The 57,033-nt window shown below is 63.5% G+C and carries 49 protein-coding genes, 3 tRNA genes and 1 pseudogene (2 of these 53 only partly in view); 26 read left to right on the top strand and 27 right to left on the bottom strand.

Translation table 11 applies throughout. The features are described from left to right. The 9 genes from VSR68_RS01535 to VSR68_RS01495 form a co-directional block, all read right to left on the bottom strand. Nucleotides 1-749, bottom strand: the 5' portion of a protein-coding gene (locus tag VSR68_RS01535) for an efflux RND transporter periplasmic adaptor subunit (protein WP_342938422.1). The gene continues 523 nt to the left of window position 1, outside the view; only the first 749 of its 1,272 coding nucleotides appear in the window; the start codon lies at nt 747-749; its stop codon lies beyond the left edge, outside the window. A gap of 92 nt (nt 750-841) precedes the next feature. After that, nucleotides 842-1,318 (bottom strand): YMGG-like glycine zipper-containing protein, encoded by a 477-nt coding sequence (locus tag VSR68_RS01530; RefSeq protein WP_428983437.1) that lies wholly within the window; start codon nt 1,316-1,318, stop codon nt 842-844. A 238-nt stretch (nt 1,319-1,556) separates the two neighbouring features. Further along, nucleotides 1,557-1,943: a response regulator transcription factor gene (locus VSR68_RS01525; protein WP_152760630.1), complete on the bottom strand. Its 387-nt coding sequence runs from the start codon at nt 1,941-1,943 to the stop codon at nt 1,557-1,559. A gap of 109 nt (nt 1,944-2,052) precedes the next feature. After that, nucleotides 2,053-2,814 carry a response regulator transcription factor gene (locus tag VSR68_RS01520; RefSeq protein ID WP_342938114.1) on the bottom strand — a complete coding sequence of 254 codons (762 nt, stop codon included), beginning with the start codon at nt 2,812-2,814 and terminating at the stop codon, nt 2,053-2,055. Further along, nucleotides 2,811-4,151, bottom strand: a complete 1,341-nt coding sequence (locus tag VSR68_RS01515; RefSeq protein ID WP_342938113.1) for a PAS domain-containing sensor histidine kinase — start codon at nt 4,149-4,151, stop codon at nt 2,811-2,813. Before VSR68_RS01515 ends, VSR68_RS01520 begins: the two co-directional genes overlap by 4 nt. Nucleotides 4,152-4,715: 564 nt before the next feature. Further along, nucleotides 4,716-4,961: a hypothetical protein gene (locus VSR68_RS01510; RefSeq protein ID WP_342938112.1), complete on the bottom strand. Its 246-nt coding sequence runs from the start codon at nt 4,959-4,961 to the stop codon at nt 4,716-4,718. 324 nt (nt 4,962-5,285) lie between these two features. Beyond that, nucleotides 5,286-5,376 (bottom strand) — tRNA-Ser (locus VSR68_RS01505). A 167-nt stretch (nt 5,377-5,543) separates the two neighbouring features. Then, on the bottom strand, nt 5,544-6,842 hold the full coding sequence (serS, locus tag VSR68_RS01500; RefSeq protein WP_342938111.1) for a serine--tRNA ligase: 1,299 nt from the start codon (nt 6,840-6,842) through the stop codon (nt 5,544-5,546). 96 nt (nt 6,843-6,938) lie between these two features. After that, entirely contained in the window at nt 6,939-8,249 is a 1,311-nt protein-coding gene (locus VSR68_RS01495; protein ID WP_342938110.1) for a replication-associated recombination protein A, read from the bottom strand. Between the two features lie 301 nt (nt 8,250-8,550). Here VSR68_RS01495 and cytX point away from each other — a divergent pair, with 301 nt between their 5' ends. Continuing rightward, nucleotides 8,551-9,867, top strand: coding sequence for a putative hydroxymethylpyrimidine transporter CytX (gene cytX, locus VSR68_RS01490; RefSeq protein WP_342938109.1), 1,317 nt, complete (start codon nt 8,551-8,553; stop codon nt 9,865-9,867). A 14-nt stretch (nt 9,868-9,881) separates the two neighbouring features. Here the strand turns inward: cytX and VSR68_RS01485 are convergent, their stop codons facing one another. Together VSR68_RS01485 and speB are read right to left on the bottom strand one after the other, a co-directional pair. Beyond that, on the bottom strand, nt 9,882-13,106 hold the full coding sequence (locus VSR68_RS01485; RefSeq protein WP_342938108.1) for a tetratricopeptide repeat protein: 3,225 nt from the start codon (nt 13,104-13,106) through the stop codon (nt 9,882-9,884). Between the two features lie 297 nt (nt 13,107-13,403). Beyond that, complete coding sequence (gene speB / locus VSR68_RS01480; RefSeq protein ID WP_342938107.1) at nt 13,404-14,396, bottom strand: agmatinase; 993 nt, start codon at nt 14,394-14,396, stop codon at nt 13,404-13,406. 162 nt (nt 14,397-14,558) lie between these two features. Here speB and VSR68_RS01475 point away from each other — a divergent pair, with 162 nt between their 5' ends. Continuing rightward, a complete protein-coding gene (locus VSR68_RS01475) occupies nt 14,559-15,473 on the top strand; it encodes a LysR family transcriptional regulator (RefSeq protein ID WP_342938106.1) in 915 nt (304 codons plus the stop codon). A gap of 19 nt (nt 15,474-15,492) precedes the next feature. Here VSR68_RS01475 and lolA read toward each other — a convergent pair whose 3' ends face one another. From lolA to VSR68_RS01460, 3 genes are all read right to left on the bottom strand, one after another. Continuing rightward, the gene (gene lolA / locus VSR68_RS01470; protein WP_342938105.1) at nt 15,493-16,188 is read right to left on the bottom strand and encodes an outer membrane lipoprotein chaperone LolA; all 696 of its coding nucleotides are present in this window, start codon (nt 16,186-16,188) and stop codon (nt 15,493-15,495) included. A gap of 199 nt (nt 16,189-16,387) precedes the next feature. Then, entirely contained in the window at nt 16,388-18,703 is a 2,316-nt protein-coding gene (locus VSR68_RS01465) for a DNA translocase FtsK (protein ID WP_342938104.1), read from the bottom strand. Between the two features lie 44 nt (nt 18,704-18,747). Further along, nucleotides 18,748-19,104 carry a hypothetical protein gene (locus VSR68_RS01460; protein WP_342938103.1) on the bottom strand — a complete coding sequence of 119 codons (357 nt, stop codon included), beginning with the start codon at nt 19,102-19,104 and terminating at the stop codon, nt 18,748-18,750. Nucleotides 19,105-19,152: 48 nt separating this feature from the next. On the opposite strand from VSR68_RS01460, the gene trxB reads away from it, so the two are divergent. The 3 genes from trxB to VSR68_RS01445 all read left to right on the top strand — a co-directional run bounded on the left by trxB (nt 19,153) and on the right by VSR68_RS01445 (nt 21,797). Next, nucleotides 19,153-20,160, top strand: a complete 1,008-nt coding sequence (trxB, locus tag VSR68_RS01455) for a thioredoxin-disulfide reductase (protein WP_342938102.1) — start codon at nt 19,153-19,155, stop codon at nt 20,158-20,160. A gap of 164 nt (nt 20,161-20,324) precedes the next feature. After that, a complete protein-coding gene (locus VSR68_RS01450) occupies nt 20,325-21,161 on the top strand; it encodes a Smr/MutS family protein (RefSeq protein WP_342938420.1) in 837 nt (278 codons plus the stop codon). A gap of 15 nt (nt 21,162-21,176) precedes the next feature. Then, entirely contained in the window at nt 21,177-21,797 is a 621-nt protein-coding gene (locus VSR68_RS01445) for a trimeric intracellular cation channel family protein (RefSeq protein ID WP_342938101.1), read from the top strand. Nucleotides 21,798-22,008: 211 nt separating this feature from the next. On the opposite strand, the gene VSR68_RS01440 is transcribed toward VSR68_RS01445, so the two are convergent. From VSR68_RS01440 to VSR68_RS01425, 4 genes are all read right to left on the bottom strand, one after another. Continuing rightward, nucleotides 22,009-23,124, bottom strand: coding sequence for a sn-glycerol-3-phosphate ABC transporter ATP-binding protein UgpC (locus tag VSR68_RS01440; protein WP_342938100.1), 1,116 nt, complete (start codon nt 23,122-23,124; stop codon nt 22,009-22,011). 115 nt (nt 23,125-23,239) lie between these two features. Continuing rightward, the gene (locus VSR68_RS01435; protein WP_342938099.1) at nt 23,240-24,097 is read right to left on the bottom strand and encodes a carbohydrate ABC transporter permease; all 858 of its coding nucleotides are present in this window, start codon (nt 24,095-24,097) and stop codon (nt 23,240-23,242) included. Beyond that, nucleotides 24,087-25,028 carry a carbohydrate ABC transporter permease gene (locus VSR68_RS01430; RefSeq protein ID WP_090867744.1) on the bottom strand — a complete coding sequence of 314 codons (942 nt, stop codon included), beginning with the start codon at nt 25,026-25,028 and terminating at the stop codon, nt 24,087-24,089. Before VSR68_RS01430 ends, VSR68_RS01435 begins: the two co-directional genes overlap by 11 nt. A 173-nt stretch (nt 25,029-25,201) precedes the next feature. Then, nucleotides 25,202-26,449, bottom strand: a complete 1,248-nt coding sequence (locus VSR68_RS01425; RefSeq protein WP_090867742.1) for an ABC transporter substrate-binding protein — start codon at nt 26,447-26,449, stop codon at nt 25,202-25,204. A gap of 529 nt (nt 26,450-26,978) precedes the next feature. Between VSR68_RS01425 and zwf the strand changes: the two genes are divergently transcribed. The 3 genes from zwf (at nt 26,979) to VSR68_RS01410 (ending at nt 31,289) form a co-directional block, all read left to right on the top strand. Beyond that, the gene (gene zwf, locus VSR68_RS01420; RefSeq protein WP_342938098.1) at nt 26,979-28,436 is read left to right on the top strand and encodes a glucose-6-phosphate dehydrogenase; all 1,458 of its coding nucleotides are present in this window, start codon (nt 26,979-26,981) and stop codon (nt 28,434-28,436) included. A 251-nt stretch (nt 28,437-28,687) separates the two neighbouring features. Beyond that, nucleotides 28,688-29,395 (top strand): 6-phosphogluconolactonase, encoded by a 708-nt coding sequence (gene pgl / locus VSR68_RS01415; protein ID WP_342938097.1) that lies wholly within the window; start codon nt 28,688-28,690, stop codon nt 29,393-29,395. After that, nucleotides 29,373-31,289, top strand: coding sequence for a bifunctional transcriptional regulator/glucokinase (locus VSR68_RS01410; protein WP_342938096.1), 1,917 nt, complete (start codon nt 29,373-29,375; stop codon nt 31,287-31,289). Before pgl ends, VSR68_RS01410 begins: the two co-directional genes overlap by 23 nt. Nucleotides 31,290-31,383: 94 nt before the next feature. Here the strand turns inward: VSR68_RS01410 and VSR68_RS01405 are convergent, their stop codons facing one another. Then, on the bottom strand, nt 31,384-31,518 hold the full coding sequence (locus VSR68_RS01405) for a hypothetical protein (protein WP_342938095.1): 135 nt from the start codon (nt 31,516-31,518) through the stop codon (nt 31,384-31,386). Further along, entirely contained in the window at nt 31,518-32,741 is a 1,224-nt protein-coding gene (locus tag VSR68_RS01400; RefSeq protein WP_342938094.1) for a Bcr/CflA family multidrug efflux MFS transporter, read from the bottom strand. The genes VSR68_RS01405 and VSR68_RS01400 overlap by 1 nt, the downstream gene beginning before the upstream one ends. Nucleotides 32,742-32,945: 204 nt before the next feature. Between VSR68_RS01400 and VSR68_RS01395 the strand changes: the two genes are divergently transcribed. The 8 genes from VSR68_RS01395 (at nt 32,946) to VSR68_RS01360 (ending at nt 40,479) form a co-directional block, all read left to right on the top strand. Further along, nucleotides 32,946-33,602 carry a hypothetical protein gene (locus tag VSR68_RS01395; RefSeq protein WP_342938093.1) on the top strand — a complete coding sequence of 219 codons (657 nt, stop codon included), beginning with the start codon at nt 32,946-32,948 and terminating at the stop codon, nt 33,600-33,602. A 209-nt stretch (nt 33,603-33,811) separates the two neighbouring features. After that, a complete protein-coding gene (hemL, locus tag VSR68_RS01390) occupies nt 33,812-35,092 on the top strand; it encodes a glutamate-1-semialdehyde 2,1-aminomutase (RefSeq protein ID WP_087733841.1) in 1,281 nt (426 codons plus the stop codon). Between the two features lie 39 nt (nt 35,093-35,131). Further along, entirely contained in the window at nt 35,132-36,253 is a 1,122-nt protein-coding gene (ribD, locus tag VSR68_RS01385; protein WP_342938092.1) for a bifunctional diaminohydroxyphosphoribosylaminopyrimidine deaminase/5-amino-6-(5-phosphoribosylamino)uracil reductase RibD, read from the top strand. Between the two features lie 24 nt (nt 36,254-36,277). Continuing rightward, a complete protein-coding gene (locus VSR68_RS01380) occupies nt 36,278-36,892 on the top strand; it encodes a riboflavin synthase (protein WP_342938091.1) in 615 nt (204 codons plus the stop codon). 127 nt (nt 36,893-37,019) lie between these two features. After that, on the top strand, nt 37,020-38,156 hold the full coding sequence (gene ribBA, locus VSR68_RS01375; RefSeq protein WP_342938090.1) for a bifunctional 3,4-dihydroxy-2-butanone-4-phosphate synthase/GTP cyclohydrolase II: 1,137 nt from the start codon (nt 37,020-37,022) through the stop codon (nt 38,154-38,156). A 67-nt stretch (nt 38,157-38,223) separates the two neighbouring features. Further along, entirely contained in the window at nt 38,224-38,742 is a 519-nt protein-coding gene (ribH, locus tag VSR68_RS01370) for a 6,7-dimethyl-8-ribityllumazine synthase (RefSeq protein WP_087733837.1), read from the top strand. Beyond that, nucleotides 38,739-39,176 (top strand): transcription antitermination factor NusB, encoded by a 438-nt coding sequence (gene nusB / locus VSR68_RS01365; RefSeq protein ID WP_342938089.1) that lies wholly within the window; start codon nt 38,739-38,741, stop codon nt 39,174-39,176. The genes ribH and nusB overlap by 4 nt, the downstream gene beginning before the upstream one ends. A 109-nt stretch (nt 39,177-39,285) precedes the next feature. Beyond that, nucleotides 39,286-40,479 (top strand): pyridoxal phosphate-dependent aminotransferase, encoded by a 1,194-nt coding sequence (locus VSR68_RS01360; protein WP_342938088.1) that lies wholly within the window; start codon nt 39,286-39,288, stop codon nt 40,477-40,479. A 178-nt stretch (nt 40,480-40,657) separates the two neighbouring features. Here VSR68_RS01360 and VSR68_RS01355 read toward each other — a convergent pair whose 3' ends face one another. Beyond that, the gene (locus VSR68_RS01355; RefSeq protein WP_342938087.1) at nt 40,658-41,857 is read right to left on the bottom strand and encodes a transglycosylase SLT domain-containing protein; all 1,200 of its coding nucleotides are present in this window, start codon (nt 41,855-41,857) and stop codon (nt 40,658-40,660) included. Between the two features lie 605 nt (nt 41,858-42,462). Here VSR68_RS01355 and VSR68_RS01350 point away from each other — a divergent pair. Both VSR68_RS01350 and VSR68_RS01345 read left to right on the top strand, forming a co-directional pair. Then, nucleotides 42,463-44,040 carry a UbiD family decarboxylase gene (locus VSR68_RS01350; RefSeq protein ID WP_342938086.1) on the top strand — a complete coding sequence of 526 codons (1,578 nt, stop codon included), beginning with the start codon at nt 42,463-42,465 and terminating at the stop codon, nt 44,038-44,040. 138 nt (nt 44,041-44,178) lie between these two features. Continuing rightward, a complete protein-coding gene (locus tag VSR68_RS01345; RefSeq protein ID WP_342938085.1) occupies nt 44,179-44,856 on the top strand; it encodes a LysE family translocator in 678 nt (225 codons plus the stop codon). Nucleotides 44,857-44,928: 72 nt separating this feature from the next. Here VSR68_RS01345 and VSR68_RS01340 read toward each other — a convergent pair whose 3' ends face one another. Next, nucleotides 44,929-45,894 carry a threo-3-hydroxy-L-aspartate ammonia-lyase gene (locus VSR68_RS01340; RefSeq protein ID WP_342938084.1) on the bottom strand — a complete coding sequence of 322 codons (966 nt, stop codon included), beginning with the start codon at nt 45,892-45,894 and terminating at the stop codon, nt 44,929-44,931. A 242-nt stretch (nt 45,895-46,136) separates the two neighbouring features. Next, entirely contained in the window at nt 46,137-46,418 is a 282-nt protein-coding gene (locus tag VSR68_RS01335; protein WP_090867988.1) for a hypothetical protein, read from the bottom strand. 821 nt (nt 46,419-47,239) lie between these two features. Here VSR68_RS01335 and VSR68_RS01330 point away from each other — a divergent pair. The 5 genes and pseudogenes from VSR68_RS01330 to trmB all read left to right on the top strand — a co-directional run bounded on the left by VSR68_RS01330 (nt 47,240) and on the right by trmB (nt 50,528). After that, a pseudogene (locus VSR68_RS01330) lies at nt 47,240-48,175 on the top strand (Rossmann-like and DUF2520 domain-containing protein). Between the two features lie 180 nt (nt 48,176-48,355). Then, nucleotides 48,356-48,676 (top strand): EthD family reductase, encoded by a 321-nt coding sequence (locus tag VSR68_RS01325; RefSeq protein ID WP_342938083.1) that lies wholly within the window; start codon nt 48,356-48,358, stop codon nt 48,674-48,676. A gap of 160 nt (nt 48,677-48,836) precedes the next feature. Further along, a complete protein-coding gene (locus VSR68_RS01320) occupies nt 48,837-49,400 on the top strand; it encodes a YggT family protein (RefSeq protein WP_342938082.1) in 564 nt (187 codons plus the stop codon). A gap of 82 nt (nt 49,401-49,482) precedes the next feature. Then, nucleotides 49,483-49,557: transfer RNA gene (locus VSR68_RS01315), tRNA-Gly, on the top strand. A gap of 173 nt (nt 49,558-49,730) precedes the next feature. After that, nucleotides 49,731-50,528 (top strand): tRNA (guanosine(46)-N7)-methyltransferase TrmB, encoded by a 798-nt coding sequence (gene trmB / locus VSR68_RS01310; protein WP_342938081.1) that lies wholly within the window; start codon nt 49,731-49,733, stop codon nt 50,526-50,528. 90 nt (nt 50,529-50,618) lie between these two features. On the opposite strand, the gene VSR68_RS01305 is transcribed toward trmB, so the two are convergent. The 3 genes from VSR68_RS01305 to VSR68_RS01295 all read right to left on the bottom strand — a co-directional run bounded on the left by VSR68_RS01305 (nt 50,619) and on the right by VSR68_RS01295 (nt 52,558). Further along, the gene (locus VSR68_RS01305) at nt 50,619-51,455 is read right to left on the bottom strand and encodes an undecaprenyl-diphosphate phosphatase (protein ID WP_342938080.1); all 837 of its coding nucleotides are present in this window, start codon (nt 51,453-51,455) and stop codon (nt 50,619-50,621) included. Between the two features lie 83 nt (nt 51,456-51,538). Beyond that, nucleotides 51,539-52,132, bottom strand: a complete 594-nt coding sequence (locus VSR68_RS01300) for a DUF1439 domain-containing protein (protein ID WP_342938079.1) — start codon at nt 52,130-52,132, stop codon at nt 51,539-51,541. A gap of 129 nt (nt 52,133-52,261) precedes the next feature. Further along, a complete protein-coding gene (locus VSR68_RS01295; RefSeq protein WP_321575015.1) occupies nt 52,262-52,558 on the bottom strand; it encodes a YkgJ family cysteine cluster protein in 297 nt (98 codons plus the stop codon). A gap of 272 nt (nt 52,559-52,830) precedes the next feature. Between VSR68_RS01295 and hemN the strand changes: the two genes are divergently transcribed. After that, nucleotides 52,831-54,225 (top strand): oxygen-independent coproporphyrinogen III oxidase, encoded by a 1,395-nt coding sequence (gene hemN, locus VSR68_RS01290; protein ID WP_342938078.1) that lies wholly within the window; start codon nt 52,831-52,833, stop codon nt 54,223-54,225. Nucleotides 54,226-54,364: 139 nt separating this feature from the next. Then, nucleotides 54,365-54,449: transfer RNA gene (locus tag VSR68_RS01285), tRNA-Leu, on the top strand. Between the two features lie 242 nt (nt 54,450-54,691). Here the strand turns inward: VSR68_RS01285 and VSR68_RS01280 are convergent. Continuing rightward, on the bottom strand, nt 54,692-56,080 hold the full coding sequence (locus VSR68_RS01280) for an amino acid permease (RefSeq protein WP_342938077.1): 1,389 nt from the start codon (nt 56,078-56,080) through the stop codon (nt 54,692-54,694). A gap of 277 nt (nt 56,081-56,357) precedes the next feature. Between VSR68_RS01280 and VSR68_RS01275 the strand changes: the two genes are divergently transcribed. Then, nucleotides 56,358-57,033 carry the 5' portion of an alpha/beta hydrolase gene (locus VSR68_RS01275; protein WP_342938076.1) on the top strand. It continues 275 nt past the right edge of the window, so 676 of the gene's 951 nt are visible here — the first part of the coding sequence; the start codon lies at nt 56,358-56,360; its stop codon lies beyond the right edge, outside the window.

The following is a 57,033-nucleotide window of genomic DNA, read 5'->3' as shown; positions in this document are numbered from 1 at the left end:
TGCGGATAGACCGAGCCGTCGGCGAGTATCACCGTCACGTCGAACTGGTTGTCAGGCGGAAAGCGCAGCAGGCCTTTCGTGACTTGCTCGCGATAGCGCAGCAGCTCGTTCTCCGAGATGCTGAAGTTCACCCACATCGGATCGAGCTGATAGACGTAAGTGAGCAAGCCCGACTGCGTGGGCGTCACATAGCTGCCGTCCTGAACGCGCGCAAAGCTCGAAAGACCCTTGAGCGGCGAGCGGATCGTCGTGTAGCTCAGGTTCAGCTCGGCCGTCTGCACTTCGCCTTGCGCGGCGATGACGGCGGCTTCCGCCTGCTTCTCGTTGCCCGTCGCATCGTCGAGATCCTTCTTGCTCAACGCGTTCTGCGCGGCAAGCGGAACCACGCGCGCGAGGTTCTGCTTGGTCACGAGCAGCCGCGCCTGCTGTTGCGCGAGCGCGCCCTTGGCCGTTTGCAACGCGGCCTCGAACGGCTTGCGGTCCATCACGAACAGCACCTGGCCGGGCTGCACGAGCGCGCCTTCCGTGTACATGCGCTTCTCGAGAAAGCCCTCGACGCGCGCGCGGATCTCGACCTCGCGCGAGCTTTGCGTCTGCGCGGTGAATTCGAATGCGACGGGTGTTTCCTTTTGCGAGACCGTGACCACCGTCACCTCGACGGGCGGCCGGGCTGTCTCCGCAGGGGCCTTTTTGCAGGCGTTCAGAGACAGGACGCACACGAGTGCCGACGCCAGCGCGAGACGCGGCATCAGGCGGCCCGCGCGCCGCACGGCGGCAGAGTCCGCCCCGAACAACGCTACTTGCGATCGACAGTTCATCGTGGCCCCCTTCGATCGCCGCGTCATTGCACCGTATATCCGCGTCCGTTCATGCATGCTGCGAGCGCGCGGTTCCATGTGGCCATCTGCTGCGATGTCTGCTGTTGAGCGGCTTGCTGCTGCTCCTGCGCGGCGGCCGCCTGACGGCGCTGTCGCGAGCCGCCCACCACCGTCCCCGCGATGGCGCCCGCTGCCGCGCCCTTGCCGGCGTCGCCGGCGATCGCGCCGATCGCCGCGCCCGTCGCCGCGCCGCCTGCCGCGCCGCGCAAGCGCTGGCCCGACTGTTGGGGCGGCGGCGGTTGATTCGCCGAGTTCTGCGCGAGCACGGCGGGATTGACGCCCGTGTTCTGCGTCGCCCAGCTCTCGCATTGCGACATGTCGTCAGCCTGCTTCTGCTGGCTCTGGCCCTTGGCCGGATAGAAGATCGGCTGCTGCGCCGATGCAATGTCCGCCACCAGCAGCGCGGCAAGCATCCACGTGACAGGAAACGCCTGTTTCATGATCAATCACCCCATGTCGATACGATTGCGCCCGTCGCACGCGTTGCTCGCGCATCACGCGGCGGACGAATCCAGATGCGCCAGTCGGCCTGGCGACTCCAATGCAATGAAGTGTGGAATCCGGCCATAACAAAGACAATTGGACCTTGGTCCAATACCCTTTTTTGGCCGCGCGGAACGCGCGCGCAAGCGCCTGCACACAAGCGCCCGACGCCGTTTATTCGCGCGAGAAGAACTGTCATAGCGGCGCAGCGATGCCAAGCACGGCACACACTGTCCTGATGAAAAGCACGTCGTTGAACGGCTTGCGCAGATAGGCCTTCGCACCCGCCGCAAGCGCGGCTTCGCGCACGCCCGCGTCGTCGTGGGCCGTGATGAAAATGACGGGCACGGTGCTACCCGCCAGCCGACCCTGGACCTCGATGCCGTTGGAGCCGGGCATCTGCACGTCGAGTATCACGCAGTCGGGGCGATACGCAGGCGTGGCCGACAGCACGTCGAGAAACGCATCGCCGCTCGCGTACGTGTCGGCCGCAATCCCGACGGAGCGCAACAGACGCTTGATCGCCCTGCCCACCGACGCATCGTCGTCGACGACGACAACGAAGGGTTTGTCTGTGCCCATTCTGAATAGTCCATTGACCGGCGACGCGCACGCAGCGATGCGTGGACGCTTCAGCAATAGACTATGAGACTGCGGGCGCCCGTGGTATTGGACCTTGGTCCCGTATCCGCTAGCGGGCGGCCTCGCGCGCAACGTGCGGCTCGCTCGTATGCGGTGCGTGCGGACTGAAGGGATTGTGTGTGACAGTGGCGACGGCGATCTTGTCGGCGATGCGCACGAGCTCGGCGAGCGAACCGGCTTCCATCTTCTGCATCACGCGCGCGCGATGCGCCTTGACGGTCTTCTCGACAGTGCCAAGCTCACAGGCAACCTGCTTGTTCAGTAGGCCGAGCACGATGAGATTCATCACTTCGCGCTCGCGCACCGTCAGGCGCCCGACGCGGCTGCGCAGCACGTCGAGTTCGTGCATCGCGTTCGACACCTGCACCGAATGCGCGAGCGCCTGTTCGATCGCGCGCAACAGGTCGTCGTCGCGCACGGGCTTGGTGAGGAAATCGGTAGCGCCCGCCTTGATTGCGCCGACTGTCATCGCGATGTCGCCGTGCCCCGTCAGAAAGATGATGGGCAAACGCTCATCGAGTTCGCGCTGCAATTCGAGCCCGCTCAGATCGGGCAACTGCACGTCGAGCACCACGCAGGCCGGCACATACCCGGCGCACGCATGGTCGAGAAACTCGCGCGCCGAGCCGTACGCCTCGACGCCGTAACCGGCGGACTTGACGAGACGCGTCAGCGCGCGGCGCACAGAGGGGTCATCGTCGACGACGTAGACGAGCGCGGGTGCTTGCGTCGCGACTTCGCCCGCCGTGGCGTTCGTGCCGTTCGTGGCGTTCGTGCCGTGGATGCCTTTGATGCCGCTTATCTCGCTCATGACGCCACCTGCGCAACGCCCGCGTTGCATGCGTCCCGCGATGCGGGCAACGCGATATAGAACGTCATGCCCTGATCGGAATTGGTCTCGGCCCACAAGCGGCCGCCGTGCATCTGCACGATCGAGCGGCTGATCGACAGACCGAGCCCCAGGCCCTGCGGCTTCGACGTGACGAACGGCTTGAAGATGCATTCGAGCTTGTCGGGCGTCAGTCCATGTCCGCGGTCTCGCACGGCAATGCGCACCATGCCTTCGCGATCGAGTTGCGCAAAGAGCGCAACCACGCGGCTGGGCGCGTCGCACTCGCTGACGGCATCGAACGCGTTGAGCAGCAGATTGAGCAGCACCTGCTGGAGTTGCACCTTGTCGCCGCGCACGGGCGGCAGCCCGTCGTCGATCACATGCGACAGATGGATGCCGCGCGCGACGGCATCGCTATGCACGAGTAACGCCACGTCGCGCAGCAGTCCGCCCGCATCGAGATTCACGAGCTGCTGCTGCTCTTCCTTCTTCACGAATGCGCGCATCCTGCGTATCACTTCGCTTGCGCGGCCGCTGTCGTCGACGATGTCCTTCAGGATGTCGCGCACTTCGGCAAGATCGATCGGCTCCTTGTCCATGAAGCGCTGCGCGGCCTGGCCGTTGCTGAGGATGGCCGTCAGCGGCTGGTTCAGTTCGTGCGCGAGCGACGCGGCAAGCTCGCCCATCATCGATACGCGCGTCAGATGCGCAAGCTCCCGGCGATTGCGCTCGAGCTCGAAGCGCTCGGTCATGTCGGTGATGAACGCGACGGTCGCGACGCGTCCTTCGTAACGGATCGCGCTCGTCGCGATCTCGACGGGAAACTCGCTGCCGTCGCGGCGACGCGCGCGCAGATTGCGCGTGGCGGTCACGGCCGAACGGCTCGCGTTCTGCGGCGCGCCCATGCCCGCCCGGTTCTCCTGCGACAGCGCCGGCGCGACGAGGCCAACGCATGCGCCGCTCAGCACGCCGCGCCGATAATCGAAGAGCCGCTCGGCCTGCTCGTTGGCCAGCACGATCGCGCCATGCTCGTCGAAGACGACGGACGCGACGGGCAAACAGTCGAACACGTCGGCCAGTTCCGTCATCGTGCCGGGCTGCCGACGCGCGAGGGCGAAGAGACCGGCCGCGCCGCGCGCGGTCCGCAAGTGCGCGACGGCGTCCGTCACGCGATGAAGGATCGGCACGACAGACGGACCACTGCGCGTATGCGCGAACGTCCCTTGGCGAGCGGAAGCGACGCGGCGCGGATGAAGCGACCACCAGATGACGATTGCAGCCACCGCGACCGTGACAGCGGAAATGGCGATGTGCATGGCTTACCGTTCCTCAAGGCGTTTGCACCTGAAAAGCCGCGGCAGGTGCGGACGTCTTCGTTGTTGTGCGCAATGCAACGGGTGCGACGGCGCGGGAATCGGGCGCGCGACGACTCACCTTCACGAACAAGGCTGCGACTACGTATTACTAATGCATTCCATCGTTCAATGAATGCAATGACATGAAGCAAAAAGAGAATCGATTACGGTGATCGCTTCATACGAATCTTCATATGGACTGCAAATATCCGACAAAGCTATTCCGTCAATAATTGCCATTAATTTTTTACTCGTTTGCCTCGCTCGGTGCGGAAAAAAGTGCAACTTCATCCTATGCACAAAGCGATCCTTAGTAAAGTGCAGATCAGCGAATCAGCGAGAAAATAAGTCTTGCTTTATTTGCGGCCCGACGAAGGTATTTATCGAAGCACTCAATCCGGATATTTCGGAAAAGGGAAACGATTTAAAAGCGGCGTTTGATGCGCGGTCCGAAACGACTAATCGTTTTATTTCGAATTCCGGACCGCTGGGCGGATACAGCATGGTTAATACGGTCGTTCGACGTCAGGCGAAATCGGATGGCCCTTGCGGAGGCACGCCTGCAGGCGGATCTTCATCGCCCACGTGCTCGTCGGGCGATTCGTCGGAGGATGCTTTGTCGTCCGACTTCGGCTTCTCCGGCAACGGCTGATCCAGGCCGGGCTCGACAGGTGTCGGCAGCGCGTCGCCGACGGGCTTGTTGAGCTCGTTCGGCGGCGTCTCGGCCGGATCTTTCGATGGGGTGCTTTCCGCGTCATTGGGGTTCGTCATCGTGACTCCAATTGTGGTTGGCAGACGCTTTCAGCATGCAATGACCATACCCATTTTTTGTGCGGATGCGACGGCGTATCGCGTGGACTATCCGGCATGAGCAGGTTTCGCGCGGTGTGCGGACGAACATATGTCGAAACCGCTTCATCGAAACGTTGAAACGGAAAGCGCAAAAGACGGGCCAGCTACGCACTTGTATTTGTAATTGCGAAGCCCGATGACGCGCTGATGATTGCATGATGTCTTATGCACGCAGATCGATGCATAAAGAAATCAACGCACAAACGAAAACAGGCCCCGAAGGGCCTGTATCGCTTTGCATCTTGGCGGAAAGGGTGGGATTCGAACCCACGATACGGTATAACCGTATACCGGATTTCGAGTCCGGCGCATTCGACCTCTCTGCCACCTTTCCTGATTCTTTGACTTCCCACCAAGGTGGTCTTGTCTGCTTTACATCTTCACACTAAGCGGGTCGTTGCTTGCGTGAGACGAAGATTATAGAACACCTGTTTTTGAATTCCAAGCCCTTTTTCGCAGAAAGTTGAAAAAGGACTTGGCCGCCAGGACAGGCGTGTTCGCTCAGCGCGCCGCCGTTACTTCCAGGCGCTCGATGCCGCCCAGATACGGACGCAGCGCTGCCGGCACAGTCACCGAGCCATCCGCGTTCTGGAAGTTCTCCAGCACGGCGACGAGCGTGCGCCCCACCGCCAGCCCCGAGCCGTTGAGCGTATGCACGAGTTCGGGCTTGCCCTGCGCGTTTCGGTAGCGCGCCTGCATCCGTCGCGCCTGGAACGACTCGGTATTCGAGCAGCTCGAAATTTCTCGATACGTGTTCTGCGCGGGCAGCCACACTTCGAGGTCGTACGTCTTCGAAGCGGAGAAGCCCATGTCGCCCGTGCACAGCGTGATCACGCGATACGGCAGTTCGAGCTTTTGCAGAATCGTCTCGGCGTGCGTCACCATCTGCTCGAGCGCGTCATACGACGTTTCCGGCGACACGATCTGCACCATCTCGACCTTGTCGAACTGATGCTGGCGGATCATGCCGCGCGTGTCGCGGCCATACGAGCCCGCTTCCGAGCGGAAGCACGGCGAATGCGCGGTCAGCCTGATCGGCAGTTCGCTCGCATCGACGATGCTCTCGCGCACCGTATTTGTGAGCGAGATCTCCGACGTCGAAATCAGATACTGCGTGACCGTGTTTTCGCCGCCGCCCTTCTCGACACGGAACATGTCGTCGGCGAATTTCGGCAGCTGGCCCGTGCCGAGCAGGATTTCGGGATTGACGATGTACGGCGTATAGATTTCCGTGTAGCCGTGCTGCTGCGTATGCGTGTCGATCATGAACTGCGCGAGCGCGCGATGCAGGCGCGCGATCTGTCCGCGCAGCATCGTGAAACGCGCGCCGGAGAGCTTCGCGCCCATCTCGAAGTCCAGACCGAGCGGCGTGCCGACGTCGACGTGATCCTTCACCTCGAAGTCGAACTGGCGCGGCGTACCCCAGCGGCGCACTTCGACGTTTTGCGTTTCGTCGTTGCCGACGGGAACGCTCTCATGCGGCAGATTCGGCACGCCGAGCAGCAGATCGGACAAACGCTTCTGGATCACTTCCAGCTGGAGCGCCGACGCCTTCATCTCGTCGCCGATGCCGCCGACTTCGGCCATCACCGCCGACGTGTCTTCGCCGCGCCCTTTCATCGCGCCGATCTGCTTCGACAGACTGTTGCGCTTCGCCTGGAGCTCTTCGGTACGGGTCTGGATCGCGCGGCGTTCGGCTTCGAGCGCGGAGAAAGCCGCGACGTCGAGGTTAAAGCCGCGATCGGCGAGGCGTTTCGCGACGCCGTCGATATCTTTGCGCAGCAGCTGGATGTCAAGCATGGGATGGGGCAACAGTTCGTTGTGTGAATGGGCGATTTTAGCGCACCGGCGTGGGTCGCCGGCGGCATTGTCGGCTCTGGCGCGCAGCGCGGTCGATCAACTCTTCTTCCTGTTCTCGTTGCGCCATTGCGCATCGAGTTCGGCGAGGCGCGTGAGCTTCTCGCCGATCTTGCCTTCGAGCCCGCGCGGCGTCGGCTGATACCAGTGCGGCTCGCGCATGCCGTCGGGCAGATAGGTCTCTCCCGCAGCATATGCGTCCGGTTCGTCGTGCGCGTAGCGGTACTCGTGGCCGTAGCCGAGTTCTTTCATCAGCTTCGTCGGCGCGTTGCGCAGGTGGATCGGCACCGCGCGCGACTGGTCCTTGCCGACGAAACCGCGCGCCGCGTTGTACGCGTTGTAGCCCGCATTCGACTTCGGCGCGACGGCCAGATAGATCACGGCCTGCGCGAGCGCGAGTTCGCCTTCGGGCGTGCCGAGGCGCTCGTAGGTTTCGGCGGCGTCGAGCGCGATACGCGCGGCGCGCGGATCGGCGAGGCCGATGTCCTCCCACGCCATGCGCACGATGCGCCGCGACAGATAGCGCGGGTCCGCGCCGCCGTCGAGCATGCGGCAGAACCAGTACAGCGCGCCGTCGGGATTGCTGCCGCGCACCGACTTGTGAAGCGCGCTGATCTGGTCATAGAACGCGTCGCCGCCCTTGTCGAAGCGGCGCAGGTTTTCGGCGAGTGCGCTCGCGAGCAGTTCGCCATCGATCTCCGTCTTGTTCTGCCGCGCCGCCGCGCGCGCGACGATTTCCATGTTGTTCAGCAGCTTGCGGCCGTCGCCGTCGGCGGAACCGATCAGCGCGTCGCGCGCTTCGTCGGTAAACGTGAAGCCGCCCAGCTCCTGTTGCGCGCGGTCCAGCAGTTCGCGCTGCTCGTCGGCATCGAGGCTCTTGAGCACGTAGACAGCCGCCCGCGACAGCAACGCGCTGTTCACCTCGAACGACGGGTTCTCCGTCGTCGCGCCGACGAACACGAACAGCCCCGACTCGACGTGTGGCAAGAATGCGTCTTGCTGGCTCTTGTTGAAGCGATGCACTTCGTCGACGAACACGAGCGTCTGATGGCCGTTCGCGCGATGGATCTGCGCCGTTTCGACGGCTTCGCGGATGTCTTTCACGCCCGAGAGCACCGCCGACAGCGCGATGAACTCGGCGTTGAACGCGTCGGCCATCAGGCGCGCGAGCGTCGTCTTGCCGACGCCCGGCGGGCCCCAGAGGATCATCGAGTGCGCTTCGCCGGACTCGAACGCGACACGCAGCGGCTTGTTCGGGCCCAGCAGATGCTTTTGCCCGATGACTTCGTCGATACTGCGCGGCCGCAGGCGCTCGGCGAGGGGAACGTTGGCGCGGGTTTCTTCAAACATGGCGTTTTGGGGATAATCTCGGCTTTTCGGGTATAAACCGTCACGATGCACCAGATGCACTTGATGGGACACGCGACGATCTGCCCCTGAACGGCATGCAACCGCGTCAAACCGCCAGCGGGCGAACGGCGGCGCATGCAGAGTTGTGCATTATGACAGCCGCGGCGCGGCAAAGCCGGCGGCAAACGTCATAGGCGCTTTCTGAGAGGCGGACCGCAATGCGCGTACCGTGAACGGAACACGGCCGCAACGACGGCCGACATGACGGCGACCCGACAACGACAGACAGGAAAGAGATTCGATGGCTCAAGATTCCATGACCGGCGAGGCCGGTTCGACTTACGCTCCGCTCAAGCCGGTGCCGGATTCGCGCCGCGCGTTCAGGACGGGCGACGCATTCGCGCTGTGGTTTTCGCTCGGCATCGGCTTGCTGGTCGCGCAGGCTGGCGCGCTGCTCGTGCCGGGCCTGTCGCTGCCCCACGCGCTGCTGGCGATCGCGATCGGCAGCGTGATCGGCGTCGTGCTGCTCGCGCTCGCTGGCGTGATCGGCACGGACACGGGGCTCGCGGCGATGTCGTCGCTGCGCCCGACGCTCGGCGTGCGCGGCGCGTCGATTCCCGCCGTGCTGAACATGATCCAGCTGGTCGGCTGGGGCGCGTTCGAAGTAATCGTGATGCGCGATTCCGCCGATGCTCTCTCGAAGCAGGCCTTCGGCTTTTCGGCGCCGCTGATCTGGACGCTGATTTTCGGCGTGCTCGCGACGCTGCTCGCGATCAGCGGCCCGCTGTCGTTCGTGCGGCGCTTTCTGCGGACTTGGGGCATCTGGCTGCTGCTCGCGGGCGCCGCGTGGCTGACCTGGGCCGTGCTGGCGCGGCACGACGTGGGCGCGCTGATGCATCGTCCGGGCAATGGCGAAATGTCGTTTGGCGGCGCCGTCGATCTCGTCGTCGCGATGCCGCTGTCCTGGCTGCCGCTGATCGCCGACTACACGCGTTTCGGCCGCAAGGCGGGCGAGACGTTCCGCGGCACGCTCTTCGGCTATGGCATTGCGAACGTCTGGTTCTATGCGCTCGGCGCGGTGTATGGGCTTACGGCAGGCGGCGGCGACGCGCTGCTGACGACGGCGCTCGCGCAAGCAGGCGGCGGCCTCGCGCTGCTGCTGGTGCTGATCGACGAAATCGACAACGCGTTCGCCGACGTGCACTCGGCGGCTGTGTCGACGGGCACTTTCTGGACGCGCGCGAGCGTGCCGATGTTGTCGGCCGCGTTCGGCGCGCTGTGCACGCTGATCGCACTGCTCGTGCCGATGGCGAAGTATCAGAACTTCCTGCTGCTGATCGGCTCGGTGTTCGCGCCGCTGTTCGGCGTGGTGCTGGCCGATCACTTCATCGTGCGCCGGCGCCGCATCGACGCAGGCTCGCTCGCCGATACGCAAGGCCGCTATGGCTTCTCGGGCGGCTGGCACGTGAGCGCGTTCGTCGCGTGGGCGATCGGCATTGCCGCGTATCAGGCGATCAATCAGTGGCTGCCGAATCTCGGTGCGACGCTGCCCGCGCTGGCGATCGGCGGGCTGTGCTATCTGGCGTTCGTGTCGACGCGCAAGCAGGCTTACGCGTAGGCCATTCCATTCGATCAAGCCGGCGCGCGTTGGCGCGCCGACCACGCTTCGAGCGCGAGCTTCACGCGCTCGATCGCCTCGCCCCACTCGCCGGGCTGCCGCTGATGAAAGAGCCGCGTGTGCGGATACCACGGCGTATCGTCGCGATCATGCAGCCAGCGCCAGCAGCCGTCGTAGCGCGACAGAATCCACACGGGCCTGTTCAACGCGCCAGCAAGATGCGCAATCGACGTATCGACGGTAATCACCAGGTCGAGTTGTTCGATGATCGCCGCCGTGTCGGCGAAATCGTGCACATCGTGCATCGGATCGAACGGACGCAGTTCCGCTGGCAACGTATCGATTTGCGGCTGCGTCGACGCGCCCTTTTGCAGGCTGACGAACGTGATGCCGGGCAAACACAACAATGGCACATAGGCGCGCGCGTGGAGCGAGCGGCGGCGGTCAGTATCGTTTGCCGACGGCTGGTTCGGACGCGGGTCGCCCGCCCATACGAGGCCAACTTTCGGTCCTTGCGGCAACCGCCCCTTCCATCGCGACTGATGATCACGCGGTACGCTCAGATAAGGCATCGATGAGGGGATCGTGTCGAGCGTCGTTCCCATTCGATGCGGCAGGCTCATCGTCAAACACCAGTAGTCATGTAATGCCGCTACGCGCGGATCGTTCGGAATACACGCATCCACGCCGGGTATCCGCTCGATTAGCGCTTGCATCCCCGCCTGGCATGCGACTGTCACCTTCGCAGCACCGAGACGCTTCATCATCGGAAAATAGCGGCAAAACTGAAGGGTGTCGCCATAACCCTGCTCGGGCCACACGACGATGGATTTGCCATCGAGCGGCTCGCCTTGCCATTGCGCGAACGGCAACCGTGGGCACCTGACAAAATCGGCGGTCATGCCTTCGTAGCGACATTCGTACAAAGCCCAGCCTTCGGAGAATTGCCCTGTCGCGAGCAACACGTGCGAGAGGTTGAGTTTCGCCTCAAGCAGGTTGGGATCGCATGCGAGCGCATGTCGATAGGCCATCTCGGCTTCCCGATGCCGCCTCTGCGCTTGCAGCGCGATTCCCAGATTAAAGCTGGCGTCCGCGAAAACGGGCTGGATCGCGAGCGCCTGCCGCCATGCCGCTGCCGCCTCCTGCATGCGGCCAAGCTTTTGCAGCACAGCACCGAGGTTGTTGTGGGCCTCGGCATGGTCCGGCGTGGAGGCAAGCGAACACCGATAAGCCGCCTCCGCTTCCGTCCAGCGGCCCTGTGCATTGAGCAGACACGCTAGGTTGAATTGTGCGCTGGCATGGCGAGGATCGACTGAGATCGCCTGGCGATAAGCGTTCTCGGCTTCCTCGACGCGCCCGGATTCCTTCAGCACGACACCCAGGTTGTTATAAGCACTGCAATGCGCGGGATCGATCTGCACCGTACGGCGCAGATAAGCCTCCGCGTCAGACAGACGGCCGAGTTCGAATGAGAAACCTGCAGCGAGATTCATCGTGCGCGCCAACGGTTGTGACGACACGATCGACGGCTGCAGCATCGAAAGCCCTTCAACGTGATGGCCACCGTCGTACAGGGCGGCGGCGGCATGAAAGCGGGCGTCGTCCGCTGACATGCCACCGGGTGCGCGCTCATGCGCGAAGGCCTGCAACGCGCACGTCAATCGCGTGATCACGTCGTCCCACTCACCCAACCGTGTCTGACGGAACAGACGTGCGCGCGGATACCACGACGTATCGTCGCGATCATGCAGCCATCGCCAGCAGCCGTCGTAGCGCGACAGAATCCACACGGGTTTGTCGAGCGCGCCCGCGAGATGCGCGATCGACGTATCGACGGTAATCACCAGATCGAGTTGCTCGACGATCGCGGCCGTGTCGGCGAAATCGTGCACGTCGTGCATCGGATCGAACGGACGCAACTCCGCTGGCAACGTATCGATTTGCGGCTGCGTCGACGCGCCCTTTTGCAGGCTGACGAACGTGATGCCGGGCAAACACAACAATGGCAGATACGCTCGCGCGTGGAGCGAGCGGCGGCGGTCGACCGCGCTATTCGCCGGTTGATCGGGACGCGGATCGCCAGCCCAGACCAGCCCCACCTTGAACTTGCCAGCGGGCAAACGCCCTTTCCATTTTTCTGCACGTGACGAAGGCACCCGCAGATAAGGCGTTGCGCCAGGAATGCTCGCGAGCGTGGTGTGCAAGCGGTGCGGCAGGCTCATCGTCAGGCACACATAGTCGTGCGCCGGAATGGCGTGGTCGCCGTCGAGCGGAATGCATTCGTCCACGCCCTCGATGCTTTCGAACAGACTCTGCAACACAGGCGAACACGCGATGCTCAGCTTCGCGAGGCCTTGCGCCTTGAGCAACGGCAGATAGCGGCAGAACTGGAGGCTGTCGCCGTGCCCCTGCTCGGGCCACACCAGCAGCGACTTGCCCGCGAGCGGCTCGCCGCGCCACATCGGAAAATCGACGGGCGGCGGCGCGATCTTGCGCTGCGGCCACGCGGGATCGTAGCGCGCTTCGAACAGCGCCCATCCTTCTTCCAGACGTCCGACGGTGAGCAGCAGATGCGCGAGGTTGATCTTCACTTCGAAGTAGTCCGGGCGCAGCGCGAGCGCCTGTCGGTACGAGGCTTCCGCTTCGGCGAAACGCCGTTGCATCTTGAGCACCACGCCCAGATTGAAATGCGCCTTGACCTCGTGCGGAGCGGCGGCAAGTGCGTTCCTGTACGCCGCCTCGGCTTCGGGCAAGCGCATCTGGTCCTGATACAGCACGCCTAGGTTGACGTAGGTGTCGCCGTCGCGAGGCTGAAGCTCGAGGGCGCGCAGATAGGAGGATTCTGCTTCGTCCGGACGGCCGAGTTGTGCAAAGAGCCTTCCGAGATTCACGTGCGCGCCCGCATGATCCGGCGCAATGGACAATGCCTGCCGATAACACGCCTCGGCTTCCGTCAGGCGGCCCAGTTCCTTGAGCACGACACCCAGATTGTTGTGCGCGTCGCAGTAGTCGGGCCTCGTGTCGATCGCGCGCCGCCAGTACGTCTGTGCATCATGAAGGCGTCCGATCGACAGATGGCACGCGGCGGCCAGATTGAGGACCTGCGCATCGACCGGCTGTACGTGCAGCAACGGCTCGATCAGCGCCAACGCCTCGTCGAAACGGTCTGTGCCATATAAGGACACGGCGGCTGAATAGCGGTCGATGGCGGGGTCGAGATTCTGCAAATCGCCGTACATGGCTTGATCCTGGGGGATGATTTCGGAAGAAGTGAGAAAGCATTCGAAGGTGGTTGGCGTGCTTTGCGATTTCTCCAAGCATTGCGGGCGGATACGCGCCAAAGCCGGTGTAGCGTAGCGACGCGGGGGATGCATCTCTAGCTCACTATTCTGAAAATGCTGTCCTGTCGCATTGCCGCGCGATGGCGGCAGAAACGACAACGCCCATGACGGACGTCATGGGCGTTCCATCGACGATCTTCGGAACCGTCTCGTCGACAACGGCGCGCTTCAGGCGCCGCCGTCGTGTACTACGGCTTAACGCGTCGCTGGCCGATACTCGACACCCGGCAGCACGCACAGCATTTCGAACGCGAGATTGGCGCCGAGCAGCGCCGTCGTGCCGAACGGATCGTACGGCGGCGCGACTTCCACCAGATCACACCCGACGATATTCAGCCCGTGCGCGCCGCGAATGATCTCGAGCGCCTGCGGCACGGTCAGCCCGGCGATCTCGGGCGTGCCCGTGCCCGGCGCGAAAGCGGGATCGATGCCGTCGATATCGAATGTGATGTACACCGGACCGTCGCCCATTTTCTCGCGCACACGCGACATCAGCGGCGTCAGCGACTGGTTCCAGCACGCTTCCGCCTGCACGACCTCGAAGCCCTGATCGCGGCACCAGTCGAAGTCTTCGGCCGCGTAGCCCGTGCCGCGCAGGCCGATCTGCACGACGCGCCCGCAATCCAGCAAGCCCTCTTCGACCGCGCGGCGAAACGGCGTGCCGTGCGCGATCTTCTCGCCCATCATCGTGTCGTTGACGTCCGCGTGCGCGTCGACGTGAATCAGACCGACCTTGCCGTACTTGCGATGAATCGAGCGCAGGATCGGCAGCGCGATCGTGTGATCGCCGCCCAGCGTGATCGGTTTTGTCCCGTGTTGCAGGATTTCATCGTAAGCGCGCTCAATGCGGCCGATCGAATCCAGGAGGTTGTACGGATTGATCGCAACGTCACCGATGTCCGCGACGCGCAGTGAATCGAACGGCGCGGCGCGCGTCGCCATGTTGTACGGGCGCAGCAGCACCGATTCGACGCGGATCTGGCGCGGGCCAAATCGCGCGCCCGTGCGGTTCGACGTGCCCAGATCGAACGGCACGCCGACGAAACAGGCGTCGAGCCCTTGCGGCGACCCGACGTTCGGCAGCCGCATCATCGTGGCGATGCCGCCCGCGCGCGTCATCGCGTTACCCGACAACGGCTGTGGCCGCTCGGTGAGGTCCGGGAAAACGAAATTCGAGGATGTATTCATCGTAGTTCGCCAATGGCCAGCACAACGTCTCGATAAAACGAGGAATCCAGACGCCGCAACGCGCGCGACACTGGGGCATTTCTCATTTTTGTGCGGTTCGGGCGGACATAAAATGCCGACGAAATAAACTTCACATCGATTGGCATCGATGTATCCTGCCGCATGTTCTCTCAACTGACCGATCTCGATTTGCGCCTGATCCGCGTGTTCCTCGCCATCGTGGACGCGGGCGGCATTTCACCTGCTCAGGCTACATTGAACGTAGGCCAATCGACGATCAGCACCCAGCTATCGACACTGGAAACGCGACTCGGCTACCGCCTGTGCGAACGCGGCCGCAGCGGTTTTAGCCTGACCGCGCGAGGCGAGCAGTTCGTCCACGCGGCGCGCACGCTGCTTTCCGCCGTCGATGCGTTCGGCGCGCAGGCGCGCAATGTCGGCCGGAAGCTGGTGGGCACGCTAGGAATCGGGATGATTGGCCATACGCCGGTGTCGGAAAGCGCCAGGATCAGCGATGCGATTGCGCGGTTCCGCGCGCGCGACGAATCCGTGCGATTTTCGATTCTCGTGCGCTCGCCCGGAGAACTCGAAGAGCTGCTGTTGAGCGGGCGGATTCAGATCGGCATCGGATATTTCTGGCATCGCGTACCGTCACTTGAGTACACGGAGATCTTTTCCGAAGAACAGTTCGCGTATTGCGCGAGGAGGCATCCGCTGTTCGCTCAAGCGGGCAACGTGACGCCGACGCAAGCCGCGCAGCACGAATGGGCGTGGCGCAGCTATCCGCTGCCCGAGGCCGACGCATCGACGCCGCCGCACAACGTCACCGCCGTCGCCGACAACATGGAAGCCGTCGCGATGCTCGTGCTGTCGGGCCATCACCTCGGCTATCTGCCGGGGCATTTCGCCGCGCCGTATGTGAAGGAGGGTTTGCTCGCCGCGCTGAACCCGCAGCAGATGCGCTACCGCGTCGCGTTTCACATGGTCACGCGGGCGCGGCAGCATCGGACGGACATCGTCGATGCGTTTATCGACGACATGAAGGCCGCGCATCCGGCGCCCGGCCTTCAAGAGTGATCGCAGGAGGACGCAGCGTTTAGCCGTTGATCACGTCGGCGCCCTTCGGCACCGTGAACTTGAACGCATCGGCGGGCAGCGACGGGTTCTTCTGGATGTTCGAGAATTTCAGCAGCGTCACGTTGCCGAAGACGTCGTGCAGTTCCATCGCTTCGAGGTTGCCGTCGCGAAAGCCGATGCCGACGCGCTGAAACTGCGTGTCCTTCGACTTCGGAATCAGTTCGAGCCAGTCGATGCCTGCCTTCACACCCGCGTCCTTGAGCGTGAAGTTCTTGTCGAGATCGTTGCTGCCGAACAGGATCGCCGCCGGGCTCGCGCCGAGCGCGCCGCCCAGCTTGCGCACCGTCACCTGGTTCAGGTCCTTGTCGTAGACGTAGAGCTTGTCGCCGTCGGCTTGCAGCAGCTGCGCGTACGGCTTCTCGTACGCCCAGATGAACTTGCCCGGCCGCGCGAACGTGAACGTGCCGCTCGACACCTTGTTTTGCGTCGCGCCTTGCGTCGACAGGACACCGCTCGCCTGTTGCTGCGCGTTGCTGGGCGCGCGCACTTCGGTTTGCACGAATTCGCCGCGCGCCGAACGCACTTGCGACACGAACTGTTTCAGTTGCTCAGTGCCGCTTGCGAACGCATGCGACGCGACGAGCATCGATGCGCCGAAAGCCAGTGTGCGCATCAGACTGCCAAGACGGGTCTTAGACCCAACGATTTGCAGCATGTTGTTTTCTCCCTTGTGTCCCTTGTGTCCCTTGTGTCCCTTGTGTCCCTTGTGTCCCGTGTGTCCCTCGCATCCCTTTTGTCGTGCAAGCGGGTCGCTTGTACCGGATTCGATGCGCACGGATATGAAACCAAAACAGCGGCAACGCTTCAACGCGTGCCGCTGTCCGTCATCAGTCGCATGAATGAAGCGCCGAGTGTCAATCCGTCTCGCGCGCGGGCACCAGAATTTCGCGGTTGCCGTTCGACGACATCGCCGACACCAGCCCCGTCTGCTCCATCTGTTCGAGCAGACGCGCGGCGCGGTTGTAGCCGATGCGCAGATGCCGCTGCACGAGCGAGATCGACGCGCGGCGGTTCTTGATGACGATTTCGACCGCCTGATCGTACAGAGGGTCGGACTCGCCGCCGGCCGCTCCGGTTCCCGCGGCGTCCGCCGAACCCTCGTCGCCTTCGCCCGACACGCCGCCTTCCAGCAGCCCTTCGATGTAGTTCGGCTCGCCCTGCTCCTTGAGCTTATCGACGACCCGATGCACTTCATCGTCGGACACGAACGCGCCGTGCACGCGAATCGGCAGCCCCGTGCCCGGCGGCAGATACAGCATGTCGCCCATGCCGAGCAGCGATTCAGCGCCCTGCTGGTCGAGAATCGTGCGCGAGTCGATCTTCGACGACACCTGGAACGCCATCCGCGTCGGCACGTTGGCCTTGATGAGGCCGGTGATGACGTCGACGGACGGACGCTGTGTCGCGAGAATCAGATGGATGCCCGCCGCGCGCGCCTTCTGTGCGATACGCGCGATCAGTTCTTCGACCTTCTTGCCGACCACCATCATCAGGTCAGCCAGTTCGTCGATCACGACGACGATATTCGGCAGCCGCGACAGCGGTTCAGGATCGTCCGGTGTCAGGCTGAACGGATTCGGAATCTTCTCTTCGCGCTTCGTCGCTTCGTCGATCTTGTTGTTGAAGCCGGCGAGATTGCGCACGCCAAGCTTGCTCATCAGCTTGTAGCGGCGCTCCATTTCGGCGACGGTCCAGTTCAGCGCGTTGCCGGCCTGGCGCATGTCCGTGACGACGGGGCACAGCAGATGCGGAATGCCTTCGTAGACGCTCATTTCGAGCATCTTCGGATCGATCAGGATCATTCGCACCTGTTCCGCGCTCGCCTTGTAGAGCAGCGAGAGAATCATCGCGTTGATACCGACCGACTTGCCCGAACCCGTCGTACCGGCGACCAGCAGGTGCGGCATCTTCGCGAGGTCCGCGCACACAGGCTTGCCGCCGATGTCCTTGCCGAGGCCCATCGTCAGCGGCGAGCTGGCGTCGGCATAGACCGTCGAGCCGAGAATCTCCGACAGCCGCACCGTCTGACGACGCTGGTTCGGCAATTCGAGCGCCATGTAGTTCTTGCCAGGAATCGTCTCGACGACGCGGATCGACGTAAGAGACAGCGAGCGCGCCAGGTCCTTCGCGAGATTCACGATCTGGCTGCCCTTCACGCCGACGGCGGGTTCGATTTCGTAACGCGTCACCACCGGACCAGGATAAGCCGCGACCACGCTCACATCGACGCCGAAGTCCTTCAGCTTCTTCTCAATGAGACGCGAGGTAAATTCGAGCGTATCGGCAGAAATGGTTTCCTGCGTCGCGGGTGCGGGATCGAGCAGCGAGATGGCAGGCAACGTCGAATCGCCGGGCAGGCTCTCGAAGAGCGGCACCTGGCGCTCCCTCTCGACGCGCTCCGATTTTTCCGGCTTCGTCACGGGCGGCACGATCACGACGGGTTCGTGCTCGTCGATCTTCACGCGGCTCTGTTCGACCTTGCCTTCGCGCTTCACGGCGGCCGCCTCGCCGAGCTTGCGGTCGCGGCCCGCCTCCCGGCGCAGCTTCGCGAGCGTCACGCCGGAGAGGATCGAATCGCCGACCTTCTCGCACACCGACAGCCACGAAAAACGGAAGTACAGCGACAGGCCGATAGCGAGCGCGATCAAAAGCGCCAGCGTGCCGCCCGTGAAACCGAGCGCATGCGACACGCCCTTCGCGACAGCCTCGCCGATCACGCCGCCAGGCGCGCGCGGCAACTGCACTTTCAGCGACCACATGCGCAACGCTTCGATGCCATCGCACGCGAGCAGCACGAGCGCGAACGCGAATACGTCCGCGAGCCAGCTGTTGTCGCGCGGCGCGTTTTCGTCGGGTTCCTCGTGACGCGTGATGCGCTTGTAGTTCGCCGAGATGCGGCGCGCGAGCAGCACGATCCACCACCAGGCGGAAAGGCCGAAGAGCAGGAGGAGGATGTCGGAGGTCCAGGCGCCGACGCGGCCGGCCCAGTTCGAGATGTGATCGACCTGCGCCGCGTGTGTCCAGCTCGGATCACGGCGGCTGTAACTGATCAGCGCCATCACGAGGAAAACGCCGAGCGCCAGCTGGAGAATCCAGCGGATTTCGGTGAAAAGGCGCGACATGCGATGAGGCAATGCCTGCGCGTTCGCGGAATAGGTAGCTTTTGCCATTGAGCCTGTTGCGTGTGCGGCCTGCAGCGGATTCAGGTGCCGGTTCAATTGCCCTTCAATTCACCGTCGGGGCCGATCCAGGTGCCGATGGAATCACTCACATCCTGCCGGCAAGCCGCCTGTCGTTCATCGGCGACTATTGTAAACGCACTGTTGCGCGCAAGGCTGTAAATGACGGTAACGTCGGCCGAACGGCCAGGAATGTCGTAATTCCCATACGCTTTCCCGCGAAATCGACGTACTTTCGGCGGGTTTTCGCGCCGATGACGTTGGCATCGGCTATCGCGCTGATCGCAAAGCTTCATGAAGCAGCCGGTTGGGCTGCCCTTTATAATACGGGGCTGATACCCATCTAACGTGTCAAGCAGGTTTCCCGGCTCGACGCCAGTACCGCCGGTCATTGCAGCCGATGTTCCGCCGCTGACCGACGCTTTTAACGGATTTCGATCATGCCAGCTTCCCCGACCAAACACGCGAAGGTTCTGATTCTCGGTTCCGGCCCTGCCGGTTACACGGCGGCCGTCTATGCGGCGCGCGCCAACCTGTCGCCGGTGCTCGTCACGGGCCTAGCGCAGGGTGGCCAGCTGATGACCACGACGGACGTCGAAAACTGGCCCGCCGATGCCAAGGGCGTGCAAGGTCCGGAGCTGATGACGCGCTTCCTCGAGCACGCCGAGCGCTTCAACACCGAAATCGTGTTCGACCACATCCATACGGCCAAGCTGGACGAAAAGCCGATTCGCCTGATCGGCGATTCGGGCGAGTACACGTGCGATTCGCTGATCATCGCGACGGGCGCATCGGCGCAATATCTCGGCCTGCCGTCTGAAGAGCTGTACATGGGCCGCGGCGTGTCGGCGTGCGCGACCTGCGACGGCTTCTTCTACAAGAACCAGCACGTCGCCGTGGTCGGCGGCGGCAATACGGCCGTCGAAGAAGCGCTGTATCTCGCGGGCATCGCGAAGAAGGTGACGGTGATCCACCGCCGCGACAAGTTCCGCGCCGAGCCGATCCTGATCGACCGTCTGCTGGAGAAGGAAAAGGAAGGCGTCGTCGAGATCAAGTGGGACCACGTGCTCGACGAAGTGAAGGGCGATGACGGCGGCGTCAACGGCCTGCGCGTCAAGAACGTGAAGACGGGCGCGACCACCGATATCGATCTGCAAGGTCTCTTCGTCGCGATCGGCCACAAGCCGAACACGGATATCTTCGAAGGCCAGTTGGAGATGAAGAACGGCTACATCATCACGAACGGCGGCCTGAGCGGCAACGCGACGGGCACGAGCGTACCGGGCGTGTTCGCTGCCGGCGACGTGCAGGATCACGTGTACCGTCAGGCGATCACGAGCGCGGGCACGGGCTGTATGGCTGCTCTGGATGCGCAGCGTTATCTGGAAAGCATCCACGAGTCGATCGGCGAGCGCGCGATGAGTGCCGAGGCCGAGCGTTCGATCTGATGGTTTCCGTGGTCTCGTTCGGTAAGTGGCTTGTGTAGAACGGGGAACGCGGATCGGTAGAATAGCGGCATGCAGCAGGCTTGCCGCGCTTGTTGAGATTCTCAATGTCTGAAAGGGCCGCGGCGTGTTGCCGGCGGCCCTTTTTGTTTTCTGCTTCGATCGCCATGCCTAAGAATCTGCCCCATCCGAGCGAACCGAAACGGCCGCGCACTGCGGCTTCCAGTCCTGCTGATGCTGAAGCGTCGTCTGACACTGGCGCTTCGACTTCTTCATCTTCGTCGTCGTCGAAGAAGCCTTTGGTCGAGGCCGGCGCGGGGTTGGCCGGGCTGGGTGGTTTGCGCGATGCGTTGAAAGGCGCTGCGCAACGCGCTCAGCGTGAGAAGGCCGCGGCGGCGCAAGCGTCGCGTGAAGCGGCCGTGGATGCCGAACTGTTTCGGCGTGAAATTGGCGAAGTCGCGCCGCTCAGCGCGAAGCCTCGCGCGTCGGTGACGCGCACGCCGCCCGCGCCCCTTCCGATGCAGACGAAACTCGACGAAGAGGCCGTGCTTCACGAAGCGATCTCCGATGAGTTTGATCCCGAAGTGCTGCTCGACACCGATGAGTCGCTTTCCTACTGTCGGCCGGGTGTGAGCCAGGAAATCGTTAAGAAGCTCCGACGCGGTGCGTGGATCGTGCAGGCGCAGCTTGATCTGCATGGGATGCGTCGCGAGGAAGCGCGTGACGCTTTGTCTGAGTTCATCCGTGAGGCGAGTAAGAAGGGTCTACGGTGTCTGCGTGTGATTCACGGGAAAGGGCTCGGGTCGATTGGGAAAGAACCTGTGCTGAAAGGCAAGGTTCGCGCGTGGCTCGTGCAGAAGGAAGAAGTGATCGCGTTTTCGCAGGCTCGTCCGCATGATGGCGGCGCGGGTGCCGTGCTTGTTCTGTTGCAGCCCGGGTCGGTGGGTTCTGGTGCTGGTTCAGGCTCGGGGACTGCTTCGTCGTCTTCGTCCGGTAAAGTCTGAGAAGGCTTTTCAACGATGCATCCTCGACTCACTCTCGCGCTTGCCATCATGGAAGCGCTGGCTATTCTCGCCTACGCGATCTCTGGTTTTATCGAGGCTCGTACGAAACGGCTCGATGCTGTTGGGACTTTTCTTGTCGCGATGGCTACGGCGTTTGGTGGCGGGACGGTTAGAGATATCTTGCTGGATCGTCGACCGTTCTACTGGGTCGAGCATCAGTGGTATGCGATTCTGATCTTTGTTTTGAGCTTCTTTGCGCCGTTTGTGCTGAAGGCCTATACGCGGGTTTTTAACGAGCGCGTGTTGCTGGTGGCTGATGCGGTCGGGCTTGGGCTCTTCAGCATCTCGGGGACTTCGCTGGCGCTCGATGCACAGATGCCGTGGTTCGTGGCTTCGATGATGGGTGTTGCGACGGGCGTGTTCGGCGGGATTATCCGCGATGTGATCTGCAATGAGGTTCCGCTGATTCTGCGGGATTCAAGGCCTTATGCGACTTGTGCGTTGGTTGGGTGCTGGGTTTATCTGCTGCTCGACTACATCAACTTCGATACCGTCTACAGCGTGTTGATTGCTACGGGGTTTATTCTTGTGGCAAGGCTGGTGACGTTTAAGTTGGATGTTAGGTTGCCGCATTGAACCGTGCGAAGAGACTTTTGCTTCACCTGGCCTGAGCGCGTCGACGCTCGTCAATTTCTTCGCACGGGCCTTCATGAAAGAGATCCGTGCACATCGTGATCGAATGCGCATCGAGCTCCAAAGCCAAGCCCCAAAAACCAAAAAGGCCCCGAGCGCATCTCAAACGCCCGGGGCCTTCCCAAAACCAACGCGCCCACAGAGCAACTAACCCTTAAGCAATCCGCTGCTCCGTCTGCGGATCGAACAGCACAGCCTTCGAAACATCAAACATCAGCGACATATTTTGGTCGGGCTGCGGATTAGCCCCCGGATGAACACGGCTAACAATCCGCTTGCCGTTCACTTGAGCAAATACCAAAGTATCCGGGCCGGTAGGTTCGATCACATCGACCTTGACGTCGATCGGCTGATGCTTGCCATCATCGACATTGTGCGCATTCCGCGTATCGGTAATCCGCTCGGGCCGCAGCCCAAGAATCACTTCCTTGCCGACGTGCGACTTCACAGCGCCATCGAAAGGCAGATTCAGCACACCGCGCTTCACACCCGTATCGAGTTCCAGCCCAACGCCGGAGCCTTGCTCGACGACCTTACCTTGAATGAAGTTCATCGGCGGCGCGCCGATAAACCCTGCAACGAACAGATTCGACGGCGAATCATAAATCTCTTGCGGCGCCCCGAACTGCTGCACGATACCGTCCTTCATCACAGCGATACGATCGCCCAAGGTCATCGCTTCGATCTGATCGTGCGTCACATAAACGATCGTCGTCCCAAGGCGCTGATGCAGCAGCTTGATCTCCGAGCGCATCTCGATCCGCAGCTTGGCATCCAGATTCGATAGAGGCTCATCGAACAGGAACATCGCCGGATCGCGAGCCAACGCACGTCCCATCGCCACCCGCTGCCGCTGACCGCCAGACAGCTGCCCAGGCTTCCGATCCAAAAGATGTTCGATTTGAAGCAGCTTGGAAACGCGCGAAACGATCTGATCCTGCTCCCCCTTCGGCACCTTGCGGATATTCAAGCCAAAGGAGATGTTGTCGCGCACCGTCATCGACGGATACAGCGCGTACGACTGGAACACCATCGCGATATCGCGATCTTTCGGCGACAGGTTGTTCACCGTCTTGCCGCCGATCTGAATGTCACCCTTCGTCACGGTCTCGAGACCGGCGATCATGTTGAGCAGCGTCGACTTACCGCAGCCCGAGCCGCCGACGAGAATCAGGAACTGGCCGTCTTCGATGTCGATGTTGACACCCTTCAGGACAGGCACCCCGTTCGGGTAGGTCTTGTACACGTCACGGATGGAAAGGCTTGCCATGCTGTGAATCCTCTAGTCTCTGTACTGCTGATGCGCCGCTAGCTGGCGACGCAGGCCGAATGCCGTTCAGGCCGTCGCTCGCATCGACACGCGAGCGTCGCGCCAACAAGAAAAATTAGCCCTTCACCGCGCCCGCCGTCAGGCCGCGCACGAAGTAGCGGCCGGCGATCACGTAGACGAGCAGCGTCGGCAGTGCCGCGATGATCGCGCCCGCCATGTCGACGTTGTATTCCTTCACGCCCGTCGACGTATTCACGAGGTTGTTCAGCGCGACGGTGATCGGCATCGAATCGACACCGGAGAACACGATACCGAACAGGAAGTCATTCCAGATCTGCGTGAACTGCCAGATCAGGCACACCATGAAAATCGGCAGCGAAATGGGCAGCATGATCTTCGAGAAGATCATGAAGAACCCTGCGCCGTCGATGCGCGCCGCCTTCACGAGTTCAGCGGGAACGCTCACGTAGAAGTTGCGGAAGAACATCGTCGTGAACGCGATGCCGTACACGACGTGCACGAGCACCAGCCCGCCGATCGTGTTCGACAGGCCGAAGAAGCCTTGCAGTCGCGCCATCGGCAGCAGGATCGCCTGGAACGGAATGAAGCAGCCGACCAGCAGCATCGTGAACAGCGCATCCGCGCCGCGAAAACGCCAGTGCGTGAGCACATAGCCGTTGAACGCGCCGATGATCGACGAGATCAGCACGGCGGGAATCACCATCTTCACCGAGTTCATGAAGAACGGCTGCATGCCTTCGCAGCGCACGCCCGTACACGCTTCGCTCCACGCCTTCACCCAGGGCGCGAACGTCCAGTGCGACGGCGGCGTGAGCAGGTTGCCCGAGCGCAACTGGTCGATGTCCTTGAACGACGTCGACAGCATCACGTACAGCGGGAACAGGAAGTACAACGCAAACAGAATCAGTGCCGCGTAGATGACAGCACGGCTGATGTTCATCTTAGGCTGCATTGCGCGTGCTCCTCGATTCCAGGTACATCAGCGGCACGAGCACGGCCACGACGGTTGCGAGCATCATCATCGACGAAGCCGCGCCGACGCCCAGTTGCCCGCGGTTGAACGAAAACGTGTACATGAACATCGCGGGCAGCGACGACGACGTGCCCGGACCGCCCGCCGTCAACGCGACGACGAGGTCGAAGGTCTTGATCGTGATGTGGCAGAGAATCAGCAGCACCGAAAAGAACACCGGGCGCATGCTCGGAATCACGATCTTGCGATAGATGGTCGGCAGCGTCGCGCCGTCCACTTGCGCAGCCTTGAAGATTTCGCTGTCGACGCCGCGCAGGCCGGCAAGGAAAAGCGCCATCACGAAGCCCGTCGATTGCCACACGGCCGCGATCACGACGCAGAAAATCGCCTTGTCGGGATCGCCGAGCCAGCCGAACGAAAAGCTCGTCCAGCCCCAGTCGTGCAACACCTTCTCGATGCCGAGGCCCGGATTCAGAACCCACTGCCACGCGGTGCCCGTCACGATGAACGACAGCGCCATCGGATACAGGAACACCGCACGCAACGCGCCTTCGTTGCGAATCTTCTGATCGAGCAGGATCGCGAGAAACAGACCCAGGCCGACGCAGATCGCGATAAACGGAATGCCGAACCAGCCGAGGTTCGCCGCCGACGTCCACCACACGTCGTTATCGAACAGCTCGGCGTACCGGTCGAAGCCGGCGAAATCGTAACGCGGCATCAGTCGCGAACTCGACAGCGACAGATAGCCGGTAACGAGAATGAAACCGTAGACGAAGACAAGGCTGATCACGATGCTGGGCGACAACACCAGCTTCGGAATCCAGCGGTCGGCGAGCGCCGCCATCGGCGACGAGCGGCGCGCGACGGGCGCCGTGCCTTTTGCGTTTCCGCTAATAGAAGCAGTCACAACTCGACTCCTGGAACTGTACCGTCAGGCATCGTCATCATCTGGCGATGCCGGAACGGCAGAGGCGCGGGTGATGCATCGCACCATCGTCGTCCGGCGCGCATGAAGTCCCTGCATGCGTTCATGCAAGGCCCGGCGCGCCGGGCGTTCTGCTACAACTGTGTGCCGACTGCTTACTTGGTCTTCGCAGCCTTCGCGAGTGCAGCAACCGCGCTCTTCGAGTCTTGCGACGAGTTCATGAACTTCGTCACGACGTCCGAGATCGCGCCTGCTGCTGCGTCCGGCTGAGCCATGCCGTGAGCCAGCGACGGCACATAGCCGCCCGACTTGATGGCCGTCTGTTCATCAGCGTAGGACTTCTTCGCGCAGTCGTCGAATTTATCCATCGACACGCCCAGACGAACCGGGATCGAGCCCTTGTACAGGCTGAACTGCTCCTGGAATTCCGGGCTCATGATGGTCTTCGCGAGCGCCAGCTGGCCCGGCGTCGCAGCCTTCTGGCCCTTCTGCTGGAAGAACACGAACGAGTCGACGTTGAACGTGTACGACTTCTCCGTACCCGGCACGGCCGCGCAGATGTAGTCCGAGCCGGCCTTCTTGCTCGCGTTCGCGAACTCGCCCTTCGCCCAGTCGCCCATGAACTGCATGCCGGCCTTGCCGTTGATGACCATCGCCGTCGCCAGGTTCCAGTCGCGACCCGTGCGGCCGCTATCGAAGTAGCCCTGGATCTTGCGAACCGTGTCGAACACCTGGACCATCTTGTCCGAGGTCAGCGTCTTCTGGTCGAGGTCGACGAGCGCCTTCTTGTAGAAGTCCGCGCCTTGCGACAGCACGACGTCTTCCCACAGCGTCAGGTCTTGCCACGGCTGGCCGCCCATCGCGATCGGCATGATGCCGGCCGCCTTCATCTTGTCGGCGACGGCGAAGAACTCAGGCCACGAGGTCGGCACCTTGCCGCCTGCCTTGTCGAGTGCTGCCTTGTTGATGTACAGCCAGTTGACGCGGTGCACCGAGAACGGCGCCGCGACGTAGTGGCCTTCCGCGTGCATGATCTTGTCGATTTCCGGCGGCAGGTTCTTCTTCCAGTCGCCAGCGACGGAGTCGATGTTCACCAGCACGCCTTGCGATGCCCATTCCTGGATCAGCGGGCCCTTGATCTGAGCGGCGCTCGGCGCATTGCCCGAGATCACCTGGGTCTTCAGCGCCGTCATGGCCGCTGCGCCTGCACCGCCTGCCACCGCGAAGTCCTTCCACGTGTAGCCCTGTTTCGTCATGTCGTCCTTCAGCACGCCGACGGCCTTCGACTCGCCGCCCGACGTCCACCAGTGCAGCACTTCGACGGATTCGGCCGCCTGTGCCGTGGCGACGCCACACATCAGACCTGCGGCGCACAGGGCGCCCATGATCGCGCGGAATTTCATTGCTTATCTCCTCCAGACACCTGAACTAAAAACGAGTGGCCCCTGATGTCACCAGGGTGTGATGGTTAGTCAAACAGGCAATGCGCTGGACGGTCGAGCGTCGGACAGGCACAGGGTGAAGTGGATGTGCCGGCGTGCCGAGGTTCGGCCGCGTGACGCTCAAGAGATGAGTGGTTTGCGATGCAAGAACTGTCTCCTCTTCTGATTTTTGCCTGCTTCCGCCTTCTGACTGCGGCGCGTTGCAGACTCGAGGTGGTCCGCGCACGTCATTCGCTGAAACGCCCGTTCCGGCCGTCGTGCGCCGCCCGCGAAAGGCACCGTGGCGCATGCCGGAACGCGTTGTCCGTTAACATGCAGGGAAGCTACGTGCCCTCGCGAAAAGGCGCTTGTTCACAAGCCCCGCACGCTTTTTTCGCCGAATTCACGTTACCTCTTGATTTGGATTGTAGTTAAACTACAATTCAGTGTCAAAAAAAATTTTATCGGACTACGGGCGCCTTACAGGCCCACCAGATATCCACGGAGACTCATGCAAACCGACTCCAGCTTCACCTTCGTTCTCTTCGGCGGAACCGGCGATCTGTCGATGCGCAAGATCCTCCCCGCTCTGTATGAAGCACACCGCGCGGGCATGCTCGAGGCGAGCGGCAAGATCGTTGCCGTCGCGCGGCATGCGGAAGACCGTGACGGCTATCTGCAGTGGGTCAATGAACATGTGAAGGCGCACGTCTCGAAGAACGGCGTCGACGAAAACGCGTGGTCGAGCTTTCTCGAGCGCATCGAGTATGTGAAGCTCGATCTCGGCAAGGCCGAAGACTTCGTCAAGCTGCGCGACGCGGTGCAAGAGTTGCCCGGCACGCGCGTGTTCTATCTGGCGACGGGCCCGTCGCTCTTCGTCCCCATCTGCCGCGCGCTCGCGTCGGTTGGCCTCAACGAAAACGCGCGCATCGTGCTCGAAAAGCCGCTCGGCTACGACCTGCGTTCTTCGAATGCGATCAACGATGCCGTCGGCGAGATCTTCGCCGAAGGGCAGATCTACCGTATCGATCACTACCTCGGCAAAGAGCCCGTGCAGAACCTGTTGGCGCTGCGCTTCGGCAATGCGCTCTTCGAGCCGCTGTGGCGCCGCGAGTGGGTCGAGAGCATCCAGATCACGATCGCCGAAGAACTCGGCGTGGAAGCGCGCGGCGACTTCTACGACAATACGGGCGCGCTGCGCGACATGGTGCAGAACCACTTGCTGCAACTGCTTTCGATCGTCGCGATGGAGCCGCCGCATTCGATGGATTCGGATTCCGTCCGCGATGAAAAGCTGCGCGTGCTGCGCGCGCTGAAGCCGATCGATCCGCGCGATATCAGCAAGGTCGCCGTGCGCGGCCAGTATCATGCGGGCGTCATTCGCGGCACGTCGGTTCCCGCGTATGCGACGGAGCCCGGCGTGAAGACGGACAGCGCGACGGAAACGTTTGTCGCGCTGAAGGTCGAGATCGAGAACTGGCGCTGGGCTGGCGTGCCGTTTTTCCTGCGCACCGGCAAGCGGCTGGCCGATCGCGTCGCGGAGATCGTCGTGAACTTCCGCGCCGTGCCGCATTCGGCGCTGGGTTCGTCGGCGCTGCGGCCGGGCGCGAATCGCCTCGTGATCCGCCTGCAGCCGAACGAAACGATCCGCCTCTATTGCCTCGCGAAGAAGCCTGGCGAAGGAATGAACCTGTCGAGCGTTCACCTCGACCTCGCCTTCGACCAGTTCTTCAAGGAAGGCCAGATGGAGGCGTATCAGCGTCTGCTGCTCGACGTGATCCACGGACGTCTCGCGCTCTTCGTGCGTCGCGACGAGCAGGAAGCGGCATGGAAGTGGGTCGAGCCGATCCTCAACGAGTGGGCCGCGTCGGGCAAGCCAAAGCCGTACGCGGCGGGCACGTGGGGTCCGGCGGCCGCGAGCGCGATGCTTGCGCAGCACGACACCTGCTGGCTCGAAGAAGAGAATTAAGGAAGTACGGCGCGTTTGGTTTTGACCTGCGATGATCGATGTTTTTGCATCGATGTCGCAGCCGACGCGCCGCTTGCAGTACGGCATGAACAGCCGCACGGGAACCCGGTGACTCAGACGACACAGGCCCGGTCGCGGCAGCAGCGGGACAAGGCAACATCGCGCAACATCGGGCAACGTCGGCTCGACTGATCGCCGATGCCGCCCCCGCAGCACCTCAGATCTAACAAAGAAAGCAGCATGGAGGAGAAGTGATCGAGCTTCACGCTTTCGACGACCCGCGCGCCCAATCCGACGCGCTGGCGAAGGCGGTCGGCGACGCGCTACATGCGTCGCTCGCCGCCCGTGCGAGCGCAACCGGCGCGCGCCCGACGACGCTTGCCGTGTCCGGTGGCACGAGCCCGCGTCCGTTTCTGCAAACGCTATCCACGCAGCCGTTCGACTGGGAACGCATCGCCGTCACGCTCGTCGACGACCGCTGGGTGCCCGAGACGGATGACGCGAGCAACGCGCGACTCGCCCACGAGACGCTGTTGCAGAACGCCGCGCGTGAGGCGACCTTCCTGCCGCTCGTCGACACGGCGCAATCGCTCGACGCGCATATCGCCGTGTTGAATCGCGATGTCGCGCGAGGCGATCGTCATCTGCCCGATGTGGCCGTGCTCGGCATGGGCGAAGACGGCCACACGGCGTCGATTTTCGCGGATGCGCCCGAATGGGCGCACGCAATCTCGACGGCCGATCCGTTCGTCGCCGTGCATCCCGGCGCCGCGCCGCATGCGCGCGTGAGCTGGTCGATGTCCGCGTTGAAGAAAGTCGACCGGCTGTTCCTGCTGATCGCCGGTCAGAAAAAGCTCGACGTGCTCAAAGCCGCCGCAGCCGCCCGACAAAAAAATGCCATCTCGACGTTGGCGAACGACAAGGGAGTAAGACTCGATGTCTACTGGTGTGCAAACTAAGGCTGCCCCTGGCGCGGGCCAGCACGCCGACGGACCGAGGCTGCTTGCCGACATCGGCGGCACCAATGCGCGCTTCGCGCTTGAAACCGGTCCTGGCGAAATCACGCAGGTTCTCGTCTATCCGTGCGCGGACTATCCGGGTGTCGCAGAGGTCATCAAGAAGTATCTGAAGGACAGCAAGATCGGTCGCGTGAATCATGCGGCGATTGCGATTGCGAATCCCGTCGACGGCGATCAGGTCAGCATGACCAATCACGACTGGACGTTCTCGATCGAAGCGACGCGCCGTCAGCTCGGCTTCGACACATTGCTCGTCGTGAACGACTTCACCGCGCTCGCGATGGCGCTGCCGGGCCTCACCGATTCGCAGCGCGTGCAGGTCGGCGGCGGCACGCGGCGACAGAACAGCGTGATCGGCCTGCTCGGTCCGGGCACGGGCATGGGCGTGTCGGGTCTGATTCCCGCCGACGACCGCTGGATCGCGCTCGGCAGCGAAGGCGGCCACGCGACGTTCGCGCCGATGGACGAGCGCGAAGACCTCGTGCTGCAGTACGCGCGCAAGAAGTGGCCACATGTGTCGTTCGAGCGCGTCGCCGCCGGGCCGGGCCTCGAAGTGATCTATCGCGCGCTCGCGGCTCGCGACAAAAAACGCGTGCCCGCGACGCTCGAAGTGTCGGAGATCGTCAAGAAAGGGCTCGACGGCGATCCGCTCGCGGCCGAGACGATCGACGTGTTCTGCGGCATTCTCGGCACGTTCGCGGGCAACATCGCGGTGACGCTCGGCGCGCTGGGCGGCATCTATATCGGCGGCGGTGTCGTGCCGCGTCTGGGCGACATCTTCGCGCGCTCGTCGTTCCGTCAGCGCTTCGAGGCGAAGGGCCGCTTCGAGGCGTATCTGAAGAACGTGCCGACGTACGTGATCACGGCGGAGTATCCGGCGTTTCTCGGCGTATCGGCGATTCTCGCGGAGCAGCTGTCGAATCGCGCGGGCGGCAGTTCGTCCGCCGTATTCGAGCGCATCCGGCAGATGCGCGATGCACTGACGCCCGCCGAGCGCCGCGTCGCGGATCTCGCGCTCAATCACCCGCGCTCGATCATCAACGATCCCATCGTCGACATCGCGCGCAAGGCCGACGTGAGCCAGCCGACTGTGATCCGCTTCTGCCGTTCGCTCGGCTGCCAGGGCCTGTCCGATTTCAAGCTGAAGCTGGCGACGGGTCTGACGGGCACGATTCCCGTCTCGCACAGCCAGGTGCATCTCGGCGACACGGCGACGGACTTCGGCGCGAAGGTACTGGACAACACCGTCTCCGCGATCCTGCAGTTGCGCGAGCATCTGAACTTCGAGCATGTCGAAACGGCGATCGATCTGCTGAACGGCGCGCGGCGCATCGAGTTCTACGGCCTCGGCAATTCGAATATCGTCGCTCAGGACGCGCACTACAAGTTCTTCCGCTTCGGCATTCCGACGATCGCTTACGGCGATCTGTACATGCAGGCGGCGTCGGCGGCACTGCTCGGCAAGGGCGATGTGATCGTCGCGGTGTCGAAGTCGGGCCGCGCGCCCGAACTGCTGCGCGTGCTCGAAGTCGCGATGCAGGCGGGCGCGAAGGTGATCGCGATCACGTCGAGCAACACGCCGCTGGCCAAGCGCGCGACGGTCGCGCTGGAAACCGATCACATCGAGATTCGCGAGTCGCAGCTGTCGATGATCTCGCGCATCCTGCATCTGTTGATGATCGACATCCTGGCTGTCGGCGTGGCGATCCGTCGGGCGGCGCCGGCGGCGGAAGTCAGCGCTGCCGTCGCGAAGGCGCGCAAGGACGCCGACGACGATACGACGGCCGTGCTGGATTGGCTCAGCCACGGAGCAGCGGCCTCGCCGAGGGACTAGTCGGCGCTTTTGTTCGGGCGGTGAGTTTCAACTGAAAAAGCCGGACCTTTTGCCATTCGGCAGCAGGTCCGGCTTTTTGTTGTCGTCGGTTCGTTTAGTGCGTGGTCTTGTGCGTGCTCTCGTGCGTGCTCTCGTGCGTGCTCTCGTGCGTGCTCTCGTGCGTGCTCTCGTGCGTGCTCTCGTGCGTGGTCTTGTGCGTGGTCTTGTGCGTGGTCGCGCGCGTGTGCATCAGGCTGCCGAAGCCTGCGATACGGGCCGACTATGCCAGCGCATCACCAGGAACCGGCCGACGAAGCACAGCGATCCCGCGACGGCGATCGTCACGCCCATCCCTTGCGGCGAGCCGTCATGCCACAGCCCGACGGCGAAACTCGACAGCGCGCCGAACGCCAGCTGCATCGCGCCGAACGCGGCCGCCGCCGCGCCCGCGTTCTGCGGATAGCGATGCATCAGATCGGTCGTGCAATTGGCCGACAGCAAGCCGACCACGCCCACCACGAAGAACAGCCCGACGACGATCGACCACAGTCCGCCCCACCCCGTCAGGCACATCAGCGCGACGTACAGCGATGCGACGAAGCTGATCGTCGCGGCGACTGAAATGACGGGCAGCGGCCCCGTGCGTCCGACGACACGCGTGTTGACGAAGTTGCCGAGCATGATGCCGATGATGTTCAGCCCGAACAGAAAGCCATAGTGCTGCGGCGACACATGGAAGTACTCGATATAGACGAACGGCGTCGCGGTGATGTACGCGAACATCGACGCGAACGCCATGCCGCCGCACAGCATGTGCCCCCACGTGACGGGGTCCTTCAGCAGCGTGCCGTATGCGGCGAACGACTGGAGCACCGCACCGTGCGCGCGCTTCTCGCGCGGCCAGGTTTCCGGCACGCGCATGAACGCGGTGGCTGCGCAGAGAGCGCCGAAGATCGTCAGTGCAATAAAGACGACGCGCCAGCCGCCCAGCAGCAGCAACTGCCCGCCGATCAGCGGCGCAAGCAACGGCCCGATCGACGTGACGATGGCGAGCATCGACAGCACGCGCGCTGCATCGGCCGGGCCGTGCGCATCGCGAGCGATTGCGCGCGCGAGCACGGATGCCGCGCCCGCGCCGAGCGCCTGCACGAAACGGAACGTGACGAGCGCGCCGATCGACAGCGACACCGCGCAAGCGATCGTCGCGAGCGTGTACATGATGATGCCGCCGAGCAGCACGGGGCGCCGTCCGTACGCATCCGACATCGGCCCGTACAACAGCATGCCGACCGAGAAGCCGAGCATGAAACTGGTCAGCGTGCCCTGCGCCGCGCCCGCGCTGACGTTGAACGCCTGCGTGATCGACGGCAGGCTGGGCAGGTACATATCGATTGAAATCGGCCCGCACGCGGCCAGCGCGCCGAGCAGCAGAATCAGCCGGGCATCCGGCCGGGATCTGACAGCGTGAGACATGGGATTCCAGTGAGAAGCGACGCGCAAAGATCGGCCGAGGGGCGATCCAACGGACCGTGCGGCGACGCGGATACAGCTAGGGATTGTAACCGACGTTAAATATCGCTCTGCTTGACGCGGTCGGTGCGCCCGCTGGAAACAGGCCTTCTCCGCCTTATCGGTTAAGCTGGCCATCCGTTTCTTCGACACAGACATTCGACGCAGATGACCGCCTTTCTGCTGATATGGAGCCCAAAAAAGTGGCCGTGGCCCGAACTGCCGGACGTGGCAAAGCGCGTCGCGGCGGGCGAAGCCGTCACCGACGTATGGGGCTGCGGCTTTTCGCGCAGCATCCTGCCGGGCGACCGCGTATTCATTCATCGCGTGACGCTGGAGCCCAAGGGCGTGTTCGCGTCGGGATACGTGACGCGCGCGCCATACGAAGTGCCCGACGCAACCAAAAAGCGCGGCTACCGGCTGTGCATCGACTTCGTGTACGACTATCTGGTCGATGCGCATCATGAAGTCGTGATCTCGCGCGACGAATTGCGCCAGCATCCTTTCTCCGTCCAGACGTGGGACGCGCAAACCTCGGGCATCTCGATCAAGCCGATCGCCGAGGGTGCGCTCGAAAAGCGCTGGCTCGAAAGGACGGGCAAGCGTCCGCGGCCTGCCGTCGCACCGCATGCGGACGAGCCGGCGAAATCGACGAAGGAGCAAGCGACGCAAGCGTGGAGCGACGCGAACAAGGCCGCTGCCGGCAAACGCGCGGCGCGGGTCGCGATGTACTTCGGGCCGGCGAAGCGCCCGGGTGGCACGCCCGGCGACGGCGAAGGCAATGACGGCGGCAACCCGGGCGGCAAGCGCGGCGGCGGCACCTGAACGCATAAGGCAGTGCCCCGCCACGCCTTCCCGCGCACGGCCGATTCCACACGACTCCGGTACAATTTCGTGAGGTCATTCTTACGATCGTGCGTTCGTTGCGCGCTTGCGCATGCCCGTTCGCAGCGCATCGATACCGCCCTTGTACCGCACTCGCGCGTGTTGCAGCCATTCGGCGCGCGAGCCCAACCCAAGCAGGTCCAATGCTCATGTCCAGCAATCAAGAACTCTTCGACCGCGCCCAGAAAACCATTCCGGGCGGCGTCAACTCGCCCGTGCGCGCCTTCCGTTCGGTCGGCGGCACGCCGCGCTTCATCGAACGCGCGCAAGGCGCGTACTTCTGGGACGCCGAGGGCAAGCGCTATATCGACTACATCGGCTCGTGGGGGCCGATGATCGTCGGCCATGTGCATCCGGAAGTGCTCGAGGCCGTGCAGCGCGTGCTGGTGAACGGCTTCTCGTTCGGCGCGCCGACGCAAGCCGAGGTCGAGATCGCCGAGGAAATCTGCAAGCTCGTGCCTTCGATGGAACAGGTGCGGATGGTGTCGAGCGGCACGGAAGCGACGATGAGCGCGCTGCGCCTCGCGCGCGGCTTCACGAACCGCAGCCGCATCGTCAAGTTCGAGGGCTGCTACCACGGCCACGCGGACAGCCTGCTCGTGAAAGCGGGCTCGGGCCTGCTGACGTTCGGCAATCCGACGTCGGCGGGAGTGCCCGTCGATATCGCGAAGCACACCACCGTGCTCGAATACAACAACGTCGCGGCGCTCGAAGAGGCGTTCAAGGCGTTCGGCAACGAGATCGCTTCCGTGATCGTCGAGCCGGTCGCGGGCAACATGAACCTCGTGCGCGCAACGCCCGAATTCCTGGGCGCGCTGCGCCGCCTCTGCACCGAATACGGGTCGGTGCTGATCTTCGACGAAGTGATGTGCGGGTTCCGCGTCGCGCTGGGCGGCGCGCAGCAACTGTATGGCATCACGCCTGACCTCACGTGTCTCGGCAAGGTGATCGGCGGCGGCATGCCGGCAGCGGCGTTCGGCGGACGGCGCGACATCATGGCCCATCTCGCGCCGCTCGGCGGCGTCTACCAGGCGGGCACGCTGTCGGGCAACCCCATCGCGGTCGCGGCGGGTCTCAAGACGCTGCAACTGATCCAGGCACCGGGCTTCTACGACACGCTGTCGCGCCAGACGACGCGTCTCGTGCAAGGCCTCACGGAAGCCGCGCGCGAAGCAAAGGTGCCGTTCACGGCGGATTCCGTCGGCGGCATGTTCGGTCTGTATTTCTCGGCGAACGTGCCGGGCAGCTTCGCGGAAATCTCGCGCTGCGACGTGCCGCGCTTCAACGCGTTCTTCCACAAGATGCTGGATGCGGGCGTGTACTTCGCGCCTTCCGCATACGAGGCAGGCTTCGTGTCGAGCGCGCACGACGACGCGATCATCGACGCGACCATCGATGCCGCGCGCGGCGCATTCAAGTCGCTCGCGTGAACCGCGTTGACGAACCATTGAACGGATAACGCCAAACCGATGTTCTCGCAGACCGATTTCGTCCATATGGAGCGCGCGCTGGCCCTCGCCTGGCGCGGCCTGTACACGACCGACCCGAATCCGCGTGTCGGCTGCGTGCTGGTGAAGAACGGCGAGGTGATCGGCGAAGGCTACACGCAGCCCGCCGGCCACGATCACGCCGAAATCCAGGCGCTGAAGGACGCACGCAAGCGCGGCAACGATCCGCGCGGCGCGACTGCTTATGTGACGCTCGAACCGTGCAGCCACTTCGGCCGCACGCCGCCGTGCGCGAACGCGCTGATCGAAGCGAAAGTTGCGCGCGTGGTCGCCGCGATGGAAGACCCGAACCCGCGCGTGTCGGGGCGCGGCCTGTCGATGCTGCGCGACGTGGGAATCGAAGTGCGCTGCGGCCTGCTCGAAACGGAAGCGCGCGAACTGAACATCGGCTTCGTGTCGCGGATGACGCGCGGCCGCCCGTGGGTGCGGATGAAGGTGGCGGCATCGCTGGATGGACGCACCGGCTTGCCTTCGGGCGAGAGCCAGTGGATCACGAGCGAGGCCGCGCGCAACGACGGCCACGCATGGCGCGCCCGCGCGTCGGCGATCCTGACGGGCATCGGCACCGTGAAGGAAGACAATCCGCGCATGACCGTGCGCGCCGTCGATACGCCGCGCCAGCCGCACCGCGTGTTGATCGACAGCCAGCTCGAAGTGCCGCCCGACGCGCAGATTCTCGCCGGCGCACCGACGCTGATCTTCTGCAGCAAGCTCACGCCGCTGCTCGAAGAACGCGCCGCCGCGCTGCACGACCGCGGCGCCGAAATCGTGCCGCTTGCGAACGCAAACGGCAAAGTCGATCTGCCGAAGATGCTGGAAGAGCTCGGCAAGCGCGAAGTCAACGAACTGCATGTGGAAGCGGGCTACAAGCTGAACGGCTCGTTGTTGCGCGAAGGCTGCGTCGACGAACTGCTCGTCTATCTCGCGCCGAGCCTGCTCGGCAATGACTCGATGAGCATGTTCAATCTCGCCGCGCCGGGTTCGCTCGATGCGCGCACGCAACTCGAATTTCATGCCGTGGACCGGATCGGCAGCGACGTGCGGATTCTCGCGCGCCTGATGCCGAAGCCGCCCGGACACTGACCGATAGATATAGGAAACGACACGATGTTTACGGGAATCGTCGCGGCTGTCGGCCGCATCGCATCGATCAAGCCGCTCGGCAGCGAACCGGACGCGGGCGTGCGCCTGACCGTCGACGCAGGCGGCCTCGATCTGGAGGACGTGCAACTGGGCGACAGCATCGCGATCCAGGGCGCGTGCATGACCGTGATCGAGAAGACATCGAACTCGTTCGACGTGGACGTCTCGCGCGAAAGCCTGAACCGCACGGCGGGCCTTGCCGATACGGGCGAAGTGAACCTGGAAAAGGCGCTGCGCTCGCACGACCGGCTGGGCGGCCACATCGTGTCGGGCCATGTGGACGGCCTCGGCACGGTGACGCGCTTTGCGCGCGTCGGCGAATCGCACGAGTTGCGCGTGCTCGCGCCGCGCGAGATCGGCAGATATCTCGCGTACAAGGGTTCGATCACCGTGAACGGCGTGAGCCTCACCGTGAATTCGGTGACGGACCGCGACGACGGCTGCGAGTTTTCGATCAATCTGATTCCGCATACGGTTGAAGTGACCACGCTGAAGGCGTTGAAGGAAGGCACGCAGGTGAATCTGGAGATCGACCTGATCGCGCGCTACGTCGAGCGGATGCTCAACGCACCGAAGTAATTTCGCCTTCCAGTCTCGCGTACGGGAGCGCGGCTGAACATTCGTCCGAACGGCATATGCCGTTTGGACGGGCGACTTGCGGGGCGGCGTGGCGTAAAATACGCGCTTTCCCAAACTTCTCGCCAACATGACCCTCGCCTCCACCCTTGAAATCATCGCCGAGCTCAAAGCTGGCCGGATGGTGATTCTTGTCGACGAAGAAGACCGCGAAAACGAGGGCGACCTCGTCATCGCAGCGGAATTCATCACGCCGGAAGCGATCAACTTCATGGCCCGCTACGGCCGTGGCCTGATCTGTCTGACGCTCACGCAGGAACGCTGCAAGCTGCTGAACCTGCCGCTGATGACGCACCGCAACGGCACGCAATACGGCACGGCGTTCACGGTCAGCATCGAGGCGGCCGAAGGCGTCACGACGGGCATTTCGGCGGCGGACCGCGCACATACCATCGCCACGGCTGTCGCGGCGAACGCGCGCACCGAGGACATCGTCCAGCCGGGGCACGTGTTTCCGATCATGGCGCAGCCGGGCGGCGTGCTGGTGCGCGCCGGCCACACGGAAGCCGGCTGCGATTTCACGGCGCTCGCGGGGCTCACGCCCGCTGCGGTGATCTGCGAAATCATCAAGGACGACGGCACGATGGCGCGCCTGCCCGACCTGCTGACGTTCGCGCACGAACACGGCCTGAAGATCGGCACGATCGCCGACCTGATCCACTATCGCAGCCGCACGGAATCGATCGTCGAGCGCGTCTGCGAACGCACGATGCAGACCGTGCACGGCCCGTTCCGCGCGGTCATGTATCTCGACCAGCCGAGCGGCCAGCCGCATATGGCGCTGGTGCGCGGCACGCCCACGCCCGAGCGCGACACGCCGGTGCGGGTGCACGAGCCGCTGTCGGTGCTGGATCTGCTCGAAGTGGGCCGCTCCACGCACTCGTGGACGCTCGACGCCGCGATGAAGGAAATCGCCGCGCGCGATCACGGCGTGATCGTGCTGCTCAATTGCGGCGACTCGAAGGATCAGCTGGTCGACGTGTTCAAGGCATTCGACGAAAAGAGTCGGGCCGAAGCGCTCAAGCGCCGGCCGGTGGACTTCAAGACGTATGGCATCGGCGCGCAGATTCTGCGCGAACTCGGTGTCGGCAAGATGCAGGTGCTGTCGAACCCGCGCAAGCTGGGCAGCATGTCCGGCTACGGACTCGAAGTGACCGGCTTCATACCGATGCCGGGCAGCGCGGCCGAAAAGCCGCAAAACTGCTGAACGCTTCAACCGCTTTCATGCCCAGTTCTCGCTAACCTGCGCTCAACCAACACACTACGGACCTCATATGGAAATCGGACAATACCAACCGAATCTCGACGGCGACGGTCTGCGCATCGGCATCGTCCAATCGCGCTTTAACGAACCCGTCTGCAACGGCCTCGCTGATGCATGCATCGAAGAACTCGAACGCCTCGGCGTGACGGGCGAAGACGTGCTGCTCGTCACCGTGCCCGGCGCGCTGGAAATCCCGCTCGCGCTGCAAAAGCTGGCTGAAAGCGGCCAGTTCGACGCGCTGATCGCACTCGGCGCGGTCATCCGCGGCGAGACGTATCACTTCGAACTCGTGTCGAACGAAAGCGGCGCGGGCATTTCGCGCATCGCGCTCGACTTCGGCATCCCCGTCGCGAACGCCGTGCTGACGACCGAAACGGACGAACAGGCCGTTGCGCGCATGACCGAGAAAGGCCGTGACGCGGCGCGCACCGCTGTCGAAATGGCGAATCTCGCGGTCGCGCTCGAACAGCTGGACGGCGACGAGGACGAAGAAGGCGAAGACGAGGACGACGAAGAGGAACGGGCATGAAGAGCGCACGCCGACGCTCCCGCGAACTGGCCACGCAGGGGCTTTATCAGTGGCTGCTGTCGGGCTCGCCGGCAGGTGAAATCGACGCACAGCTGCGCGGCGCCCAGGGTTTCGACAAAGCCGACCACGAGCATCTGGACGCGATCCTGCATGGCGTGATCCGCGATTCCGAAGCACTGACCACAGATCTCACGCCGTGCCTCGACCGCCCGATCGACCAGTTGTCGCCCGTCGAACGCGCGGTGCTGCTGGTCGCAGCCTACGAGCTGAAGAATCAGGTCGACATTCCGTATCGCGTCGTCATCAACGAGGCAGTGGAACTGGCCAAGACCTTCGGCGGCGCGGACGGCTACAAGTACGTGAACGGCGTGCTGGACAAGCTGTCGGCGAAACTGCGCGTCGCCGAGACGCAGGCGGCCGCTCGCAAGCAGTAAGCGTGGCGGGCTTCTGTCATCGCTGATGCAGGCGGGCCTTGCTTAACGCGGGCCCGCCTTTGTTTTTGCGCCGATGACTTTGCGCTCCTGTTTGAACTGGACTCATCGAATGAACAGCATCACCGAACCCCTCGTGAAACTGGCCGCCCGCGTCGACGCGATCCAGCCGTTCTACGTCATGGAACTGGCCAAGGAAGCGGCGCTGCTGGAGCGCGCGGGGCGCGACATCATCCATATGGGCATCGGCGAGCCGGACTTCACGGCGCCGGAGCCTGTCATCGAGGCCGCGACGGCGGCTTTGCGGCGCGGCGTCACCCAGTACACGAGCGCGCTCGGCATTCACGCGCTGCGCGACGCGATCGCCGGGCACTACAAGCATGCGTATGGGCTCGACATCGATCCGGCGCGGATCGTCGTGACGGCGGGCGCGTCGGCGGCGCTGCTGCTGGCGTGCGCGGCGCTCGTCGATCGCGATGACGAAGTGCTGATGCCCGATCCGAGCTATCCGTGCAACCGCCATTTCGTCGCCGCCGCCGAGGGCAAGCCGGTGCTCGTGCCGAGCGGCCCCGCCGAGCGTTTCCAGTTGACGGCAAGCGACGTCGAGCGTCTGTGGAACGAGCGCACTCGCGGCGTGCTGCTCGCGTCGCCGTCGAATCCGACGGGCACGTCGATCGAGCCTGCCGAACTGAAGCGCATCGTCGAGACGGTCCGCGCGCGCGGCGGCTTCACGATCGTCGATGAGATCTATCAGGGCTTGAGCTATGACGCGCCGCCCGTGTCCGCGCTTTCGTTCGGCGACGACGTCGTCACCGTCAACAGCTTCTCGAAGTATTTCAACATGACGGGCTGGCGGCTCGGCTGGCTCGTGGTGCCGCCGGCGCTCGTCGGCGCGTTCGAGAAGCTCGCGCAGAATCTGTTCATCTGCGCATCGGCGCTCGCGCAGCATGCGGCGCTCGCCTGCTTCGAGCCGGACACGCTCGCGATCTACGAATCGCGCCGGATGGAGTTCAAGCGCCGCCGCGATTTCATCGCGCCCGCACTCGAATCGCTGTGCTTCACCGTGCCCGTCATGCCGGACGGCGCTTTCTACGTTTATGCCGATTGCCGCAGCGTCGCGCATCCGGCCGCGGGCGACAGCGCCGCCCTGACGAAGGCGATGCTGCACGATGCGGGCGTCGTTCTCGTGCCGGGCATGGACTTCGGCTCGTACCAGCCGCGCGAGTACATCCGGCTGTCGTATGCGACCGCGTATTCGAAGCTCGAAGAGGCTGTCGAGCGTCTGCGGAAGCTGTTCGGCGGTTGATCCAGCGCGAGGCTGAGCCGCACGGTGAGACGCTCTCGTCGTGCGGAAGAACCAGATGCCGATGCCGAAGAAACCGGCAATACAATGACAAAGGGCACCCGAAGGTGCCCTTTCTTTTCGCTGGACCGGTCTGGTCAGCGCGATTCTTCCTGCACTTCTTCCCGCACTACTTACGCGATCACGCGCCCAGCTCCGGCTGCTGCGCCGCATGCTTCGCTGCGTTCGCGCTCGCGTCGTCCTGTTCCGAATCCTTGGTCGCCGGCGTCTGCGCCGGCTTCGTCGAGGCGAGCGGACGGCCGTCGAGCGTCGCCTGCACGCGCTTGTTCGAAGCGTTCGAATTCGCTGACGGCGTCGAGTTCGAGGCCTGCACGGTGGCGGGCGCCTGCGGCGAGTTGATGGGCACCTTGCGGCCGCGCGCGACGTCGCGCAGACGCGTGCGCTCGGCCATCACCTTCGCGCCGTAACCGCCGTCGTCGGGGGACGTCGAACCGACGTACAGACGCAGACCGCCCGGCAGCGAGCCGCCGCGCGCGATGCAATCCTTCAGCACGATTGCGCCGACCTTGATGTTCGCGAGCGGCTCGAGCGCCGCGGACTGGCCGCCGAAGTAGCGGAACTTGTCCGAGTGAACCGTCGACATGACCTGCATCAGGCCCTTCGCGCCGACGCCGCTTTCCGCGTACGGATTAAAGCCTGATTCGATCGCCATCACGGCGAGCAGCAGCAGCGGATCGAGACCGACTTCTCGGCCCGTGTCGAACGCAGCCTTCACAAGCTCGCTGACCGGCTCCTGAGCGACGCGATAGCGGCGCGAGAGGAACGACGCGACGAGATCCTGCTCGCGCGTGGAAATGAGCACGCGTTCGTCTCGGGCGTCCGGCGACACGCGTTGCGACGGAATCATCGAAGCGATCGTGCTCACGCTCGGCAGCGTGCGCGGATCGAGTCCGTTCAGCGCAGCCGACGAAAGGCCCGTGCTGGCCGGAGACGAGAAACTGGAGTTGTCGCCCGCAATGCTGAAGCCGGCGTCAGCGGCCTTAGCCGGGCCGTTGGCGTTGTCTCCCGTATTCGACGACGTCGAGAGCGTATCGTCCTGCGGTGCCGCATTCCTGCGCTGTGGCGGGGCGAACGACGGCAACGGATTGCCCTGCAGCAGGCGGGCGGGGCCAGCCTGCACGGCGGCCGAGACGAAGGGCATCAGCCGCGTGGCCAGCATCAGGCGCCAGCCGGGTATCAGCCACAACGAGAGTGCAAACAGAACAGCAAACCCGCCAACTACGCTGAATAGATGATGACTCAACCGCGTTCCCTGACGCAGCGCACCGCGCATGACCTGCGCGATCCGCTCGTTGGGACGCCACGATAACCAGGCGTTCATTCAGATCTCCCATGTTGCTGGCCCTGCGAACGCCGTAAAAACGACCGGCTTGGGAATGCTGTTCGCAAAACCAAGACGCCGTGTGCTCTGGTTAAGGCAATCACGACGTCGGGAAAACGGCAAAAAGTACCGTTGGGGAGCCACAAGCTTGAAAAGGGCCGCCTGCATGCCAAAAAAGCACGCATTCGGTGGCTCCCACGCGAAAAACCAGCGTCGAAGTGCGCTGGTGGAGACTACTTATGACCGTCAATACCTTGCAGGGGGCGGTAAGGGTGACGCGTTGCGTCTGAGGACCGGGGGACGGTGGTAAAAACTATCAATTCCCTGCAACCAATGTGACCGGATTCTAACAGGGTTTTATAGATCGTCAACACTATAAAAGGCCGAATTTATAACTAATTGTAATTATGAACACTGTTCAGGAAGCGCAACCCCTCTGCGGAAGGGCTTTTCCAGCCGATCTGCATTTTCGCTATTCAGCGTGCGCTTCCTAACGCATGTAAAATCGACAATCCGTTCGGCATGGCGGTGCATTACTGCGCCGCCTGCTCCCGCCATTGATTTCAGCTCTTGCGTCCGCCGTTTCGCGGCCGCCACCCGGACCGATGAAATACAAAGACCTGCGTGACTTCGCGAGCCGCCTCGAATCGCTCGGCGAGTTGCGCCGTATCTCGCAAAACGTGTCGCCTGTCCTGGAAATGACAGAGCTATGCGACCGCGTGCTGCGCGCCGGCGGCCCGGCGCTCCTGTTCGAGTCGAAGCAACGCCATGCGTTCCCGGTGCTCGGCAATCTGTTCGGCACGCCGCGGCGCGTCGCGCTGGGCATGGGGATCGATGCCGCCGCGCAAGGCGATGCTGGCGGAGATCAGGCGTCGCTGGAGTCGCTGCGCGACGTCGGGCGTCTGCTGTCGGCGCTGAAGGAGCCGGAGCCGCCCAAGGGGCTCAAGGACGCGGGCAAGCTGCTATCGCTGGCAAAGGCGGTCTGGGACATGGCGCCGAAGACCGTCAGCGCCCCGCCCTGCCAGGAAATCGTCTGGGAGGGCAGCGACGTCGATCTCGAGAAACTGCCCGTTCAGACCTGTTGGCCCGGCGACGCCGGTCCGCTGATCACGTGGGGCCTCACCGTCACGCGCGGCCCGAACAAGACGCGCCAGAACCTGGGTATCTACCGCCAGCAGGTGATCGGCCGGAACAAGGTCATCATGCGATGGCTCGCGCATCGCGGCGGCGCGCTCGACTTCCGCGAATTCGCGTTGAAGAACCCCGGCAAGGCGTATCCCGTCGCCGTCGTGCTCGGCGCAGATCCGGCGACGATCCTCGGCGCTGTCACGCCCGTGCCCGATATGCTATCCGAATACCAGTTCGCCGGCCTGCTGCGCGGCGGCCGCACGGAGCTCGCGAAGTGCATCACCCCGGGCGTCGACACGCTGCAGGTGCCCGCGCGCGCAGAGATCGTGCTCGAAGGCTTCATCTATCCGCAGGAAGGCGAGCCGGCGCCCGCGCCCGATGGCGCGCCGCCGCGTCCGTCGAAGGGCGCGAGCGCCGCTTACGAGCACGCGCTCGAAGGCCCATACGGCGATCACACGGGCTACTACAACGAACAGGAGTGGTTCCCTGTCTTCACGATCGAGCGCATCACGATGCGCCGCGACGCGATCTATCACTCCACTTATACGGGCAAGCCGCCCGACGAACCCGCCGTGCTCGGCGTCGCGCTGAACGAAGTGTTCGTGCCGCTGCTGCAGAAGCAGTTCCCCGAGATCACCGACTTCTATCTCCCGCCCGAAGGCTGCAGCTACCGGATGGCGATCGTGCAGATGAAGAAGAGCTATCCGGGCCACGCGAAGCGCGTGATGTTCGGCGTGTGGAGTTTCCTGCGGCAATTCATGTACACGAAGTTCATCGTCGTCGTGGATGAAGACGTGAATATTCGCGACTGGAAGGAAGTGATCTGGGCGATCACGACGCGCATCGACCCTTCGCGCGATACGGTGCTCGTCAATAGCACGCCGATCGACTATCTGGATTTCGCGTCGCCCGTCGCGGGTCTCGGCTCGAAGATGGGCCTCGACGCGACCAACAAATGGCCAGGCGAAACCGACCGCGAATGGGGCCGGCCGATCGTGATGGACGACGCCGTGAAGGCGCGCATCGACGGTCTGTGGAATGAACTTGGCCTGTGAGTTTCGCGATTCGCGAACCTGAATTCAGCGACTCGGCTTTGAAGAACCCAGGTTCGCGGAACCGCGACGGCGAAGCGCCGTTCGCATCCGCGTTGCCTTGATCGAACAACAACAATTCAATTCTGAGCGGCTGGACGGATGCATAGCTTGTCGATGTTGTCGGACGGTTTTTTTCTGTCGCTGTCGTTGTGCCTCGACATCGGTCTCGTCAACGTCGCGATCATTTCGCTGACGTTGTCACATGGCTTCAGGCCCGGCTTCTGGCTCGGCCTCGGTTCCTGTTTCGGCGATCTGATCTACGCGGCGCTCGCCCTTGCGGGCATGGCGGCGCTGCTGCAATTCGAGTCGGTGCGCTGGGTGGTCTGGATCGGCGGCGCGGCGATTCTGCTGTTCCTCACCTGGAAGATGGCGCGCGAAGCGTTGTTTCCCGCGTCCGCGCCCCCCGTCGAAGGCGAAGCTGACCCGTCGACGCCGCACCTCGACCCAAAGCGCGGCTTCCTGCGCGGCGTGTTACTCGCCATCTCTTCGCCGAGCGCGATCCTGTGGTTCGCGGCCGTGGGCGGCGCGTTGATCGCCAAAGCGGGCGCGACGTCCGTGACGACGGCACCCGTGTTCCTCGGCGGTTTTTTCCTGGGCAGCCTGTGCTGGACGCTCTTGATATGCGGGCTCGCGAGCCACGGACGCAAGCGCGCGGGCACGGGGCTGCTGCGGGTCTGTCACGTGCTGTCGGCGTTGTTGTTCGCGTACTTTTCGTACAGCGTGATCGTCAACGGATACCGCGATCTGATCGTCCAGACGGCGCACGCGGCAAGCTGACCCGCCGCTCGCGCCCCATGCACCGATGCGCCGACGGCATTCGAGCGATGCCGTCAGCGCTGTCTCGGAACCTCAGCGCAAGAACTCGCCGAGCCGCTGCAGATCCACATTCCCGCCGCTGATCAACACGCCGACGCGCTTGCCTTCCACGGGCACCACCTTCTCCAGCACCGCAGCCGCCGCGAGACAGCCGGTCGGCTCGACGACGATCTTCATGCGCTGTGCGAAGAACTTCATCGTATCGACGAGTTGCGCGTCGCTCACCGTCACGATCTGCTCGACGTTGCGCTTGATGATCGGAAAGTTGTAGTTGCCGAGATGCGTCGATGCCGCGCCGTCGGCGATCGTATGCGGCACGTCGATATGCACGACCTCGCCCTTTGAGAGCGACTGCTGGCCGTCGTTGCCCGCTTCCGGCTCGACGCCGATCACGCGACACTGCGGACTCAGCGCCGCCGCCGAGAGCGCACTGCCCGCGAGCAGCCCACCGCCGCCCAGGCAGACGAACAGAAAATCGAGCGGTCCCGTTTCGTCGATCAGTTCCTTCACCGCCGTGCCCTGCCCCGCGATCACGTGCGGATGGTCGTACGGCGGAATCAGCGTCATGCCGCGCTCCTGCGCGAGACGGCGGCCGATCTCTTCGCGGTTTTCCGTGTAGCGGTCATAGGTGATGACTTCGCCGCCATAGCCTTTCGTCGCGGCGACTTTGGCGGCGGGCGCGTCGTGCGGCATCACGATCGTCGCGTGAATCCCGGCGAGCCGCGCCGACAGCGCGATGGCCTGCGCATGATTACCGGACGAATACGTCAGCACGCCGGCTGCACGCTGCTCGGGATCGAAGTGGGAAATCGCGTTGTACGCACCGCGAAACTTGAACGCGCCCATGCGCTGGAAGTTTTCGCACTTGAAGAAAAGCGATGCGCTCGTGCGCTCGTTCGCCGTGGTCGACGTGAGCACCGGCGTGCGATGCGCGATGCCTTCTATGCGCTCAGCGGCGTCGACGACATCTTCATAGGTGGGAGCAGACAACGCATGCATGGGCGAATGACTCCAAGGCTTGAGAAAGCGCTTATTCTCCCAGCTTCTGCGATGTGTGTGCGTGCAGGACGGATCTCCCGAAGGTCATAGGCCAAAGTGACAAGCCGCTCACTCAAGTCAGACGCCGCAAAGTCACAGGCCGACATGCAAACGGCGCAACGCGGCATCGAGCCGGCGTTGCGCCGTTGTACACGTTGGCGCGCGCAGCGGCGAGGCTGCGCGGCGCGAAAATCAGTACCGCGTTAGTACCGGTAGTACGGACGACCCCAATACCCGTGGCGATAGTACGGACGGTGATAGTACCCACCGCCCACTACGACCGCCGGCGCGACCACGACGGGCGGCGGCGGCGCATAGACCACCGGCGGAGGCGCGTAATACACGGGTGGAGGCGCCGAATAGACGGGATAAGCGGGAGCGACGGGAACACCAATGCCGATACCCACCGACACGTGAGCTTGCGCCGCAGTGGTCAATCCAACCCCGAGTACGGCAGCGGCAATAAACGGAACGATCTTCTTCACTTGTATTTCTCCTGGCGGCGCGGCCAGTTCGTGACCGGGTCGCATGACGGACATGCTGTGATTCCAATGTATCGAAAAAGTCCGCACGCCGTAGTCTGCATTTGTTGCAAATTGCAATCGCGGGAAAGCGATTGGTCAGCCGAAGCTTTCCATACGTCTGTCAAATGGCGTTCGGGGCATCGAAAATCAAGGATTTTGCCGGCAATCCGCTGTCGATCGGGCAACTTGACCGTGTCCGCCGAGCGCGGCTCGCGCGCTTCGGTAATCTTTGATTACAAATTCGCGCCGCGCCGTTGCTGGCGCGCGTCACACGTCGTTCGACGCGTTGGCGACCCTTAACGAAAAACGCCTGGCGGCTGGCCAGGCGTTTTGCATGATTCGAACGGGTGAGACGTCAGCCGACTTTCACATAGGTGAATTCGCGGGTGACGTTAGGCGGCACGTACGCACCACTGATTTTCACCCGAGGACTGAGCCGCTTTCTCTGGTCCCACCAGCAGCGGCGTTGGGAATGCGTGAGGAACCGTAAGTGCTTTCGGTAAGAAAAGATACTCATCGTGACCTCCCGAATCTGACTGCGAGACATTAAAAACCACGGTGACTGCCAATCCACTCCTACGGAAATCGCCAAGCAGTTTTCGCGCCTGTTTACTCGTACCCTGATTTTGTACGCCGCGCCAACGGCACCGTGAGTGCCAGTTGACCGCGAAACGCACGTCTGCATGCGCCCAAACCACCTGTGAAAGCCGCCAGTCCTCGCCCGCGATTATCGGAGCGCGATACTCCAGCTTCCTTCTTCAGTCCCGTCGGGAGCAGGAAACATGTCCCAGCCCTCCGTGCCGCGCCTTGGTTTCGTCGGCGCGGGCCGGATTGCGCGGTGTCTTGCGTCCGGCTTCGCACGCGCCGGCTATCCCGTCACGGCCATCGCGAGCCGGACGCCGGAATCGGCACGGCGGCTCGCCAGTCAGATCGGATTCTGCGCCGCGTATGACGACCCCAGCGGGCCGTCGAGTCGGCGGACATACTCTTTTTAACCGTCCCCGATGACAGCATCGGTACGACAGCGAACACACTCAAGTTCCCTTGTCACGCGGCACCGGCGAGAGGAGCGTGAGCCGTCGTGCATTGCAGCGGTGCGTCGCCCGTCGAACTGCTTGCCCCGGCTCGGAACCAGGGCGCGTCGATCGGCGGTTTTCATCCACTTTACCTGTTCAGCGGCGATTTGACAGATGTCGATCGCATCGCCGGCTGCTCCGTGACGATCGAAGCCGACGGCGCGCTCAAGGACGCGCTGACAGCGCTCGCAGCCCCGCTGCGCTGCCATCCGCTGTCGATTCCGCCCGGCGGCCGCCTGCTGTATCACGCGGCAGCACACTACGCCGCCAGCTTCGCCTTATGCAGTCTGGCTGAGAACGTGAACCTGTGGCGCAAGCTGGGCTTTGACGAAAACGATGCGCTGCGCGCGCTGCTGCCTATGATGGCCGGCACGCTCGAAACGGCGCGGGACCGAGGCCTCGCCGACGCGCTCGCGGGACCGGTTTCACGCGGCACGTCGGCGTGGTGGAAAAGCAACTATCGCTGCTGGAGCAACTCGGCGGCGATCACGCGGCGCTTTTCGGCTGATGTCGCGACGGGCGGTAGCGCTCGCGCGCGCCCGAGCGGCGCCGCCCGCCGCCATCGATGCGATCGGCGCGGCCGTCGAGCGGTCGCTCAGCCGTACGCTGAAAGGCGCGGCGACAGGTGCAAGCGCCGAGTAAGCCGTGATAATGTGACGACCGGCATCAACGGGACAATGGCGGCTTGCGTGCCTCCATGGAGTCGCAGACTGTATCGCCGCCCGTCTCGCCAGCACGACCAGGACCAACACGCGCGCAACGACGCGATCAGGGCGCACGGCGCCTCGCTCGCGCTTCGTGACCAACCGACGAGAACGCACAATGATCAAGGTCAGCATCCTCTATCCGTATCGGGAAGGCGGACGTTTCGACATCGACTATTACTGCGGCACGCACATGCCGCTCGCCGCCAGGCTGTTCGGCGCATCGCTGAAGGGCTGGTCGGTCGATGTCGGCGTCAACGCCGGGCCGCCGGGCTCGCCGCCGCCGTTCGTCGCCGCAGGGCATTTTCTGTTCAATACCGTCGAGGCGTTTTACGAGGTTTTCAAACCTGCCAGCGACACATTGCTCGCCGACATTCCGAACTACACGGACGGCGGCAACGGCACAATCCTGATCAGCGAAATCAAGGTCGCCGTCTGACGCGGCCGACCGCGCAGCGCCGCCGCGAGCGGCACGCGCAAGCATTCTGGTGAGCCGCGCGGCGTACCGCGCGCGCTCGGAGTTTCAAGCCGTCCGCCGGCTTGCCCGGCGCCATGTGTCCCGCTTCGCGCGAGACGTCTTCTGAAGGAAAGGACCCACGATGTTCGGCGATATCGCCCGTTTTCTGCTCAATACCATCTTTACGCTGTTCGGCGCGGCTCTGCTGCTGCGCGCGTGGCTCCAGTTCGTCCGCATGCAGCCGTACAACCCGGTGTCGAGCGCCGTGCTGCAAGTGACCAACTGGCTCGTGCTGCCGCTGCGCAAGATCATTCCTGGCGTGCGCGGCATCGACTGGGCGAGCATTGTCGCCGCGCTCATCACGTCGATCGTCTATGTGGTGCTGATGGTGGTGATCGTCGGCGTCGATCCGCTCGCGCTGATGCCGTCGCTGCTGATCGTCGCGCTACTGACCGTCGTCAAGTGGGCGTTGAACCTGCTGATCTGGCTGACGATCCTGATGGCGCTGCTGTCGTGGCTCAACCCCCGCTCGCCCGCGATGCCGATTCTGTATGAGCTGACGGCGCCGTTTCTCAACCCGCTGCGCAAGATCATGCCGCGCCTGGGCGGCATCGATCTTTCGCCGATTCTGCTGTTCGTGATCGTCCAGGTGCTGCTGATGGTCGTGACGCGGGCCGCCGTGTCGCTCACGCTGTTCGGCATCTGACCGGTTCGTGTCTTTACGCCGGGCGCGTGCGTGCCCGGCGATTTGCCCAAACCTGCCGAAACCGCGTAAAATGGCGCGCTCTGCGGGCGTCGTATAATGGCTATTACCCTAGCTTCCCAAGCTAGAGACGTGGGTTCGATTCCCATCGCCCGCTCCACTTTCAGCCGCTCCCTCTGCCGCGCAACGCACGGGCGGAGAGACGAGGCGGAGAATCCAGCGTGAGAGCCGCCTCCATGAAGGCGGCTTTTTTGTGGTGCGCTGTCTATCAATGAAACGCGCCCGCCCTCACGCCCAGCCGTTCCCGCCGCCACATCCAGGTCTTCATCCACGATGATTCACGATCCGAACGAAGCCGGTCTGCCGCGCGACACCTCCCAGATTTCCAGCGACGAGCCGTCCGGGCCCGCCGAAACTCCGGAAACCTCCGACGCCGCCGCGCCACAAGAGGCGCTGCACCTGCGCCGCATCCGCAGCTTCGTGACGCGCGCAGGCCGCGTATCGACGGGCCAGCGCCGCGCCATGGACGAACTCGGCCCGCGCTTCGTCGTGCCGTACACGCCCGAGCAGCCGGATTGGGACGCCGTGTTCGGCCGCCGCGCGCCGCGCATTCTGGAGATCGGTTTCGGCATGGGCGCGACAACGGCTGAAATCGCCTCGCATCGTCCTGACGACGATTTCCTCGGCATCGAAGTGCACGAGCCGGGCGTCGGCGCGCTGCTGAAGCTGATGGGCGAGCAGAATCTATCGAATATCCGCATCGTCCAGCACGACGCCGTCGAAGTGCTGGAGAACATGATTGCGCCGCAGAGTCTCGACGGCGTGCATATCTTCTTCCCCGATCCGTGGCACAAGGCGCGCCATCACAAGCGACGTCTGATCCAGCCGAAGTTCGTTGCGCTGCTGGTGTCGCGCATGAAGCCGGGCGCATACATCCACTGCGCGACCGACTGGCAGAACTACGCGGAACAGATGCTCGAAGTGCTCGGCGCAGAGTCCGCGCTGGAGAACACTGCCGACGATTACGCGCCGCGTCCCGACTATCGTCCCGTGACGAAGTTCGAGAAGCGCGGCCTGCGCCTCGGGCACGGCGTGTGGGACCTGATTTACCGGCGCCGTCCGGACGCCTGAGCGACGCTCGCGAAAGCTAAACAACGACGGCCTGCCGTTCACGAACGGCAGGCCGTTTTCATTTGCACCGGATCGATGCCGGGCGCAATGTCAATCCGCCCAGCTCAATCCGCCGCTGTAGCCGATCAGAAGGATCAGCAAGCCAAAGCCGATCCGATACCACGCAAACGCGCTGAAATCGTGCGCCGCGATATAGCGCAGCAGCCAGCGCACGCACGCAAACGCGCTGACGAACGCCGCGAGAAAACCGATCGAAAAGAGCCCGAGCGCGTCGGACGACAGCGCCTGCCAGTCCTTGTGCAGCTCATAAACGGTCGCGCCGAAGATGATGGGTATCGCGAGAAAGAACGAGAACTCGGTTGCGACGCGCCGGTCGAGCCCGAACAGCATGCCGCCGATGATCGTCGAGCCCGAGCGCGACATGCCGGGAATCAGCGCGAAGCATTGCGCGAAACCGACCTTGAGCGCATCGAGCGGGCTCAGGTCGTCCATCGAATGCACGCGCGGCTGGAGGTCTTGCCGGTTGCGCTGGCGTGACTCGACCCACAGAATCAGCACGCCGCCCACGACGAGCGCGAACGCGACGGGCACGGGCGAAAACAGCACGGCCTTGATCGCCTTCTCGAACAGCAGGCCGAGCACGATCGCGGGAATCGTCGCGATGATCACGTTCAGCGTGAAGCGGCGCGCGTCGGGCCGCGTCGCAAGGCCGGCCACGACATTGCCGATCCGCTGACGGTACTCCCAGCACACGGCGAGAATCGCGCCGAGCTGGATCACGACGTCGAAAGTCTTTTCCTGCGGCGTGTCGAAATTCAGCAGACTGCCGGCAACAATCAGATGACCCGTGCTCGACACGGGCAAGAATTCCGTCAAGCCTTCGACGATGCCGAGAATCAGCGCCTTCAGGGTGAGTATCCAGTCCATCCGTGGCCCTCTTCGTTTGGGGGGTTGACGATGCGGGGCCACGTCAGCGCAACGATGGCGCGGCCCACCCGGTAACGCGCCCGTCACTTTTCGACGATCTGAACGCGTATGCCGTTTGTAAGGACCGTGATTGTACCTGGTTCGTAAGTCACCCCGGCAAATTGCAGCTGGTCGGGCTTGAACGTGTAGACGGGATAATTGGTGAGCAGCTGCGTCGCGAGCACCGCGGCGGCGGCGTTGATCTGCTGCATGTAGGCCTGCGCGTCACCGTCGACACTTACGTTGTCGACATTCGGCGCGCGCAGCACGACGGAGCGGCTTTGCGGATCGTATTCGAGCTGGCTCGACAGCGTGAACACGCCGTTGACCGGCTGCTGCAGAAACGGACTTGCGAGCCGCGCGTCGAGCCGCACCGACACGCGGTTCGTATCCGGCAGCAAGCCAACGACAGGATGCGTCAACGCGACCTCGAACACCTGCGATACCGTGCGCTGATACGGAAACTTGCGCTGCACGGCTTCCTGCACCTGCTTCTGCGAAAACGTGTAGTGATCCGGAATAAACGGGAACGTCGACGTCGCGCACGCAGCGAGCGACGTCGTCAAGCCACCGACTGCGCACGCGGACAGCGCCGAAATCAGGAAGCGGCGCCGTGCGGGCGCAGCGGAATGGGTCATGCAGATTCTCCTCGTGACGCAGCGGATGCGCCGCATCGGTGTTGCTCGTATTGCTGGCAAGGGGCGTTCAGGATTCGCGCGATGGTCTTGCGGCGCGAGCGCTTCGACTGACGGCGCACAGCCATCATGTCATGGCCGCGTATCGGCTTCGAGACGCGTGAGCCAGATCAGCGCTTCGTCGCGCGAGTTGCCGCACATGTCGGCCTGCGGTTGTAGACCCGAGCAGCAGGCCGGACGTTCCGGCTTGCCGAAGATCGCGCAACGCAGATCGTCGCCGAGTTGCACGCAGCGGACGCCTGCCGGCTTGCCGTCCGGCATGCCGGGGATGGGGCTCGAGATAGACGGCGCGATGCAGCACGCGCCGCAGTTGGGACGGCACGCGTGATCCGCTGTCGCGGACGACGGTTGGGACAAATCGACAGACACTGCGCTTTCCTGAACGACAAACACTCGACGAGGCCGGCCCACCGCAGATGAAGCGGCCGCCGCTCAGCCTACATTGTGCCATTTGACGCATGCGACCTTTTTACACAAGGTTGCGCGCTCTCGCTCCCGTAGACTCGTTTGCACACTTTCGCAACAGATACCACGCTCGCAAGGCGCCTGCCCTTCTTCACCGAGCACACGATCGAACCGCTCCCGCACGCAACGACCAGGCGGTTCGCGCATCATCCGGCAGGCGTCGGGATATGAATCCGATGACTACCGCTCCTTCCGCCGACGCCCTCTTCCGCCCCGACCTGCTCGCGAAATACAGCTCGAACGGCCCGCGCTACACGTCCTATCCGACGGCCGTCCAGTTCCGCGACGACTTCGATCCCGGCGACTACCGCCGCGCCGCCGCCGACGAAGGCGCATCGGACACGGATCTCTCGCTGTACTTCCACATTCCGTTTTGCGACACCGTCTGCTTCTATTGCGGCTGCAACAAGGTCGTGACGAAGAACCGCGCGCGCTCGCGTCCGTATCTCGAGCAGATCAAGCGTGAGATCTCGTTACAGGCGCCGCTCTTCGATACCGCGCGGCCCGTGTCGCAACTGCATTGGGGCGGCGGCACGCCGACGTTTCTGTCGCACGACGAAATGACCGAGCTGATGGCCGCCACGCGCGAACACTTTACGTTGTGCAGCGATTCGGAAGGCGAGTTTTCGATCGAAGTCGATCCGCGTGAAGCGTCGCCGAAAACCATCGTTCATTTGCGCAATCTCGGCTTCAATCGCCTGAGTCTGGGCGTGCAGGACTTCGACCCTGTCGTGCAGCGGGCGACCAATCGCATCCAGCCGCTCGAGATGACGGCGAACGTGATGCGCGCCGCGCGCGCGACGGGCTTTCATTCGATCGGCGTCGATCTGATTTATGGCCTGCCGTATCAGACCGTCGACAGCTTCAGCCGGACGCTCGACACCATGCTCGCGCTCGCGCCCGACAGGCTTTCGGTGTTCGGCTACGCGCACATGCCGCAGCTCTTCAAGATGCAGAGGCAAATGGACCCGTCCACGATGCCTTCTCCCGCTGAACGGCTCGCGATCCTGCGCCGCGTCGTCGAGCGGCTGACGGACGCGGGCTATGTCTACATCGGCATGGATCACTTCGCGCTGCCCACCGACGAGCTCGCGCGCGCCCAGGCCCAGCGCACGCTGCATCGCAATTTTCAGGGCTATAGCACGCGCGCGGAATGCGATCTGATCGGTTTCGGGGCTTCGTCGATCGGCAAGGTCGGCGACGTCTATGCGCAAAACGCGAAGGACCTGGAGGGCTACGCGGCGGCCATCGACAAAGGGCGGCTGGCGATCAGTCACGGCGTGCGCCTCTCCCTCGACGACCGCCTGCGTCGCGACGTCATCACGCAACTGATGTGCAATCTCGAACTGCGCTTCGACGAGTTCGAAGCCGCGTACGGCATCCGCTTTCACGACGCGTTCGCGCCGGAACTGGAGCGCCTACGCCCGTTCGAGGACGACGGGCTCTTGAAGATCGGCGCGCGTCGGCTCGATGTGCAACTGGCGGGACGGATGCTCGTGCGCAACATCGCGATGGTGTTCGACCGTTATCTGGGCCAGCAGCCGTCGCAGCGGTTTTCGCGCACGGTCTAGCGTCCGCCGGGCGTCGCGATCGGTCATCGGCTTGCCCGCCGACGCGTTTTCAGCCATAATTTGCGTCTTCGTCTCGCGAGGTGCCGATGTGCATTTCGCGACCAGGCAGGTCGAAAGACGAAGAAGCGACGAAGATCAAGCCCAGGTGGTGAAACAGGTAGACGCAGGGGACTCAAAATCCCCCGCCGCAAGGCGTGCCGGTTCGAGTCCGGCCCTGGGCACCAGAATTCAGCAGCAGTAGTTCGGCTTCACCCCAACAAACCCGCGTTCATCTGCCCGATGCCGCGGGTTTTGTGTTTTCTGCGGTTCACACGGCTGTCGGCAGCACACCCTCTGCACGCACATTCGAATCCGCGCGTACGCAAAAAAGCCGGATAGCCTCACGGCAAATCCGGCTCCCCTCATACTCGATCAGACGATCGAACGCGCTCGACATCAACGCGCCAGCTAAAAGCCTCGCACCGGCTCAGCGCCCGCTCGCCGCTCCCGCGAGCCCATGCGCGGCCGCGCGCCGACGCTTCACCACATAGCCCGCCCACATCACGACGAGCCACCCGGGCACGAGCAGCACCGACACGTTGAGTCCGGGCGTCATCGCGAGGATCACGAGAATCATCGCCATGAACGCGAGACAGATCCAGTTGCCGAGCGGGAACCATAGGGACTTGAACACGAGCTTCTCGCCCTTCGCGACCATCGCGCGACGCGACTTCAGATGCGTCAGGCTGATCAGCGACCAGTTCAGCACCAGCGCGGCCACGACGAGCGCCATCAGCACGTCGAGCGCCTTGGCAGGAATCAGATAGTTGATGATCACGCAAGCGAACGTGGCGAGCGCGGACAGGCCGATCGCCATATACGGCACGCCGCGGCCGTCGACTTTCAGCAGCGCGCGCGGCGCATTGCCCTGCTCGGCAAGACCGTACAGCATGCGACTGTTCGCATAGACGCCGCTGTTGTACACGGACAGCGCCGCCGTCAGCACGACCACGTTGAGAACATTCGCCGTCAGGCCCGCGCCGATCTGCGAGAAGATCATCACGAACGGGCTGCCGCCCGCCGCCACCTGGTTCCACGGATACAACGACAGCAGCACGACCAGCGAGCAGATGTAGAAAATCAGAATCCGGTAGATCACCTGATTCACGGCTTTCGGAATGCTCTTTTGCGGCTCGTCGGCTTCCGCCGCCGTGATGCCGATCAGCTCCAGTCCGCCGAACGAGAACATGATCACGGCGAGCATCATGAAGAGGCCGTTGAAGCCGTGCGGGAAGAAGCCGCCGTCGGCCCACAGGTTCGTGATCGAGGCCTGCGGACCGCCATGACCGCTGATCAGCAGATAGCCGCCGAACAGGATCATGCCGATCACGGCCACGACCTTGATGATCGCAAACCAGAACTCGGTTTCGCCGTACGCCTTGACGTTCGCGAGGTTGATCGCGTTGATGATGACGAAGCAGACGAGCGCCGAGACCCATGTCGGCACGCCCGGCCACCAGAAATGCACGTAGGTGCCGACGGCCGTCAGTTCGGCCATGCTGACGAGCACGTACAACACCCAGTAGTTCCAGCCCGACAGGAAGCCCGGGAAATCGCCCCAGTACTTGTACGCGAAGTGGCTGAACGAGCCGGCGACGGGCTCCTGCGCAACCATTTCGCCGAGCTGGCGCATGATGAGGAACGCGATGAAACCGCCGATCGCGTAACCGAGGATCATCGACGGCCCCGCCGCCTTCAGTACGCCCGCCGAGCCGAGAAAGAGGCCCGTGCCGATCGCACCGCCCAGCGCGATCAACTGGATATGCCGGTTCTTCAGCCCTCGCTGGAGGCCGTCATGGTGTTGTCCGTTGCTCAAGATGTCTCACTCCACTGCATTGAAATCCACGCGGTACGCACAGAACGCGTCCAGAAAAACCGTAAATTGTACCCTCCTGCGAGGTGCTCACAGAACGGGCACGCTGGAGTACGTTTTGTGGAATTCGCACTGCGGCGACGATGCCGCCGGGCACACGCGCCACCCACCCGCCAGAGCACCGTCCAACGTGTCCGAAATTAGCTCTAGATAGCGGTTGTCACCCTGCTTGCCGGTCGGTATGTTCCGAGAATCCGGTCCAGCCGATGATGGAGTCGCCATGTCGCCGAAACGTCTGCTCTACGCCGTTCTCCTTGGCGTCTGCGTCGCCGCCTCCGGCGCACGCGCCCAGACCGGACAACCCGCGCCGCAGCCCGCGCCCGATACGTCGGCAGCGCCAGCCCCCGCCACCCCGGACACCGATACAACATCGCCCGCGCCCGCCGCCGCGCCTTCGACCGACCAGGCGCCCGCTCCAGCTTCCGCCCCCGCGCCTAGACCCGCCGCCGCCTATTCCGCGCCGCCGGGCGGCCCCGTGCAGAACATCGTGCTCGTGCACGGCGCGTTCGTCGACGGATCGAGCTGGAACGGCGTGATCGAACGGCTTCAGAAAAAGGGCTATCGCGTCGCGTCCGTGCAGATTCCGCTGACGTCGCTCGCCGACGATGTCGCCGCAACCCGACGCGTGCTCGCCCGGCTATCCGGCCCGACCGTGCTGGTCGGTCATTCGTGGGGCGGCGTCGTGATCACGGAGGCGGGTTCGGGACCGGACGCATCGAAGGTGGTCGGCCTCGTCTATGTGGCGGCGATCGCGCCCGACGTCGGCGAATCGACGGGCGACGTGCTCAAGCGCGGCCCGCAGATGCCCATCGGCTCGGCGATGACAAAGGACGCCGCCGGCTTCCTGTGGCTCGACCCGGCGAAATACCACAGCGATTTCGCCGCCGATGTGCCCG

It is taken from the genome of Paraburkholderia phymatum (assembly GCF_038900715.1).
GTDB lineage: Bacteria > Pseudomonadota > Gammaproteobacteria > Burkholderiales > Burkholderiaceae > Paraburkholderia > Paraburkholderia phymatum_A.
The sequence above is the reverse complement of the archived record's forward strand: the minus strand, read 5'-3'. Positions and strand labels throughout refer to the sequence as shown.

What these genes read in the sequence shown, in the direction of transcription:
- serS (WP_342938111.1), bottom strand. Translation starts at nt 6,842, where the DNA reads ATGCTTGACATCCAGCTGCTGCGCAAAGATATCGACGGCGTCGCGAAA.
- ribBA (WP_342938090.1), top strand. Translation starts at nt 37,020, where the DNA reads ATGACCCTCGCCTCCACCCTTGAAATCATCGCCGAGCTCAAAGCTGGC.
- VSR68_RS01405 (WP_342938095.1), bottom strand. Translation starts at nt 31,518, where the DNA reads ATGCACACGCGCGCGACCACGCACAAGACCACGCACAAGACCACGCAC.
- cytX (WP_342938109.1), top strand. Translation starts at nt 8,551, where the DNA reads ATGGCTCAAGATTCCATGACCGGCGAGGCCGGTTCGACTTACGCTCCG.
- VSR68_RS01325 (WP_342938083.1), top strand. Translation starts at nt 48,356, where the DNA reads ATGATCAAGGTCAGCATCCTCTATCCGTATCGGGAAGGCGGACGTTTC.
- VSR68_RS01445 (WP_342938101.1), top strand. Translation starts at nt 21,177, where the DNA reads ATGCATCCTCGACTCACTCTCGCGCTTGCCATCATGGAAGCGCTGGCT.
- VSR68_RS01515 (WP_342938113.1), bottom strand. Translation starts at nt 4,151, where the DNA reads ATGCACATCGCCATTTCCGCTGTCACGGTCGCGGTGGCTGCAATCGTC.
- zwf (WP_342938098.1), top strand. Translation starts at nt 26,979, where the DNA reads ATGCAAACCGACTCCAGCTTCACCTTCGTTCTCTTCGGCGGAACCGGC.
- VSR68_RS01350 (WP_342938086.1), top strand. Translation starts at nt 42,463, where the DNA reads ATGAAATACAAAGACCTGCGTGACTTCGCGAGCCGCCTCGAATCGCTC.
- VSR68_RS01340 (WP_342938084.1), bottom strand. Translation starts at nt 45,894, where the DNA reads ATGCATGCGTTGTCTGCTCCCACCTATGAAGATGTCGTCGACGCCGCT.
- VSR68_RS01465 (WP_342938104.1), bottom strand. Translation starts at nt 18,703, where the DNA reads ATGGCAAAAGCTACCTATTCCGCGAACGCGCAGGCATTGCCTCATCGC.
- VSR68_RS01300 (WP_342938079.1), bottom strand. Translation starts at nt 52,132, where the DNA reads ATGACCCATTCCGCTGCGCCCGCACGGCGCCGCTTCCTGATTTCGGCG.
- nusB (WP_342938089.1), top strand. Translation starts at nt 38,739, where the DNA reads ATGAAGAGCGCACGCCGACGCTCCCGCGAACTGGCCACGCAGGGGCTT.
- VSR68_RS01395 (WP_342938093.1), top strand. Translation starts at nt 32,946, where the DNA reads ATGACCGCCTTTCTGCTGATATGGAGCCCAAAAAAGTGGCCGTGGCCC.
- VSR68_RS01520 (WP_342938114.1), bottom strand. Translation starts at nt 2,814, where the DNA reads ATGAGCGAGATAAGCGGCATCAAAGGCATCCACGGCACGAACGCCACG.
- ribH (WP_087733837.1), top strand. Translation starts at nt 38,224, where the DNA reads ATGGAAATCGGACAATACCAACCGAATCTCGACGGCGACGGTCTGCGC.
- VSR68_RS01475 (WP_342938106.1), top strand. Translation starts at nt 14,559, where the DNA reads ATGTTCTCTCAACTGACCGATCTCGATTTGCGCCTGATCCGCGTGTTC.
- hemN (WP_342938078.1), top strand. Translation starts at nt 52,831, where the DNA reads ATGACTACCGCTCCTTCCGCCGACGCCCTCTTCCGCCCCGACCTGCTC.
- VSR68_RS01450 (WP_342938420.1), top strand. Translation starts at nt 20,325, where the DNA reads ATGCCTAAGAATCTGCCCCATCCGAGCGAACCGAAACGGCCGCGCACT.
- VSR68_RS01380 (WP_342938091.1), top strand. Translation starts at nt 36,278, where the DNA reads ATGTTTACGGGAATCGTCGCGGCTGTCGGCCGCATCGCATCGATCAAG.
- VSR68_RS01320 (WP_342938082.1), top strand. Translation starts at nt 48,837, where the DNA reads ATGTTCGGCGATATCGCCCGTTTTCTGCTCAATACCATCTTTACGCTG.
- VSR68_RS01435 (WP_342938099.1), bottom strand. Translation starts at nt 24,097, where the DNA reads ATGCAGCCTAAGATGAACATCAGCCGTGCTGTCATCTACGCGGCACTG.
- trxB (WP_342938102.1), top strand. Translation starts at nt 19,153, where the DNA reads ATGCCAGCTTCCCCGACCAAACACGCGAAGGTTCTGATTCTCGGTTCC.
- VSR68_RS01440 (WP_342938100.1), bottom strand. Translation starts at nt 23,124, where the DNA reads ATGGCAAGCCTTTCCATCCGTGACGTGTACAAGACCTACCCGAACGGG.
- VSR68_RS01355 (WP_342938087.1), bottom strand. Translation starts at nt 41,857, where the DNA reads ATGAACGCCTGGTTATCGTGGCGTCCCAACGAGCGGATCGCGCAGGTC.
- VSR68_RS01360 (WP_342938088.1), top strand. Translation starts at nt 39,286, where the DNA reads ATGAACAGCATCACCGAACCCCTCGTGAAACTGGCCGCCCGCGTCGAC.
- ribD (WP_342938092.1), top strand. Translation starts at nt 35,132, where the DNA reads ATGTTCTCGCAGACCGATTTCGTCCATATGGAGCGCGCGCTGGCCCTC.
- VSR68_RS01305 (WP_342938080.1), bottom strand. Translation starts at nt 51,455, where the DNA reads ATGGACTGGATACTCACCCTGAAGGCGCTGATTCTCGGCATCGTCGAA.
- speB (WP_342938107.1), bottom strand. Translation starts at nt 14,396, where the DNA reads ATGAATACATCCTCGAATTTCGTTTTCCCGGACCTCACCGAGCGGCCA.
- VSR68_RS01510 (WP_342938112.1), bottom strand. Translation starts at nt 4,961, where the DNA reads ATGACGAACCCCAATGACGCGGAAAGCACCCCATCGAAAGATCCGGCC.
- VSR68_RS01525 (WP_152760630.1), bottom strand. Translation starts at nt 1,943, where the DNA reads ATGGGCACAGACAAACCCTTCGTTGTCGTCGTCGACGACGATGCGTCG.
- VSR68_RS01495 (WP_342938110.1), bottom strand. Translation starts at nt 8,249, where the DNA reads ATGTTTGAAGAAACCCGCGCCAACGTTCCCCTCGCCGAGCGCCTGCGG.
- VSR68_RS01485 (WP_342938108.1), bottom strand. Translation starts at nt 13,106, where the DNA reads ATGTACGGCGATTTGCAGAATCTCGACCCCGCCATCGACCGCTATTCA.
- VSR68_RS01345 (WP_342938085.1), top strand. Translation starts at nt 44,179, where the DNA reads ATGCATAGCTTGTCGATGTTGTCGGACGGTTTTTTTCTGTCGCTGTCG.
- VSR68_RS01425 (WP_090867742.1), bottom strand. Translation starts at nt 26,449, where the DNA reads ATGAAATTCCGCGCGATCATGGGCGCCCTGTGCGCCGCAGGTCTGATG.
- VSR68_RS01460 (WP_342938103.1), bottom strand. Translation starts at nt 19,104, where the DNA reads ATGACCGGCGGTACTGGCGTCGAGCCGGGAAACCTGCTTGACACGTTA.
- hemL (WP_087733841.1), top strand. Translation starts at nt 33,812, where the DNA reads ATGTCCAGCAATCAAGAACTCTTCGACCGCGCCCAGAAAACCATTCCG.
- VSR68_RS01400 (WP_342938094.1), bottom strand. Translation starts at nt 32,741, where the DNA reads ATGTCTCACGCTGTCAGATCCCGGCCGGATGCCCGGCTGATTCTGCTG.
- lolA (WP_342938105.1), bottom strand. Translation starts at nt 16,188, where the DNA reads ATGCTGCAAATCGTTGGGTCTAAGACCCGTCTTGGCAGTCTGATGCGC.
- VSR68_RS01530 (WP_428983437.1), bottom strand. Translation starts at nt 1,318, where the DNA reads ATGAAACAGGCGTTTCCTGTCACGTGGATGCTTGCCGCGCTGCTGGTG.
- trmB (WP_342938081.1), top strand. Translation starts at nt 49,731, where the DNA reads ATGATTCACGATCCGAACGAAGCCGGTCTGCCGCGCGACACCTCCCAG.
- VSR68_RS01410 (WP_342938096.1), top strand. Translation starts at nt 29,373, where the DNA reads ATGTCTACTGGTGTGCAAACTAAGGCTGCCCCTGGCGCGGGCCAGCAC.